Annotated in this window: 51 protein-coding genes (2 of these 51 cut by a window edge); 26 read left to right on the forward strand and 25 right to left on the reverse strand. The window is 35.0% G+C overall.

Features of this window, described 5'->3' with window-relative positions; all coding sequences use genetic code 11:
• From sprA to PL77_RS05545, 7 genes are all read right to left on the reverse strand, one after another.
• Positions 1 to 1,436, reverse strand: the 5' portion of a protein-coding gene (sprA, locus tag PL77_RS05515) for a cell surface protein SprA (RefSeq protein WP_052444198.1). 6,115 nt of this gene lie to the left of the window's left edge; the window shows 1,436 of its 7,551 coding nt (coding positions 1-1,436); it begins with the start codon at positions 1,434 to 1,436; its stop codon lies off the left edge, out of view.
• A gap of 79 nt (positions 1,437 to 1,515) precedes the next feature.
• Positions 1,516 to 2,115 carry a Holliday junction branch migration protein RuvA gene (gene ruvA / locus PL77_RS05520; RefSeq protein ID WP_044202605.1) on the reverse strand — a complete coding sequence of 200 codons (600 nt, stop codon included), beginning with the start codon at positions 2,113 to 2,115 and terminating at the stop codon, positions 1,516 to 1,518.
• 11 nt (positions 2,116 to 2,126) lie between these two features.
• Positions 2,127 to 3,233, reverse strand: a complete 1,107-nt coding sequence (locus PL77_RS05525) for a DUF4837 family protein (protein ID WP_172665804.1) — start codon at positions 3,231 to 3,233, stop codon at positions 2,127 to 2,129.
• A 17-nt stretch (positions 3,234 to 3,250) separates the two neighbouring features.
• Positions 3,251 to 4,219 (reverse strand): YheT family hydrolase, encoded by a 969-nt coding sequence (locus PL77_RS05530; protein ID WP_044202609.1) that lies wholly within the window; start codon positions 4,217 to 4,219, stop codon positions 3,251 to 3,253.
• A 2-nt stretch (positions 4,220 to 4,221) separates the two neighbouring features.
• Positions 4,222 to 4,932, reverse strand: coding sequence for a DUF1573 domain-containing protein (locus PL77_RS05535; protein ID WP_156152253.1), 711 nt, complete (start codon positions 4,930 to 4,932; stop codon positions 4,222 to 4,224).
• Positions 4,933 to 4,936: 4 nt separating this feature from the next.
• The gene (locus PL77_RS05540) at positions 4,937 to 6,313 is read right to left on the reverse strand and encodes an exonuclease domain-containing protein (protein WP_044202612.1); all 1,377 of its coding nucleotides are present in this window, start codon (positions 6,311 to 6,313) and stop codon (positions 4,937 to 4,939) included.
• A gap of 57 nt (positions 6,314 to 6,370) precedes the next feature.
• On the reverse strand, positions 6,371 to 7,363 hold the full coding sequence (locus PL77_RS05545) for an endonuclease/exonuclease/phosphatase family protein (protein ID WP_044202616.1): 993 nt from the start codon (positions 7,361 to 7,363) through the stop codon (positions 6,371 to 6,373).
• A 360-nt stretch (positions 7,364 to 7,723) separates the two neighbouring features.
• On the opposite strand from PL77_RS05545, the gene PL77_RS05550 reads away from it, so the two are divergent.
• The 5 genes from PL77_RS05550 (at position 7,724) to PL77_RS05570 (ending at position 12,055) form a co-directional block, all read left to right on the forward strand.
• On the forward strand, positions 7,724 to 8,218 hold the full coding sequence (locus tag PL77_RS05550) for a low molecular weight protein-tyrosine-phosphatase (RefSeq protein ID WP_044202617.1): 495 nt from the start codon (positions 7,724 to 7,726) through the stop codon (positions 8,216 to 8,218).
• 7 nt (positions 8,219 to 8,225) lie between these two features.
• Complete coding sequence (locus PL77_RS05555) at positions 8,226 to 9,143, forward strand: N-acetylmuramoyl-L-alanine amidase (RefSeq protein ID WP_044202619.1); 918 nt, start codon at positions 8,226 to 8,228, stop codon at positions 9,141 to 9,143.
• Positions 9,144 to 9,667: 524 nt separating this feature from the next.
• Positions 9,668 to 10,633, forward strand: coding sequence for an arginase (gene rocF / locus PL77_RS05560; protein ID WP_044202620.1), 966 nt, complete (start codon positions 9,668 to 9,670; stop codon positions 10,631 to 10,633).
• Positions 10,634 to 10,841: 208 nt separating this feature from the next.
• Positions 10,842 to 11,423 (forward strand): hypothetical protein, encoded by a 582-nt coding sequence (locus PL77_RS05565; RefSeq protein ID WP_044202623.1) that lies wholly within the window; start codon positions 10,842 to 10,844, stop codon positions 11,421 to 11,423.
• Between the two features lie 5 nt (positions 11,424 to 11,428).
• Complete coding sequence (locus tag PL77_RS05570; protein ID WP_044202626.1) at positions 11,429 to 12,055, forward strand: iron-containing redox enzyme family protein; 627 nt, start codon at positions 11,429 to 11,431, stop codon at positions 12,053 to 12,055.
• Positions 12,056 to 12,154: 99 nt separating this feature from the next.
• Here the strand turns inward: PL77_RS05570 and PL77_RS05575 are convergent, their stop codons facing one another.
• The 7 genes from PL77_RS05575 to PL77_RS05605 all read right to left on the reverse strand — a co-directional run bounded on the left by PL77_RS05575 (position 12,155) and on the right by PL77_RS05605 (position 21,112).
• Positions 12,155 to 12,616: a hypothetical protein gene (locus PL77_RS05575; protein WP_156152254.1), complete on the reverse strand. Its 462-nt coding sequence runs from the start codon at positions 12,614 to 12,616 to the stop codon at positions 12,155 to 12,157.
• A gap of 148 nt (positions 12,617 to 12,764) precedes the next feature.
• Positions 12,765 to 13,904, reverse strand: coding sequence for a class I SAM-dependent RNA methyltransferase (locus PL77_RS05580; protein ID WP_253273968.1), 1,140 nt, complete (start codon positions 13,902 to 13,904; stop codon positions 12,765 to 12,767).
• A 159-nt stretch (positions 13,905 to 14,063) separates the two neighbouring features.
• Entirely contained in the window at positions 14,064 to 14,744 is a 681-nt protein-coding gene (cmk, locus tag PL77_RS05585) for a (d)CMP kinase (protein WP_044202630.1), read from the reverse strand.
• 148 nt (positions 14,745 to 14,892) lie between these two features.
• Positions 14,893 to 16,299 (reverse strand): LptF/LptG family permease, encoded by a 1,407-nt coding sequence (locus PL77_RS05590; RefSeq protein ID WP_044202632.1) that lies wholly within the window; start codon positions 16,297 to 16,299, stop codon positions 14,893 to 14,895.
• A gap of 149 nt (positions 16,300 to 16,448) precedes the next feature.
• Positions 16,449 to 17,003: a hypothetical protein gene (locus PL77_RS05595; RefSeq protein WP_044202633.1), complete on the reverse strand. Its 555-nt coding sequence runs from the start codon at positions 17,001 to 17,003 to the stop codon at positions 16,449 to 16,451.
• Between the two features lie 5 nt (positions 17,004 to 17,008).
• Positions 17,009 to 20,368, reverse strand: a complete 3,360-nt coding sequence (locus tag PL77_RS05600; protein ID WP_044202635.1) for an exodeoxyribonuclease V subunit beta — start codon at positions 20,366 to 20,368, stop codon at positions 17,009 to 17,011.
• Positions 20,369 to 20,404: 36 nt separating this feature from the next.
• A complete protein-coding gene (locus PL77_RS05605; protein ID WP_044202637.1) occupies positions 20,405 to 21,112 on the reverse strand; it encodes a LytTR family DNA-binding domain-containing protein in 708 nt (235 codons plus the stop codon).
• A 116-nt stretch (positions 21,113 to 21,228) separates the two neighbouring features.
• Here PL77_RS05605 and PL77_RS05610 point away from each other — a divergent pair, with 116 nt between their 5' ends.
• Positions 21,229 to 22,491: a M48 family metallopeptidase gene (locus PL77_RS05610; RefSeq protein ID WP_044202640.1), complete on the forward strand. Its 1,263-nt coding sequence runs from the start codon at positions 21,229 to 21,231 to the stop codon at positions 22,489 to 22,491.
• A 260-nt stretch (positions 22,492 to 22,751) separates the two neighbouring features.
• Here the strand turns inward: PL77_RS05610 and PL77_RS05615 are convergent, their stop codons facing one another.
• Positions 22,752 to 23,201 carry an Rrf2 family transcriptional regulator gene (locus PL77_RS05615; RefSeq protein WP_044202641.1) on the reverse strand — a complete coding sequence of 150 codons (450 nt, stop codon included), beginning with the start codon at positions 23,199 to 23,201 and terminating at the stop codon, positions 22,752 to 22,754.
• 200 nt (positions 23,202 to 23,401) lie between these two features.
• Here PL77_RS05615 and PL77_RS05620 point away from each other — a divergent pair, with 200 nt between their 5' ends.
• Positions 23,402 to 23,641 (forward strand): hypothetical protein, encoded by a 240-nt coding sequence (locus PL77_RS05620; protein ID WP_044202644.1) that lies wholly within the window; start codon positions 23,402 to 23,404, stop codon positions 23,639 to 23,641.
• A 262-nt stretch (positions 23,642 to 23,903) separates the two neighbouring features.
• Here the strand turns inward: PL77_RS05620 and yjjX are convergent, their stop codons facing one another.
• On the reverse strand, positions 23,904 to 24,449 hold the full coding sequence (gene yjjX, locus PL77_RS05625; protein ID WP_044202645.1) for an inosine/xanthosine triphosphatase: 546 nt from the start codon (positions 24,447 to 24,449) through the stop codon (positions 23,904 to 23,906).
• A 114-nt stretch (positions 24,450 to 24,563) separates the two neighbouring features.
• Between yjjX and recN the strand changes: the two genes are divergently transcribed.
• Positions 24,564 to 26,219 carry a DNA repair protein RecN gene (gene recN, locus PL77_RS05630; protein ID WP_044202647.1) on the forward strand — a complete coding sequence of 552 codons (1,656 nt, stop codon included), beginning with the start codon at positions 24,564 to 24,566 and terminating at the stop codon, positions 26,217 to 26,219.
• Between the two features lie 23 nt (positions 26,220 to 26,242).
• Here recN and PL77_RS05635 read toward each other — a convergent pair whose 3' ends face one another.
• Complete coding sequence (locus PL77_RS05635) at positions 26,243 to 26,581, reverse strand: hypothetical protein (protein ID WP_044202649.1); 339 nt, start codon at positions 26,579 to 26,581, stop codon at positions 26,243 to 26,245.
• A gap of 351 nt (positions 26,582 to 26,932) precedes the next feature.
• On the opposite strand from PL77_RS05635, the gene PL77_RS05640 reads away from it, so the two are divergent.
• The 6 genes from PL77_RS05640 to PL77_RS05665 all read left to right on the forward strand — a co-directional run bounded on the left by PL77_RS05640 (position 26,933) and on the right by PL77_RS05665 (position 32,648).
• Positions 26,933 to 27,868 (forward strand): phosphoribosylaminoimidazolesuccinocarboxamide synthase, encoded by a 936-nt coding sequence (locus PL77_RS05640; RefSeq protein WP_044202650.1) that lies wholly within the window; start codon positions 26,933 to 26,935, stop codon positions 27,866 to 27,868.
• A gap of 67 nt (positions 27,869 to 27,935) precedes the next feature.
• A complete protein-coding gene (locus PL77_RS05645) occupies positions 27,936 to 28,316 on the forward strand; it encodes an STAS domain-containing protein (protein ID WP_044202651.1) in 381 nt (126 codons plus the stop codon).
• Between the two features lie 232 nt (positions 28,317 to 28,548).
• The gene (locus PL77_RS05650) at positions 28,549 to 29,466 is read left to right on the forward strand and encodes a ribonuclease Z (protein WP_044202653.1); all 918 of its coding nucleotides are present in this window, start codon (positions 28,549 to 28,551) and stop codon (positions 29,464 to 29,466) included.
• Positions 29,467 to 29,571: 105 nt separating this feature from the next.
• On the forward strand, positions 29,572 to 30,123 hold the full coding sequence (locus PL77_RS05655; protein ID WP_044202656.1) for a DUF4178 domain-containing protein: 552 nt from the start codon (positions 29,572 to 29,574) through the stop codon (positions 30,121 to 30,123).
• Between the two features lie 83 nt (positions 30,124 to 30,206).
• Positions 30,207 to 30,989 carry a hypothetical protein gene (locus tag PL77_RS05660; RefSeq protein ID WP_044202657.1) on the forward strand — a complete coding sequence of 261 codons (783 nt, stop codon included), beginning with the start codon at positions 30,207 to 30,209 and terminating at the stop codon, positions 30,987 to 30,989.
• Between the two features lie 72 nt (positions 30,990 to 31,061).
• A complete protein-coding gene (locus PL77_RS05665; RefSeq protein WP_044202957.1) occupies positions 31,062 to 32,648 on the forward strand; it encodes a polyamine aminopropyltransferase in 1,587 nt (528 codons plus the stop codon).
• 52 nt (positions 32,649 to 32,700) lie between these two features.
• On the opposite strand, the gene PL77_RS31485 is transcribed toward PL77_RS05665, so the two are convergent.
• Both PL77_RS31485 and moaC read right to left on the reverse strand, forming a co-directional pair.
• Entirely contained in the window at positions 32,701 to 33,807 is a 1,107-nt protein-coding gene (locus PL77_RS31485; RefSeq protein WP_082026411.1) for an NTP transferase domain-containing protein, read from the reverse strand.
• Positions 33,808 to 34,302: a cyclic pyranopterin monophosphate synthase MoaC gene (moaC, locus tag PL77_RS05675; protein ID WP_044202659.1), complete on the reverse strand. Its 495-nt coding sequence runs from the start codon at positions 34,300 to 34,302 to the stop codon at positions 33,808 to 33,810.
• A 55-nt stretch (positions 34,303 to 34,357) separates the two neighbouring features.
• Between moaC and PL77_RS05680 the strand changes: the two genes are divergently transcribed.
• Positions 34,358 to 35,575 carry a molybdopterin molybdotransferase MoeA gene (locus PL77_RS05680; protein WP_063768994.1) on the forward strand — a complete coding sequence of 406 codons (1,218 nt, stop codon included), beginning with the start codon at positions 34,358 to 34,360 and terminating at the stop codon, positions 35,573 to 35,575.
• Positions 35,576 to 35,578: 3 nt separating this feature from the next.
• Entirely contained in the window at positions 35,579 to 35,944 is a 366-nt protein-coding gene (locus tag PL77_RS05685) for a hypothetical protein (protein ID WP_044202661.1), read from the forward strand.
• An 80-nt stretch (positions 35,945 to 36,024) separates the two neighbouring features.
• Here PL77_RS05685 and PL77_RS05690 read toward each other — a convergent pair whose 3' ends face one another.
• The 5 genes from PL77_RS05690 to PL77_RS31710 all read right to left on the reverse strand — a co-directional run bounded on the left by PL77_RS05690 (position 36,025) and on the right by PL77_RS31710 (position 41,580).
• Positions 36,025 to 36,924 (reverse strand): WD40 repeat domain-containing protein, encoded by a 900-nt coding sequence (locus PL77_RS05690; protein ID WP_052444199.1) that lies wholly within the window; start codon positions 36,922 to 36,924, stop codon positions 36,025 to 36,027.
• A gap of 121 nt (positions 36,925 to 37,045) precedes the next feature.
• Positions 37,046 to 38,356, reverse strand: coding sequence for a fasciclin domain-containing protein (locus PL77_RS05695; RefSeq protein ID WP_044202663.1), 1,311 nt, complete (start codon positions 38,354 to 38,356; stop codon positions 37,046 to 37,048).
• 306 nt (positions 38,357 to 38,662) lie between these two features.
• Complete coding sequence (gene nadB / locus PL77_RS05700) at positions 38,663 to 40,240, reverse strand: L-aspartate oxidase (protein WP_044202665.1); 1,578 nt, start codon at positions 40,238 to 40,240, stop codon at positions 38,663 to 38,665.
• An 87-nt stretch (positions 40,241 to 40,327) separates the two neighbouring features.
• On the reverse strand, positions 40,328 to 41,326 hold the full coding sequence (gene nadA / locus PL77_RS05705) for a quinolinate synthase NadA (RefSeq protein WP_082026412.1): 999 nt from the start codon (positions 41,324 to 41,326) through the stop codon (positions 40,328 to 40,330).
• 86 nt (positions 41,327 to 41,412) lie between these two features.
• Positions 41,413 to 41,580: a hypothetical protein gene (locus tag PL77_RS31710; RefSeq protein WP_156152256.1), complete on the reverse strand. Its 168-nt coding sequence runs from the start codon at positions 41,578 to 41,580 to the stop codon at positions 41,413 to 41,415.
• A gap of 455 nt (positions 41,581 to 42,035) precedes the next feature.
• Between PL77_RS31710 and PL77_RS05710 the strand changes: the two genes are divergently transcribed.
• A complete protein-coding gene (locus tag PL77_RS05710) occupies positions 42,036 to 44,558 on the forward strand; it encodes a DNA gyrase/topoisomerase IV subunit A (protein ID WP_371199170.1) in 2,523 nt (840 codons plus the stop codon).
• Between the two features lie 118 nt (positions 44,559 to 44,676).
• Here PL77_RS05710 and rmuC read toward each other — a convergent pair whose 3' ends face one another.
• Positions 44,677 to 46,194, reverse strand: a complete 1,518-nt coding sequence (rmuC, locus tag PL77_RS05715; protein ID WP_082026413.1) for a DNA recombination protein RmuC — start codon at positions 46,192 to 46,194, stop codon at positions 44,677 to 44,679.
• Between the two features lie 264 nt (positions 46,195 to 46,458).
• Here rmuC and PL77_RS05720 point away from each other — a divergent pair, with 264 nt between their 5' ends.
• The 9 genes from PL77_RS05720 to PL77_RS05760 form a co-directional block, all read left to right on the forward strand.
• On the forward strand, positions 46,459 to 47,493 hold the full coding sequence (locus PL77_RS05720; protein WP_044202669.1) for a DUF481 domain-containing protein: 1,035 nt from the start codon (positions 46,459 to 46,461) through the stop codon (positions 47,491 to 47,493).
• A gap of 168 nt (positions 47,494 to 47,661) precedes the next feature.
• Entirely contained in the window at positions 47,662 to 48,504 is an 843-nt protein-coding gene (locus PL77_RS05725; RefSeq protein WP_156152257.1) for a hypothetical protein, read from the forward strand.
• A 154-nt stretch (positions 48,505 to 48,658) separates the two neighbouring features.
• Positions 48,659 to 49,054: an FtsL-like putative cell division protein gene (locus tag PL77_RS05730; RefSeq protein ID WP_052444202.1), complete on the forward strand. Its 396-nt coding sequence runs from the start codon at positions 48,659 to 48,661 to the stop codon at positions 49,052 to 49,054.
• Positions 49,055 to 49,066: 12 nt separating this feature from the next.
• Positions 49,067 to 51,166, forward strand: a complete 2,100-nt coding sequence (locus PL77_RS05735; RefSeq protein ID WP_044202675.1) for a penicillin-binding protein — start codon at positions 49,067 to 49,069, stop codon at positions 51,164 to 51,166.
• A 12-nt stretch (positions 51,167 to 51,178) separates the two neighbouring features.
• On the forward strand, positions 51,179 to 52,642 hold the full coding sequence (locus PL77_RS05740) for a UDP-N-acetylmuramoyl-L-alanyl-D-glutamate--2,6-diaminopimelate ligase (RefSeq protein WP_253273969.1): 1,464 nt from the start codon (positions 51,179 to 51,181) through the stop codon (positions 52,640 to 52,642).
• 24 nt (positions 52,643 to 52,666) lie between these two features.
• The gene (gene mraY / locus PL77_RS05745) at positions 52,667 to 53,881 is read left to right on the forward strand and encodes a phospho-N-acetylmuramoyl-pentapeptide-transferase (protein ID WP_044202678.1); all 1,215 of its coding nucleotides are present in this window, start codon (positions 52,667 to 52,669) and stop codon (positions 53,879 to 53,881) included.
• Between the two features lie 5 nt (positions 53,882 to 53,886).
• On the forward strand, positions 53,887 to 55,188 hold the full coding sequence (gene murD / locus PL77_RS05750; RefSeq protein ID WP_044202682.1) for a UDP-N-acetylmuramoyl-L-alanine--D-glutamate ligase: 1,302 nt from the start codon (positions 53,887 to 53,889) through the stop codon (positions 55,186 to 55,188).
• A gap of 12 nt (positions 55,189 to 55,200) precedes the next feature.
• Positions 55,201 to 56,397 carry an FtsW/RodA/SpoVE family cell cycle protein gene (locus PL77_RS05755; protein WP_044202684.1) on the forward strand — a complete coding sequence of 399 codons (1,197 nt, stop codon included), beginning with the start codon at positions 55,201 to 55,203 and terminating at the stop codon, positions 56,395 to 56,397.
• A 429-nt stretch (positions 56,398 to 56,826) separates the two neighbouring features.
• Positions 56,827 to 57,671 carry the 5' portion of an ATP-binding protein gene (locus tag PL77_RS05760; RefSeq protein WP_172665805.1) on the forward strand. The gene runs 745 nt beyond the window's last position, so only the first 845 of its 1,590 coding nucleotides appear in the window; its start codon is at positions 56,827 to 56,829; its stop codon lies beyond the right edge, outside the window.

A 57,671-nucleotide genomic window follows, 5' to 3' on the forward strand; every position in this document is an offset into this window, starting at 1 on the left:
TATTCAAAAGCGATGGCTAGAACTTCGTCATTTCTCAATGGAGAAGATAAAGAGACATAACCTAATTGTTGATTGTATTGGAATTCAGTGGGAGATAACTCTCTGGCACTACGTAAAATTTCAAATTCGGAACCATTTTCTAATCCTATCCCCTCAAGTTGACCTTTTATTGCATCAGACTGACGGTTAAGGTTTCTTAACTGTTTATATAATAGGTTGGCATTATTATCAGCGGCAGAATTATTATTATTGATATCTACCCAAGCTGGATTGTATGGAACGGCTTCACCCAAATCCATTAAACCAACTAAGTTTCTTTGTGTTTCGGTGTCGTTACTTCTATTCGTAACATAAACCTTCATTCTAGTTACAACTACACCAGAAATAATATTGGGAGTGGCTTTTAAAGACTCTTCATACTTACCTCTGAAGAAATGTCCTATGAAGAAATGTCGGTTATTATCGTAAGTATCGGCTCTAAATTCAAATTCTCTATTCTGACCGCCATTTTTGATCGTAATTGTTTCTTGTGAACCTCTTTGTGAAGAGAAAACACTACTTACGTATAGATTACCAAAACGCAATCTAGAATATACACCAAATAAGTTTTGAGCACCTGAAATCAATGAATTTCGAACATTAAAACTTACGTTACCTACTTGAATATCTTGAATGATATCATAATCATAGGCCGTGTAGCTCATATTATATTGTTGATCAAATTGGAATGTACTTTTGGTATCGAAATTAGCCGATAGCTCTAACTTATCTCCAATCTTACCAACCATACCTAATCCTACTTGTTGATCGAAATTGAAACCTCCATTTCGTTGTTGTGTTACAGGAACTTGTGGATTATCAACTCTTTGGAAAAGAAAGCCAAAATCCAACATAGCATTACCATTCAACTCAAAATCAAGCGTACTACCTCCAAACAAGAAATCGGCAGCTCTGCCCAATTCAATTTCAGGGATCAAACGACCTCCATCCATTCCGGGCAAAACGTCATTACCATCTTGAGCTACAGAAAGGCTATTATAATATTCAGCCATCTGCTTTCTAAAGAGGTAATCTTTATAGGCATCATAATGAATGTAAGAAGGGGTTCTATAGTCTACATCACCATTCAATGTCTCCTTCACATTGTAGGTTTTACCTGCAGAATCAATACTAATACTCGTTTCCGTATTTGGCTTAGTACTAATCAGAGGAGATTTTCGTTCAGGAGAGGCAATAGGATCCCCGAACCTATCTTTTTCATAAGGCTTAGAAGGCACATATTTACTTGTGTCTTGTTCTTGTCTTATCTCCTGAGGTTTCTCTTGCTGAAAAACCTCGTATGCTGTACTATGATATGCTGTTGATGAATACGCATCGTTTAAAAAGAATACATATAACAGTACGTTGACAATAGTTGCAACTGTAAAGCGAAACAAATTGAGGTCAGATTATGTTGATAATTTAATACACGCAAGGTGCTCAAAAAGTAAAAAATTTATCTATAGGCTGAGGAGATTAATTATTTTTCAAAGCTAGTTTTATTAATTTTTCAACTGATAAATCTGAACCATGTTTCTTGATAATCAGTTTGATCGATTTCTGTGCTCCTGCTCTTGTAAAACCTAAGGCTACAAGGGCGTCCATAGCTTCATCCACTTTAGCGTTATCTGGTGCTACGGCAACAGTGGTTTGCGTCAACTCTCCTGAATACTGCAACTTAGATATTTTATCTCTCAACTCGATCACTACTCTTTGTGCAGTTTTGGCTCCAATGCCTTTTACACTTTGAATAGTCTTCGAGTCTTCCTGCATAATCGCAGAACATATTTCAGATGAAGACAGAGAAGATAAAAACGCTAATCCAGTGGAGGGTCCTATACCTGAAACACTTATCAATAATAAAAACAAGCTTCTGTCGTTTTCAGTCGCAAATCCATACAACTGTTGGACATCTTCTTTCACATATAGATAAGTATATAAAGTACATTCTTCTCCTTCATTCAAAAGACTGAATGCATTTAATGGCCAACGAATTTCGTACCCAATTCCTTGTACGTCTAACACAGCGAAAGTGGGAAGTTTTTTCGTTAACTTCCCCCTAATATAGTAATACATCTTTAATTTCTCTAGTCTATTTCCTTGAATGTCTTTAATTGAGCTTCCATTTCTCTTACAAGCTCTCTTTTATCCATTCCTGGTGCAAAAATGAAGCCTTCCACGTAGTATAAATAGGCTCCAGATTTATCTGTAAAAGTATAGCTCACAAAAGGCCCCCCCATTGTGATATTATTCGTTTTCCAAAGCCCTCTTGTCTCAATTGCCAAGCGTCCGTCTACTTTTGTGTTTTGCGACTCTACTGGTACCAATTTCTCCGTCACTACAAAAGAGTTTTGGTTACTTGGGTCACCATACAAATATTGCTTTGCCAACCTATCTCTATCGATAATGATTTGCTCAGGGTCAAATTGCTTTTGATCAGTGTAAGGTACTCTAGAAATGAAAATATTTTTATCAAAGCTTTGCTCTGGATGTCTTAACCATAAAAAGTTATCATCATTTTGAGCGACTTTATAACCATCTAATAATTTCATAGAAACGTTCATGTTCTTTCTTAAAAACTTGTCCGTCACTCTTGAATATGTCTTATTGATGGCTTTTTGAAGATTCTTTGTTTCTAAATCATGGAAAGGTTCTGCAATTGCTCTTTGTTTTTCGGGGTCATTCAAAACCTCTCTTAATGTTGCTTCATCTTTCGCAAATAAAAGTTCAACTGTTTGCCCTTGTGCCCACGCATCGTATTTGATAAAATGAAATTTATCTTTCTCTTTTCTTAATTTCTCGATTACACCTTTCCCAAAAAAAGATCTTAAAACGGCACTTTCTCTCGTATTTTGATCAAATGTTGTTACGATCAATACATTTCTAGCTTGCTTAAGAATACTTGTAAACCCTGAAGGAATTACTTGTGTTACTGTAAATTGAGGTTCTGGCTGAGGCAATACTCCTCTTGATTTTCCTAACACTAGTTTGTATAAATCAGCACCTACTCCGTCTTGAGGTTTCCATTGTACAGAATCCATCACCAATACCATTTCACCAGGTTTCCCCTTGGCCATTGGTAAATAAGATTTTTCTAAATCAGATTTAGCACCTTCTTTAGAAAGACATGAAAACATGAAAAACGATAGGTTGAATAAAACTAGGAATCGAAGTATTGTTTTTGACTTGATCATACTCATTTCTTTTAATTCTAAAATGCTGAACAATTGTTTAGGAATTCTAAGCTTCTCTGCTCAGAATAAGTGTAGTATTCTTTATCTCTGCAAAAGCCAACATGCCCCCCTTTTTTTGGAGCCTCCAAATATAAGTATTTACTCTCTTTTGCAAGATCAAATGGGTAACTTTCTTTGGTCAGAAAAGGGTCATTTAATGCATTTAAAAGAAGAACAGGCTTTTGGATATTATTTATTTTTCTTTGCGGACTAGCTTGATAATAGAAGTCGTCTGCTGATTTGAATCCGTGCAATGGTGCGGTATAATAACGATCAAAATCCCTTAATGATTTGATCTTCCCGTCTTGAATTAAGTGGTCGTCAATCCCATCCATTACTTTTGTTTTGGCCATAACTTTGGCACTCAACTTCTTATTAAATTTTTGATTATAAAAACGTTTCGACCTTTTCTCTAATTCATCACTGCACGTCTTTAAATCAATAGGAGTTGAAACTGCTACTGCACCAATTACATTATCAAGTTTCAAAGACGGTGTACCTAAAGTATTTAAAGAAATGGCACCTCCCATACTAAAACCTACGAAAGCGATTTCTTTATAATTGTACTTTTCTATTCTTGATAAAACTACTTCTACATCTTTGATATCTCCATGATGATAGAATCTTGGCAATCTATTGATTTCTCCACTGCATGATCTACAATTCCATCCTAAAACATCCCATTGATTTTCTGAAAATAGTTTTGCAATCCCTTTGCAATAATGTCTATCAACACCACCTTCCAGGCCATGTAAAACAATCACCAAACGTTGATTACCATTTCTCAACCAATCAAAATCAAAGAAGTCACCATCTTCCAATTCAATTCGTTCTCGATCATAAGAAACACCTTCTATTTTTCTTTGAATAGAGGGAAGAATGGTCTGTAGATGTCCATTAAATTGCCAGAATGGCAGTTTGTACTTTTGAGGTTTAACAATTGGCATTTTTAATTTACAATAGTCTGTAAACGGATCAGGATATTTTTCTCATCCGTCATAAGTTTGAAATAGTCTCGAAAAACTCCACTTTCAGTTAACTTTATCTGAAGAGGAATCATCAAAATTTCTCCTTGTTGTACCATTCGGGGGTACTGCATTGTCTCTGCTTTTCCTTTTGTGTCAAATTGATGAAGTACTAAAGGTTTCTGCCCAAGGTTGGTCACATACAACGGATAGTTGATAACATCTCCTTTTTTCCCTTCCACTCTTAAAGCATATTTTGAAAGTAACGGGATCGCACTTTTTGCGGATTTCCAAGGAATATGATACTCATTATTAGTAGCGATTATTGGATTAGAATTCGCTACTGTCCCCTGTAATGAAATAGTATATTGACCAATTTTACCGTTTGTCAATAATACAATGCTTCGATAAAAAGGTGTTTCTCCCTCTGTAGGTTTAAAATCAACACTAATTGTTGCTGAATCTCCAGGGGCTATCATCTGTTTTGAAAAAGAAGCCTCAGAACAACCACAATCCGTATCTATTTTCAACAATTCAACGCTTTGCTTTCCAATATTTTTAAAAGGGATAATAATATGGTAAGTGACTTCATGACTTACAACTCCGAGATCGATATTTTGATTACTAAACATCAGTACACCTTTATTGGCAACAGCATTAAAATGAAGTGCAATGAACGTGCATATTGTCAGCAATAGTTTAATAAAAGACCTTTCTTTCAATACCTTTTTTCTTTCGAAGAATTCCACGGATTATTTTATTTACATCAGCGTTGTCATCATAAGGAGTAATGACCTTTTCGAGTTCTTTTGGAGAGTAGTTTTCGTTCATTTTGATGTAACCGAAACCTCTGTAAATCCCTTTTGCGATTTGTACAACGGCTCTTTCATCTTCTTCTCTTCCTTTGTCAATTAAGAACATATTAGGAACTCCGTAGCTAAATCTCATTGAAGCTTGTAATGCTCTTTTATTGTAATCTTCGGGATTTTCTTCACCTATACAAGCACCATTACAATTTTTCAGATGATACCTAAAACAAGCTTTATCACTATGGTCAATACCTGACAGTTTCTGACAAAGATTATTCTTATCCACCATCCTATCTAAAATCTTTTCCGCTTCTTTTCTTGAAAAAGTTGTAGTGACAGGATGATCACCTTCAGACAATGGAGCAATGCTGAAATTAACATATCCATTATCATCATAAGACTGATAAATACCAAAGAAGGTCTTCGCACGTCGTTGTGCTCTGTTAAACCTTGGAAGGTGTTTCTTAATTTCGTCAGATTCCAATAACAATGCAATTAATTCACTGCCCGTGAGCGTAGTTTTCACATCTCTTACCATTTCAGCCATTCTTATGGCCCTTGGAGTGCTCTTATTTGAAAGATGCTGGAGGATTCTTTTTCGTATATTTTTACTTTTGCCGATGTAGATTAATTCTTCTTCAGCATTGTAGAGATAATACACTCCTGTTTCGTCAGGTAGATTATCTATTTTATCTTTTGAAAGCTGGTAATGTTTCTTTGAAGAATAAACATCATAATCGGTCATTTCTTCAATTACTTCACCTGCTTTTGGCTGCTTTAATAATAATTGGAATAATTTAGCTGTAGCTTCTGTATCACCAATTGCTCTATGCCTTGAGTTATGAGGAATACCAATTTCATCACATAGTTTTCCTAAACTATAAGACTTTTTCCCTGGTAATAATACCCTTGATAATTCAACGGTACACACTGAATTCCTTCTATACTTATAGCCTAATGACTTGAACTCATCTTTCACAAAATTGTAATCAAAGTCCGCATTATGAGCTACAAACAAGCAATCTTTCGTTATTTCAACGACCTTTTTGGCGATTTCAAAAAACTTTGGTGCATTCTTCACCATTCCATTTTTTATCCCTGTCAAATTTTGGATAAAAGGTGGAATATTCATTTCAGGGTTCACAAACGACTCAAAGCGATCTATCTCAACACCATCCTCTAAAACAATGATGGCTATCTCAATAATTCTTCCTCCTTGGGCTACCGACCCTCCTGTTGTCTCAAGATCAATTACAGCATATTTCATAAGCTGACAAAGCTAATAAAAAAAGCACTCTTTTTCAGAATGCTTTTTGTGAAATCTTTATTTTTTTAGTTTCAGCTTTGTAAAGACTGGGAAGTGATCCGAAACTTGACCAAATTCTGAAAGTACTTTCCAATCTATCAGCTCAAAATGTTTTTTAGAAAAGAAGACAAAATCCAGTTGTTCAATGGCTGTATCTGTAGGATAAGTGAGTGTTCCTTCTTTTAATAAATCTTCTTTAGAGCACATTGCTCCAATTCTTTCATCATTATAAAACTCTAAAACTCCTCTTTCCTTATACGTTGGATCACTGTTAAAGTCTCCTACCATAATTACTGGCATTTTTTCTTCTACTCTCAAAAACCAATCTTTAAGAAAACTGATATGCAACTCTCTTGTAGGCACATCAAAAGCTTCTGTATGCACATTGAAAACCATCACATCCTGTCCTCCAATATTCACCAATATTCTTTCAGCAAGGCGGTCCAGATACATTGAAGAATAATAATAAGGATGACTTCTTACTCTCGACAATTCTACTCTTTCATGCTCCTTAATTTTATAATCAGACAAAATAGCCTGACCACTCAACATTTTACCAAAATGAACAGAAGGTGGAAAATAAGGAAATGGTACATAAGTCTTATCCCAATTAATCGTCATTCCACCATTTTGGTACCCTAATTCCTTTCCTATCACCTCAAACTGATTTACATAATAAGATCTTTTCCCTCCATAATCTATTTCTTGCAATGCTAGTATACTTGGTCTGTAGACCTTTAAATCTTTCAGAATTTTATCCATATTCCCTTGATAAAATTCCTCTGTCGGCCTTACAGATGTATTGTTTGTCATTCCTGACAAGTAGCCAATATTGTAAGAGATAATACTGATAGTGGAATCATCCTCAACAGTTTTAGAGTTTTCAAATTGAACCACCTTTGCATAATCGGATTTCTCAAGGTTTGGAGATTTAGCCCAAAAGAAGAAAACTACTGATGCAACTATTAGAAATAAGAAGAAATAGAGCACTTTTAGTAAAATTTGTTTCATTGTTGTATTGTAAATAATGCACTTGTGAAAATAACCTTAGAATAGAATTACTTCCAATAAATGCTTAAAAAATGTATTACCTACTAAAGTCAGATAAATTTTGATGCCAATTTTAGTGGTACTTTTACTTAAATTACAATCAAAATTCACCTGTATTACATTTTTGTATAAATAATCTTTACTTTTTTGACTAGAATTTCAAATATTTGTAATTATTAAGAGATGTGTGTTCTATCCTAAACTTAATACTTACATTTCTCAATTTTATTTCAATAAATTTTATAATCAAATCTAACTGAAATAAATTTTAATTAGTTTTACATACCGTTTATTATAAATACTTTTTTAAACATTTTTTGAATGACGTCTACTGTTAAAGTAATTTTTGTTTGTCTTGGTAATATTTGTCGTTCTCCTTTGGCTGACGGTTTAATGCACCATAAAATAGCAGAGAGAAAATTAGACAGCTTTTTTGAAATTGATTCAGCAGGTACATATGCTGGTCATGCGGGAGAAAGAGCGGATTCTCGTATGCGATCAACAGCTCAGAAACATGGTGTAGAATTAGCCTCTATTGCTCGACAATTTTTAGCAGAAGATTTAGATCACTTTGACTACGTTATTGTAATGGATGACAGTAATTATACAAACGTTACTCGACTAGCAACTGATGATGTGCAATTATCCAAAGTTTCAAAACTAAGGTCTTTCGACAATCAAACTTCGAATAAAGATGTGGATGACCCCTATTATGGAGGTATTTCAGGATTTGAAAATTGCTATCAAGTAGTATCAGAAAGTGTCGACAATTTCATAGATCATCTGATTCAAACCCACAACATTCCAACTCCTTAACAAGATAATGGGAACACTCAAAAAAATATATACAACCGTCTTTATCACCTTACTCTTTTTCACTGTATTTGGATCATCTACGAAGGTAGTTGGCCAAAGTAAAAAAACTTATGTGGTGGTAATTGACCCCGGACACGGCGGCAAAGACCCCGGAAAACCAAGAGGTTCTAGTGCTTATATGCATGAGAAAGAGCTCAACCTTAGAATCGCCAAAAAGGTAGGTTTATTGATGAGACAATATATGCCTAACATTCAGGTGTATTATACTCGTACAAGTGATAAATACATCAGCTTAGAAGACAGAGTTGATTTTGCAGAAGTGGCACAAGCGGATTACTTTTTGAGTATCCATAGCAATTCAAATCCAAACAAATGGATTGTAGGTGCTAAAGCTCATGTTGACACGGATCAAGATCAGGTGAGTGTTGCACTTGCTAAAGTTTTATTGAATAGTATCGAAAAGAAAACTTTAATTCAGTCTAGAGGACTGATGAACAAACAAGATAGAGGTTACAATTTGTATGTTTTAAAAAATACAAGTATGCCTTCTGTATTGATTGAATGTGGTTTCCTATCGAATCCTTATGAAAGAAGGTACATCAACTCTGAAAAAGGGCAAAAGGAAATTGCTAATGCGATTTTCCAAGGATTCCAAAGCTTCCACCAACAATCTGATGTTCCTCAAGGCGATAATTACAGCATTCAAATTTTAGCCACTAACAAAAAAGTATCAAACACTAATCCTCATTTCCAGAAGCTACTGAATCAAGGACATTTGATTAAGGAACATGAGATTATTAGAAATAATAAAAAGATCTATAAATATACGGTAGGAAACGTACCAACTACGGAAACCGCTCAATCTTTAAAACTAAGAATCAGAAGCTTAGGCTTCAGTGATGCTTTTGTAGTGAAAATGCCGTAGTAATCAAAATATTACAAAAAATAAAAAACTCATTATACTGAAAGGTCCTTCTCTTTTGTATAATGAGTTTTTTATTTTTGTAATCCACTCGATAAAACCGCTTGTTTTATGAAACTTCTTAAGAATCATTTTTAATGAAATTGAAAGTTTTTTTTGCAGATAAAAAATATTAAACATATAATTGCGTAGAATTAAACTTAAAAAGTTATTGCCAAAATGTATTTAACACAACAAACATATACCCTATATGTAATGGAGGATCTTTCCTTTGATCCATCCCAGTTGTTGGCATTTTCATAATTCTATACCCCCGCACTACCCTGATTCAACGGTAGTGATCTTCTTTTAAAATTTCTTACACCAATTTGATTGCGGTTTAATTTCCGAGGGAAATGTTGTGACTGTATACCAATAGTTTTCTATTCGTAGCACTTACCACATACTATCTCCTATACAGGATTATTGACCATAAATGGTGACATATATATAACACACACATACCACATATTTTACATTAACATTTTATGGAAACTATTAAGTTACTAACAGTTCGTTCGGAAATTGCTGCAGGAACAAGAGGTGCAGGAATGGGAATTGATGCATTGATTGTTGCTAGTTTAGATCAAAAATCAACATTCTTTAAGGAACATAAGGTACAGAATATTGATGACGTCAATAATATCTTGTTTAACAACAACAACTACCCTGATGCAAAACACATCGATGGTGTATATACAATGTTGAACAGAGTGAGTAACAACACTTATGACACATTGAAAGCGGGTGAAACTCCAGTTGTTTTAGCAGGAGATCACTCTACGGCTGCAGGAACGATTTCTGGCATCAAAAAAGCATTTCCTCACCAGAAATTGGGCGTCATTTGGATTGATGCTCACGCAGACTTCCACTCTCCTTACACTACTCCGTCTGGAAATATGCACGGCATGCCATTAGCAATGGTTTCAGGTATTGACAATAAAGAAAATGCAGTCAATAACCCCTCTGAGGAAACTGTAGCGTATTGGGAAGACATTAAAAAAGTTGGAACCACTTCTGCAAAAATTGATCCTTCAGATGTAGTTTTTATTGGTGTAAGAGATACTGAAGGACCTGAGAATGAAATCATGAAAAAGCATGACATCCGCAATATCACTGTAGATGAAGTAAGGGCAATGGGTACACAAGCAGCTGCTGAACATGCCCTTGAAAAACTAAGTGGTTGCGATATGATTTACATTTCATTTGATGTAGATAGCATGGATCCTTCGATCAGCCGTGGTACAGGAACTCCTGTTGAACATGGACTAACTGTTGAAGAAGCAAAGGACTTAAATACTATTCTTGTAAGCAACGAAAAAGTGGTTTGTTGGGAAATGGTAGAAGTAAACCCAACACTTGACCGTGACAACGTTATGGCAAACAATGCATTCAAGATTCTTAATGAAACTGTTGAAGCGATTAAAAAGAAATCGTTATTAATGGTCAGTTAAGGAAGTAGAAAACAAGAAGATGGGCATTCATCATTTAAAGATGGATGCCTTTTTTATTTTGAAAATTTGGTATGCTATTCTCTATTAATGGCAACAATAACCCTAAAGGCTATAACACTCAACACTTACCTTTAATTAAGTAATACCAATTATTTTGGCGCAATTTTTAAAAACTATACTATAACATCCAACTACTTAAAGCTCAAGAATGACTCAAAATGTATCTATTGATATTTTAAACAAAAATCAATTAAGCGATCTCTATGATTTTGTTTATAAACAATATGTAGAATCTGGTTTAGCAAACAAAAACAGTAAGAAAAAAATACAAAGTGCTATTCGAATTGACCAACTAGATAACACATGCATATTTGTCGCAAAGCATAATGAAAAAATAGTGGGTACTGTTTCCGTCACTTACGATCAAAGTAATACTAATTCTCAGTTACCTAATGAACCGTTATTTCCAGATGAGTTCTCAAAAATTCACAAAACTAGCTCACCTGTTTGTAACGGATGGCGCGTAGCTATTGATAGAAACTTTTCTAGTGGGTTTATACTTTATAAGAGCTTGATCCTAAAAGTTGTTCAACACGCTTTAAATAGAGGGCATAAAAATACATATATCGTCACCACCTCACCTCAATCTAGAGTTTATAGAAAGATGTTCGACGTGAATATAATTTCAAATAAGATGGTATCAGGCGTAGATTTTTATGGTAATGATACTCCATTAAGTTTGATGGAAATAGACCTAAAAAAAATGGAAGAATATTTAACCAAAAAGTAATTCTAATGAAAAATATTGAAAAAGTTATTGAACTAAAATGTAAAGAAGCTACAACTCTTCTAAATCAACTACCATGGTCTGACAAGAAATATTATGGTAATGTAATGGCTCAAATTTACTACTATGTACAATATTCCACTCGCCTATTGGCCTATGCCGGGGTAAAAACACCTTTTGAACAAAATGACTTTTTTGACAGATTAACTGATCATATAGGCGAAGAAAGTCATCATGAGATGTTAGCTTTGAATGATTTGAAAAACCTAGGTTTCAACTTAAGTGATTTTCCTGAGTTAAATGAAACTAAAGAAATTTATGAATCCCCTTATGCAAAGGTGTTTTTAAAAGGAAGTTACACCATCATGGGGTGGGTACTAGGCTTAGAATTCCTTGCAGTAACAACAGGCAAGGTATTGTATAATATGCTTAAAGAGACCTATAATGAAAATCAATTATCGTTCTTGAAGGTCCATGTTTTAGAAGATGAGCATCATACAAAAGATGCTTTAAAAATTCTAGATGTATTTACTGAAGAAGAAATCAATGAAATTGCTCAAATCGTTGACCAATCTATTGATGCGTATCTAAATATGATTAAAAGCTGCGTAAAACAAGAAGAGTTAGTCGATTAATGAAAGAGTGGCAAATTCGTCAATAACCTATAAAAAACTCCCTTCTGCTCAGTAATATTACTAACAGAAGGGAGTTATTATTTTTGAGGTTAGTATTTCTTAATCCTCAATACAAATGTCGATCTCATTATCCAAACCGTTCCATGTCTGAAGTTCGGACATTTCTATTTCTAAAGTTTCCTGTACATCCTGTTCAGTTTTACCAATGATTGTATAGCAGTTAGGATTGGAAATAATAGAAGCTCCATAACCTTTTACATGTTCGTAAAATAAAATATAACTACTATCCGTTTCTTCATATCTACCAGTAGTATTCAATGTGATATAATCAACCGAATTGAATGCAGGATCAAGACCTGTACCTCCAAATGTTTCCATATGAATCATGAAAGATCCATCTGAGTAAAAAAACATTTCTCCATATTCCTCAATACCCTCTGTATTGATATAATTAGAATACTTTTTATTTACTGAGGGGTCTACATCTTTATCACAAGACATAAATCCTATGAGAAATGTACAAATGATTAGAGTAAGAAAGTTAAGTTTGCTTCTTTTCATTATTAAATATTTAATTAAACAATAGATTGGCTTATGACTAAGACAATTACAATTCAAGAGTCGACAAAAAAATAGTATATTTTTTCAACAAAAAAACCTATCCATAACAATTCATGAATAGGTTTTATCTATTTTGAAAAGGAGTGCATTATGCTTTTGCTCCTTTGTACATTTCATATTTGGCTAATCGACATTCAATAGAACCATTATACAATTGGATTTTCTTGCTTGGTCTTAAACCTACATATTTTAAGGCTTTCATATTACCACTAAAAATCCAAGCATCGTAACCACTGAAGTCTTGCTTCAACTTGTCACCCATTTTTTTGTAAAGCTCTTCAATATCTTTACCGATACGCTCACCGTAAGGAGGGTTACAAACTATAATTCCATTTTCACCGATAGGTTTACGGTCAAAGAAACTATTTTTAGAAATTCGAAGATCTTCGTCTAAACCAGAACGTTCAGCATTGGCATATGAAATATCAATGGCGGCTCTATCAATATCAGAACCTACAATAGGTACTTCAATTTCTTTTCTATTTCTTTTGGCCTCTCTGAAGATTTGGTTGAATAATCTTCGATCATAATCCTTCCAATTCATGAAGGCAAACTTTCTCTTCAAACCTGGAGGGGTGTTGCTGGCAATCATAGCTGCCTCTACCAACAAAGTACCAGAACCACACATTGGGTCCAAGAATGGTCTCTCACCTTTCCAACCTGTCAGCATGATCAACCCTGCCGCTAATACCTCATTCAATGGTGCTTGACGTTGCTCAGATCGATAACCTCTGCGGTGTAATGACTCTCCAGAACTATCTAAAGATAAAATACATTCTCTTTGAGAAACATGGATATGCACCAACACATCAGGAGATTGCACATTGACATTTGGTCTTCTTCTAAATACTTCAGAGAAATGATCGGCAATGGCATCTTTTACTTTTAAAGCTACATACTTAGAGTGTGTAAAAGTATCTGACCAAACTGTGCTGTCAATCGCAAAAGTACCATCAACATCTATGTATTTTGCCCAATTGACCTTTTTTGTTTTCTCATAAAGATCCTCTTCATTCCTTGCTCTAAAGTTTTTGATAGGAAGTAAGATTTTCAAAGCGGTTCTTACATGTAAATTAGCCTTGTAAAGGATCTCTTTATCTCCCTCAAAAGTCACTGCTCTATTTACCGCTTTTACGTTTCTCGCTCCAATTGCAAGAAGTTCTTCTTTTAATAATTCTTCCAAGCCAAAAAAGGTCTTGGCTGTCATCTTGAAATCTTGATCTGCCAATGTGGTATCTTTTATTATTTTTTTGCAAATGTACATAGAAAATTATGGAATCATTCAACTCACATACATTCATTGACAATGGAAGATGATTTTTGATACACAAAAAAGGTCAACTCTAATCGTATTAAAGTTGACCTCTTCTCTATAATTTATATAAAACTAAGCGTTGATTTTCTTCGTTGCCAGTTTTAAAATACTTTCTACTTGTTGCTCAATGGTCAATGCAGATGTATCTACTACAATAGCGTCATCCGCTTTTTTCAGAGGGCTTTCCTTTCTTGTTGAATCCAAATTATCTCTATTTCGGATATCTGCTTCTACGTCTTCAAGGTTAGTTGCCACACCTTTGGCTTCCATTTCCTTTAATCGGCGCTTTGCTCTTACTGTCACATCAGCGGTCATGAATACTTTCAATTCAGCCTCAGGGAAAACAACGGTACCAATATCTCTTCCATCCATTACAATACCTTTCTCTTCTCCCATTTTTTGCTGCTCTGCTACATTAAATACACGTACAGCTTTAATGCTTGCCACATCACTCACCCTACTTGTAATGTCCATATTACGGATAAATGGCTCAACATTGACACCATTTACATGGATTTCTCCAATTCCTCTTTCAGGGTTAAGTACAAACTTCAACGAAATTGCCTCTAAAGCCTTGTCCACTTCTGTTGGATCAGAAAAGTCAACCTCATTTGAAAGAAAATGATACGTTACGGCTCTGTACATAGCCCCTGTATCAATAAATATATAATCTAAAGCTTTTGCAACTGCTTTAGCGGTAGTACTTTTTCCACAACCTGCATGCCCATCCAAGGCGATTATGATTTTCTTCATTTCTTAAGATCTTCATTCTTTGCTACCTTACTGAGGTAGTCTACAATAATCGCTTTACACTATAAAACGTAAAGCATACGAATATAAAAAGAAAACCCTATGTATTCTAAAAACACATAGGGTTTTTGGTATTTTAAACTGACGAATACTACTTCTTTTTGAAAAGACTTTTCAGTAGTACACCATAGTAATCTGTATCAAATAATTTAGCATCGTTCTTCGCTTGGAAAGTAAAGAACATACCCATCACAAATAAGAAGATATTGGACAACCAAGCACCTAATACTGGATCAATCACAAGCTCTTTTGCCATTTTCTCACCAGTAATTGTAATGATATAATACACTACAAAGAAGAATACAGAAACAAGAACTGGTACACCTAAACCACCTTTCTTGATAATTGCCCCTAATGGTGCACCGATAAGGAACATCATTAAAATAGCAATTGCTGTAGATATTTTCTTCTGTACATCTAAAGTATAACGTACTTCTTCTCTCATCTGATTCTTATTTCTAGAAGCATTTGATTTTAATACGTTATAGAAACTTGAAGCACTATTATAAGCTGAAGAATAAATTCTCAATTGATTCTCTGTTTTTTCAGGATCAAACTTCTTCGTTGTTACTTTCTCAGTATCATGCTCTTTTTTATTTGAAGTATAGCGGTAGTAGAATTGAGTATTGCCATTTTTCACTAGCATATTACTATAGTTCGCCATTGCTAAATTCAATGAATCTTGCTCTTCCAATAATTGAGTACGATTTTTCATTAAATTATGCCCCATGAAAAGATCTTCTTTTGTTTCATTCATAGCATATGATGCCATGCTGAAATAAAATATTGAAGAATCAAATTCAGAGTGAACATATTGAACATCAGACTTACTCTTTTTATCTTCTACCTCACTGTAAGCATTACCTTCAAATAAAGTAAGCATCATAAAAGTATCATCATTGATCAATTGCATTTTACCATGGTTGGCCAAGATTACTTCTTTGTTACCTCTGTGCCCCTCATGCTTGTAGATGATCACATCATGAATTCCTTCACCGTCTTCGTCTTTTTTAGCCACTTTGATACTATAACCATCTAATCCATCATAGAAAGCTCCTTCTTTCAAATTGATTGTTGGTTTAGTTTGTTTGATATCATAAAGTAAACTATACGCTTTCAAGTTGGCATGTGGTACTACTGTATCGTTATAGACCAATTGAACTAAAACTACAACTACTGTAAATAGAAAAACTGGACGTAAAATTCTTAATAGAGAAATACCTGCACCTTTGATGGCTGTTAATTCAGAATGTTGACCTAAACTACCATAAGTCATCAGTGTAGCAAGTAATACAGCTAATGGAAGGGATACTGGTACTAAAGCTAGTGCAAACCAGAAAAACAATTCCAAATAAACATCATAACCCAAGTCTTTTCCTAAGAAATAGACAAACTTGGAAATCATGTATTGAGACCAAAAAATAAATAGTACAATTGACGATGTTAACGCAAATGGACCTATGTATGCTTTTAATAATAGCTTATCTAGCTTCTTCATACTTTATAGTGTGATTTTACTATACCCACAAATAATTTTCCATGAGTAACGCAAATCTAAAAAACTGCTTTTTATTTTAAATACACTTTTTGGATGTAAAGCAAGTTTTTTAAAACTTTAACAACCTTTTAGAATTAATTTATGGGAGTTTAATCCATATATTCTTCTACTGCAGATTCTATAGCAGACATTTTACTCGGAGAATATTTTCCATATGTAATATGTAATATTTTTCCTTCAGGAGATAAAATGTAAAAATAGGGATCTTCTTTATCTCCTAATTTCAATTTCTTTTTATGTTGTTTTACCTCTCCCATCACAATCGCAATATTGGGTTGTAATTTCTTATCAATTTTCTTCTTCATTGAACCCTTGATCGACTTTTCTGCAGTTTTAGCAATACCTCTCGCCAACGCCACAAAATACATATTTACATCATAAGAAGTTGAACCAAAAAGATCTGATTTTGGTGGGTTGATAAATACATCGTAGATCGGTTGCATCCAAGTTTCTAAGTTGGCTTGCGATTTCTTTGAATAAGATACCCCTATTAATGTCACCTTTCCTTTGCCGGCCGAAGGTAATGTAATCGTCTTATCTGTCAACGTTTCAGCTTGCATTGTTGGAAATTGCTGACCTTTTTGAGCAAAAGTTGAAAGGGCAAACAATAAGAATACACCAGTTAGTGTCAGTACTTTTTTCATTGTTATTAAAGAGTTACGTTTTTGATATATAAGTTTTCTGTATATACTAATTTAAGTGTGATGGACGTATATCCCATCTTCTGTAATTCCGTACCATATCTTTGAATTTGTCGTTCGTGATCCTTTTCATAAGAACCCGTTTTATAATCCAGAATAACAGCTTCTTGCCCTCTTATCAACAAACGGTCTGGACGGTCTACCGTCACTTGTTGCATTTCAAAGCGGGAAGGGGTTACTATTTCTGATTCATTTAAAACTTCATAACCCGATTTTTCATCAAAATAGGTTTCTAATTCTGGATGATGCACCACGTCAAATAATTTTTGGATATAGTCTCCTTTTTCGGTGGATGAGATAAAACCGTTTACCTCCAAATTTCGGACCGCATCATGCACATCGTCCTTATATTTTATCTTTTCAAAAGCCTTATGAACTAATATACCACTTTCTTGCGCCTCAAGAATGTCTAAGAAAGATACCTCTTGTTCACCTTGTTCGTAAGTACCGCTTTTTAGTTTTAATTGATCGGTATTATCGGTATGAATAATATCATTGATCTGCTTATCAATTTCTTCTTCCTCCACTCCTTTTCCTTCAGTGATACCTTCATAGAATTGAAATTCATTGAACAAGACATCATCAATTTCATCAGTTGGAAGTTCTGTCGGGTTGTTCTTTTTGATATAATTTAAAATAGGAACAGAAACGGTGTCTTTGGTTTCATATTTCTCTCCTTTCTTATTGACTTTTGCTTCTTCTGTACAAATGATATGCAAGTACTTTTCTGCTCTGGTCGTTGCTACATAGAGCATATTAATCGCATCAATGTACGTATCATTACACTCTTCATGATATTCTTCCTCAAAAGGGGTTCCCTCCAATTTAGAATTAACACTGAGCTGAACTGCATTGAGCTCCGGAATAATATCGTTATTTTCCCAATCAAACCATTTACTTTCTCCTTTCTTCGGAATCGTCGACCAATCTGCGAAAGGTAAAATCACCACTGGAAATTCCAGACCTTTTGATTTATGAATGGATAAAATTCTAACAGCATTGGTGTTTTCTGGTGTAGAAATCGAAAGCATAGATTTTTTCATTTCCCATTTCTGCAAAAACTCCTGAGCACTGTTGCCATTCTTTTCGGAATGCTCCAAAATAAAATCCAGGAACTTCACCTGATAGGATTGCTCTGTTACTCTTTGATTCAATTGGAATGTTCTGATCAATAACTCTATTAAATCATAAAGCGATTTTCGACGTAAATTTGAAATCGAGAGATGCACTCCAAATTCACTTTCAAGGAACAACTCAAACTGTTTATGGCTTTCACACTGCTCAACTTTGTCTCCTAACCGGATATATTCATCTCCTTTTACCGTTTGAGGTTCTGCATTGACGGTCTTCCATCTTTCATTTTTGATATCTTGAAAATGCCCCATTAAAAAGCGAGCAATATTCATAAACAGAATTTTATCTGCTCGTGTCACCAAAAGGCGGATCATTTGCACCAAAAACTGAACGCTTGGAGCACTATTCACCAATAAGGATTCACTTGAAATCACCTCCAAACCTTCTTTTACCAATTTTTCAGCGATCTGAGAGCCGTCTTTATTAAATCGCACTAAAATGGCAATGTCTTTCAATTGAAATTTATTCTCAGACACCAACGTCGTGATGGTATTGACAATTTTCTCCAAGTTAGGCTCTAATACGGTATCCTTCGCACCTACTTTTTGGCAAACAGAGACCCTTACCTGACCTCCTTTATTTTTATTGCTTTTCTGGTAAACATCTTGATAAAACTTTGACAATAATTCATTCTTGTAAGCTTCATCGATATGCTTGTACAAAGAGTTATTGAAGTCGATCACATTCTCGTAACTTCTCCAATTGGTATCTAAGTTCTGAGGATCAGCACTTGCAGAAAGCGTATATTCTTCCTCTTCCAAAGCGGTTCCTTTAGCTGTAGGCAGTGATGGTAATGCCACCAACATTTCCGGCTTTCCACCCCTCCATCTATAAATAGACTGTTTCGCATCTCCTACTACTAAACATTCTCCTTGATACATCGACAACGCATGAGCTACCAATGGAATCAAGTTATGCCACTGCGTCTTGGAGGTATCTTGAAATTCATCAATCAAAATATGTCTGTATCTCTCACCCAAACGCTCATATAAATAAGGTACCGGCGAGCTTTCTACAATCTTATTGATATTCTCTCCAATCTCAGAAATGTGGACCACACCTTGCTCTTCTTTCAGCGCTCCCATTTCCTCTTTAAGCACTTCGGCTGTAATGATCAAATAGATTTTATCATACACATTTTTGATCAACGTTGCCTTTTGTACTAACGCCAACAGGTCTTGTATTCTATTTTGATAAATAGGCAAAGCAAGATCAAACTGAGCAGGACTTTTCTTGTAATTGGCCTTCGTTGTCAATACACTTCCATCTGTTCCGTCAAAAACTTTCTGAGCAGTGGTATTGGGCGTCACATCATTATCGCCAATTTTGCCTTCAAACTTCCCTGCGTAACTCGCCACAAACCTAGCTAGACTTTCCAAAGGTACTCCCACGGCAGACATCTCTTCTTTGAAGTCTTCTAGTTTTATATCTTTTTCCTGCTGAAGATCTTCATAAATTACCTTTCGAAGTTTCTTGGCCAACTGAGTATAATCCTCAATACTCATTTTATTGTTGGTAGTCGGGTTGACCCCTAGTTTCTCAATAATCTTCCGTTGGTCCTCATCAAACAATACTCTACCAAACTGTTTGATTTGAGGCAAAATATTCCAACTTGTCCCCTCTTCCGCTTTCTTGATCGAAAATACTTCTAAAGCTTCCGTCAGTTTCTCATGTTCTTGCTGACCTAGTTTATCCATCAAAATATAAGTGGCATCTTCGATCAATTCATCACCATTCAAAACCAGTTCATAATTGAATGGGAAATTAAGATCTCTCTTAAAGGCTTGAGCAATTTTCTGACTAAACGCATCAATTGTACTTACCGAAAAGTTAGAATAACCATGAAGAATCCTTTGATGAACAATCTTCGAACGGCTATAGATCCTATTCAGCACTATGTTTTCGTCCATTCCTTTATAATCTTTCACAATGGCATCCAACATCCCTTCCGTACTTGGGTCGGGCTTTTGAGAAAACGTTTTTAATTGCTCTAGAATCCTATCCTTCATCTCTGAAGTGGCCAAGTTGGTAAAAGTCACGGCCAAAACATGCTGATAGTAATTGGGATTGAACTCTTCATCAAAAAGTTGAATCTGAAGAACAATTTTGATATATTCTTTTGCCAGCGTAAAAGTTTTTCCAGCTCCCGCTGAAGATCTATATATTTTGAACATTAATTCTAGATTTTGAAAGTTATTAGAAGGCTTAGTTTACCAGTTGAGTTTTTCTTTAACAGTATCTCTATACGTTTTTCCAATTGGAATTTCCTCTTTATCAATCCAAAGTGCATGTCGCTCAAAAGCGGTCACATGATTTAGGTTGACAATGTACGAGCGATGCACTCTCATAAAATTATATTGTGCTAACTCTTTTTCAAGTTTAGTAAGTGAATGAAGAGAAATAATTCGCTGTTGGTTTTCTATAAAATAAGAGACATATTCCTTTAAACCTTCAATATATAATATGCTCGAAGGCTCTACTTTATATATTTTCTGATCCCCTTTTATATAAAGTACCTCTTCCGCTTCTTTTTTATCTGAAGGTGTATTTTTAGCCTCCACTTTTTCAATGGCCTTATTGACTGCCTTTACAAAACGATCAAACCCAAACGGCTTAAGCAAATAATCCACTGCATCTAATTCATAAGAAGTGACAGCATATTCGGCATAAGCGGTTGTGAAGATCACGGCAGGTTGTTGAGCAATCGTTTTTAAAAAATCGACACCGTTTAATTCAGGCATTTGTATATCAAGAAAAAGGATATCTACATTGCCTTCTCTTAAATAATTCATGGCTTCCAAAGGGGATTTACAACTGCCTACGACTTCTAAATGGGGGATTTTTTCAATATAGGCTGATAATAAGGTTCTTGCGAGTTGTTCATCGTCTACAATTAAACAATTATATCTCCTTTGCATTTTTCGTCAATTAATTTAATACTCCTAGTTGCGTTACAAGTTCTATATTTTCGTTGCAAATACTACTATCCTTTCCCATGAATTATTAGATTTGTAAGAATTTTTTTAACACAATCATGAACGGAGAAACAATTTTATATATAATCGTAGGTATTCTAACGGCTGAATTTATTCTCGAAAGAGTTTTAAGTTCTTTGAATATAAAAGCCATGAGTGCCACGTTGCCAGCCAAACTTTCTGGTTTATATGACAGTGATGAGTATAAGAAATCGCAGGACTATCAAGTTGAAAAAGATAAACTTGGTTTTTACAGCAGTACAGCCAGTTATTTATTGACCGTAATTCTGCTTGTTGGAGGTGGATATGCGTGGATTGACAAGTTTACAAGAGATACTTTTGATTCTAATGTAACGCAGGTATTAGCCTTTTTTGCTATCATTTCATTGATTTCAGACCTTATTGGAATTCCTTTTGAATTGCACAATACTTTTAAGATTGAAGAAAAGTATGGTTTTAATAAAATGACACCCAAAACGTATATTCTTGACAAAGTAAAAGGGTATGCATTAGGTGGTCTGATCGGTGGTTTATTATTATGGGGCTTTGTTGCTTTCTATTCTAATTTCCCTGATACGTATTGGATCATTGCTTGGGTAGTATTTATGTTGTTTGCTTTAGGTGCAACAATGTTCTATGCCAACTTGATCTTACCAATGTTCAATAAAATTACTCCTTTGGAAGATGGAGAATTAAGAACAGCCATTGAAAAATATGCTGAAGGCGTTGACTTCCCATTAGGTAGAATAATGGTAATGGACGGTTCTAAAAGATCGACAAAAGCGAATGCATTTTTTAGCGGTTTAGGAGGAAATAAAAACATTGTATTATACGATACATTAATTGAAAAATTATCAACTGCCGAGATCGTAGCTGTTTTGGCACACGAGGTAGGTCATTATAAGAGAAAACATACGTTACAGATGTTCTTAATTTCAGCTGTAAACATGTTTATTACATTATTCATTTTGAGCTTATTTATCAACTCAAGTGAATTAGCGGAAGCAATGGGAGCAAGTAAAATGCAAGCCATTTTCAATACGAAACGTCAAATCTTATCACCATTGAACTTAGTTGCATTCTCAATGCTTTACAGTCCAATCTCAATGATTACTGGTTTAGTCGTGAATGCATTCTCAAGAAAGAATGAGTTTGAAGCCGATGCTTATGCAAAAGACACTTCATCAAGCGAAGCTTTAATTGATGCCTTAAAGAAATTATCAGTGGATTCATTGAGTAACTTAACTCCTGATCCTAATTATGTGAAGATGCATTATTCTCACCCTCCATTATTACAGAGAATGGAAGCAATGGAAGAATAATCCCATCGTTTTTACCAATAAAAAAGCTACTCTATCAAATGATGGAGTAGCTTTTTTTGTACATGAAAAAGCCACTAACTTTCATTAATGGCTTCTGGTAAGTAGTAAGTCAAAAATAGATTATAATTAATTCTTATTTATTTTTTGTGAGTACAACGCTAAAAAACGTATGAATAGTGGTTCTATTTAGCGTTTTTTGAAGGAAGTAATCGCAAAACAATAAATAGAATTAGAATTAAATAATTTTGTCTTGGTACTTATTATTCATCAATCAAATCTGATTTTGGAGCTTCAACCCCCTCTGGTATCAGATCTATCAATGATTTCTGTTTCAAAATATCTAATTGAGCATCTCTCACGTCGCACATTACTTTTTTCAAGGTACAACTCACTTCGTCATCGCAATCGTCGCAAGGTTCGTAGTAATTTAAGCTTACACAAGGCAAAGGTGCAATAGGTCCTTCGATCATTCGGTGAATATCACAAAGTGTCACTTCGTTTGGATCTTTGATCAAATAATATCCTCCACCTTTTCCTTTTTTACTACTCAGAACTCTCCCCTTTCTTAACTCCAACAATATACTTTCTAAGAATTTTTGAGAGATATGTTCTGTCTCAGCAATTTCGCTGATCAAAACAGGCCCCTCACCATATTTTGAAGCCAAAAAGCGTAACGCTTTGAGTGCATATTTTGTCTTTTTGGATAACATACTAATCCTATAGTTTATACCGGTTATATATAGTTTATTGCAATTTACATAAGTTCTTGTACTTATCTATTTAAGTTAACAGATAAATACAAGATTTTAAGTATGGTGTGCAATATTTCTTTTATTTATGTTGAATTGAATCAGAAAAAATAGCTATCATTGAAGATAATTAGGTCACATTTTTTAACAGCTCATTTTTTATGGATCAAGTTCAAGAATTTTTCGCTGTATTATCAGAAGAACAAAAATATACACTACTAATTGTAGTTATCGCTATTGCTTTAATTGTATGGCGAATTGCTAAAACAGCTATCAAATTAATTGCCATAGCTGCAATTTGTATCATTGGCTACTTAGCCTACAATCAATTTGAGCCATCTGGATTAGAGAAAGCAGGCAAAAAAGCAAAGTTTAAAATTGAAAATGCGGTAAAAAATTAATTCCGTATTTAATCTAAAATGAATTACACATTATTAATATAATATTATTAATCACGTAAATAATACAATTAATATTTGTTTTTTAATGGATCTATTTGTTAATTGGACAATATTTTGATGGGTTAAATAGCCTATCACTCTCTTTAACAATTGAAAAAGGGTTAATAACATGTCCTCTATGTTATTAACCCTTTCGCTTTATAGTACATTTTTAATGTCAGTACTTTAGTAAGCTGTTCACTAAAATTGACTATTTTATGACTTAGTCGACCAAATATAGTTTCGGGTTGACCAAAGGAATCATCGCCAACACCATTGCTTGTACGTAATATTCCGTTCTTCCTAAAGCTCCAAAAGTAAGAGATCCTACTGCTCCTCCTTTTTGTTTAGAACCTACCTCATTAAATACCTGATCATTGGCGTGGCCTAACTCCACTCCTTCTTCTACTAACTTCTGTACTTTAGGCGGGAGATAAAACATACCTGTCTGTCCTTTCCCCATATTCCCCTCCTTATCCAACACACACATCCATGCAAAAGCGATCATCTTACCGTCTTCATCTTTATCGATACCACCTTCCATGCCTACCCAATAATCCGCATTTGGTTCCGTTTTTTTAGCATTATTAGCTCGATTCAAAGCCCCTTCCCATGTCTCTTGACTTGTCATCGGCTGATCAGATACACCTGAAGGCACATCACAACCTATGACATCAAATTGAACATTTGGTAAAATTTTCTGCATTCCTGACAACGCAGCATTAATTTTTACAGGATTTTTAGAAGCTACTATTATTTTTTTATTCATTTTTTAAACATTTCTTGTAAATTTGGCAAAGTAATTTAGATATACTTATCATTTTTGTTTACTATTGCATTACAAACGTAGTAAAGGTATAGATGACCATCAAATAACAATGTCATGTTAAAGAATCTACTGATTAAAAATTACGCCTTAATTGAACATACAGAAATAACTCCTGACAAAGGTCTGAATATTATCACCGGTGAAACTGGTGCGGGTAAATCAATCATGCTTGGAGCACTTGGATTGTTAAAGGGAGGAAGAGCCGATACAAAATCATTATTTGATCAAACTACTAAATGTGTTATTGAAGGTACTTTCGATGTTTCTTCTTACAAACTACATGATGTATTTGAAGATCTTGAATTAGATTACGAAGAGGTTTCTTTATTAAGACGAGAGATTACCCCAAGTGGGAAATCAAGAGCTTTTATCAACGACACTCCTGTACGTTTAGAAGTAATGCGTAAGATCAGTGAACGATTGATGGACATCCACTCTCAACATGACACATTACAGTTAGGGTCTAATATCTATCAACTTAACTTGGTAGATTCCTACGGTAAATTAGACGGAAAAGTCGAACATGTATTTGTGGCTTACAAAGAGTTTCGAAAAACTGCACTTGCTTACCAACATTTATTAGAAGAATATCAACAAGTAAAAGAAGAGTTCGAATTTAATCAATTCCAATTGAATGAATTGGACGAAGCAAACCTAGATGATATTGATCAAGAAGAACTCGAAAAAGAACTAGAGCGTTTAGAGAATGCTGAGAATATAAAAATTGCCTTAAACACAGTGTTAGAGTCATTAAGTAGATCTGATTTTTCTGCTGACGCAAGTATTTATACTTCCATTACAGAAATGTCTAATCTGTCTTCTTTCTCTGATAAACTATCTAACTTAAGAGATCGTTTAGACAGTTGTCATATCGAACTTAGAGATATTATCAGTGAGATTGAAGGAGAAGAAACAGATTTACTTTTCGATCAAGAGCGCATTTTCCAGATCAAAGAGATTTTAGATCAAGTATATGGTTTGCAACAGAAACATAGGGTCAATGATCTAAAAGAATTGATTGAAAAACGAGAGGACATCCGTATTAAAGTAGATAAAGTTGAAAGCTTTGATGAAGCACTTCTTGAAGCTGAAACGGAAAAGAAAGTGGCTTATGAAACTTTAATGGAAATTTCTGAGACACTTTCTGAAGCTCGTAAAAAAGTGATTGTACCACTTACTGAAGAACTCAATAGTGCATTGAATGATCTTGGAATGCCTAATGGTCGAATTCTTATTGATCAAAAAACAACTGAAGTTTCTGCCTCAGGTATAGATGAAGTTGAAATCTTATTTACAGCCAACAAAGGAAGAACTCCACTTCCATTGAGAGATGCTGCTTCCGGTGGTGAATTTTCTCGATTAATGCTTGCTATTAAATACATATTAGCCAGCAAAACATCATTACCTACTATTTTCTTTGACGAAATTGATACGGGTATCTCAGGAGAGATTGCGATCAAAGTGGGTAAAATAATGGAAGAAATGAGCGACAATCATCAAGTATTTACGATCAGTCACTTACCGCAAATTGCAGCATTAGGACAACAACATTATTATGTTTACAAAGATCACTCTGGTGAATCCACTGTCAGTAAGATCAGGACACTTACAGAAAAGGAAAGAGTCTTGGAAATAGCACAAATGATTGGTGGCTCACAACCTTCAGAAGGAGCAATGATAAGCGCAAGAGATTTAATCTACTCTAGATAAAAAATTAAAGAAAGTTCTAGAAATTAGATGCAGCCTACAAATTCTGTTTCGCCACTTCTAGGACTTTCTACTTTAAAGCTCAGCATTCTATTCAACAAGTCTACTTTGCCTTCCAAACTTTCTTCTTGATCATTACAGCAAACTTCAAACATATCTGAATCAACCTCTTTCATAGCTAAAGGCATCGTTTCTCCACTTTCGCAACCATCCATAATAATTTCTAAGCGAAGGTTGTTGCTATTGTCTACTGTTATTGATGTTTGTGCATCGATTTCGTATTTAAAATCGTCCACAACTTTGAATAGCTTACCTGAATATAATCCAGCTAATTTATCAAGGATATTTTCGTTTAAGTCTAACATGAGAATATTTATAATAATAGTACTACAGGTACAGAAAGCTGAAGATCAGTAGCGGAACCTGTGATGTGAGTTTGTATTTTGTTTGGTATAGTGAAGTTCAAGTACTTCCTATTCCCAAATTACGAACATATTTATATGAATTTCAAGGATAAGCACTATTAATTCTATAAATTGTCACAATCCTCAAATATTATATTTTGTAATTCCACTGATTTTCACAATAGTTTTACGACAAAACGAAAATCTTGTGAAAAAATGATGAAAAGAAAATTGCAATAAAACATTTATACTATGTATGTTTGCAGCAAATTTATACATTATACAAATATTAAGTACATCATTTAAAGAGTTATGAACGCAATTAAAAGCACCAATTTTTCTTTCGAAAATGCCACAGGTGTTTACCACGGCAAAGTCAGAGATGTGTATTTCTTTGAAAATAAGATTGCTATCGTTGCCACCGACCGAATTTCAGCATTTGATGTTGTACTTGATCGAGCGATTCCTTACAAAGGACAAGTTTTAAATCAAATCGCGGAAAAGTTTCTGAAATTAACTTCAGACGTTGTTCCAAACTGGCTAGAATCAGCACCAAGCCCTAATGTTCACATCGGTAAAAAGTGTGACGCTTTTGAGGTAGAGATGGTTATTAGAGGCTATTTAGCAGGTCACGCATGGAGAGAGTATAAAGCAGGAAAAAGAATGCTTTGTGGCGTAGCTCTTCCTGAAGGGTTAAAGGAGAACGATAAACTCCCTACTCCTATTATCACACCTTCTACTAAAGCCAAAGAAGGGCATGATGAGGACATCTCTCGTGAAGAAATCTTAGCACAAGGAATTGTTTCAGAAGAAGATTACACAAGGTTAGAAGAATATACTTATGCTTTATTCCAAAAAGGAACTGAGTTTGCCGACGAACAAGGCCTAATTTTGGTAGATACAAAGTATGAGTTTGGAAAATATGACGGTGAGATTTACTTGATTGACGAAGTACATACTCCAGATTCATCAAGGTATTTTTACAAAGAAGGTTATGCTGATCGTCAAGAAGCAAACGAACCTCAAAAACAATTATCGAAGGAATTCGTGAGACAGTGGTTGATCGAAAATAATTTCCAAGGAAAAGATGGACAAGTTCAACCAAATATGAGTGACGAGTTTGTAAATTCTGTTTCTGATAGATATATTGAATTGTACGAAAAAATCACAGGAGAAAAGTTTGAAAAAACTTCCTATGAGAATCGTGATGAAGAAATTTTTAATTCAATAAGCACACAATTAGGATAATTTTACGATCTCTAAATAAATGTGTGTATATTGCTTTTTATTAAAATAGATATTATATAAAGAAATTATGAGATTTTCTGTAAATAAGAGCGAGAAATATACGGTATTAATCCCTGAAGAAGAAAAATTAGATTCTCTAAAAGCACCTCAATTAAAAGCGGAAATTGTTACAATGTTCCAATCGGGTACTGAGAACCTTATCATTGATTTATCAAGCGTAAAATATGTTGATTCATCAGGATTAAGCTCTATTTTAGTGGCTAACCGTCTTGCAGGTGAAGTAAACGGTAGACTAGTTCTTGCAGGCTTGAACGAGCACGTAATGAAATTAATCAAGATTTCTAAGTTAGAGACAGTATTAAACCTTTTACCAACAGTACAAGAGGCTATTGATTCTGTATTTTTACATGAAATCGAAAAAGATATTGAAGGCGAAGAAGAAAATTAAGCCTTATTATTAAATAGTATTATTTTTATAAAGCTCGAATTGCAATTTTTGCAATTCGAGCTTTTTAAGCAGTTAAAGAAACAGTATTGAAAATCTTTTAGAGTTATCAAAGAGTTGAAGCTATGATTACAACAATAAAATTCCAATTCTCAGTGGACTACAGAAAAAGGTTTGAACGATTACAATACAATTGTTTAACAGCTTAATAATTTATTACTAACAAACTTATCCCTTGTCGTTCGAAATCACAATTTTAGGGTCTAGTGCTGCTGTACCTGTGAAAGGCAGGCACATGACATCTCAACATGTACGTATAGGTAACCATCAGTTTTTGATTGATTGTGGAGAAGCTACACAACATCAATTAATTGATATGGGTATTAGCTTACATAAAATTGAGCATATTTTTATCAGTCACCTTCATGGTGATCACTTCTTTGGTTTACCAGGGTTACTTTCTACGATGAATATCCAACGTAGAACAGCTCCTTTGTATATCCATGGACCAAGAGGTTTAGACGAGGTTTTATTGGCTAGTTTTAAGCATTCAAATACCGAGCTTAATTACAAAATTTGTCTATATGACAACCCTACTATGTTTTCAGATGTGATTTTTGAGAACGATCATATTACTGTTGAAACCATCCCGTTAATCCACCGAGTACCATGTACAGGTTTTTTATTTAGGGAAAAAAAGAAACAGTATAGAATTATTCCAGAAAAATTACCATCAGGTCTTCCTTTTGATGCCTTTAGAGCATTGAAACGTGGAGAAAACATAGAGTTTCAAGGCGAAACGATCCAATATCAAGATGTGACTCTCCCTCCTCGTCAATCAAGATCGTATGCATTTTGTTCTGATACTAAGTTTAGTCGCAGTGTTATCTCAAAAGTATATGGTGTAGATCTCTTGTATCATGAATCTACTTTCATGCACAGACATTTAGAAAGAGCTAACACTACATTTCATACAACGGCTTTACAGGCTGGTCAAATTGCTAGAGAAGCAAAAGTGGGAAAGTTATTAATCGGACACTTTTCAGCCCGATATGGCGACCTCAAAGTACTTCTTGATGAGTCTAGAACTGAATTTGATAATACAGAATTAGCTAAAGAAGGTAAAAAATTCACAATTATCGAAACAGACTAATCCACTCTTTCATATCTCTCTTTTTAATGAAATTTATATTTCAAACTCACTCTATTCATTGAGTTTTATATTATATTTGATAGTGTCAAATAAAATATAAAAGATATGCCATTCGGATTTTTCAAAAAGAAAAAGAAAGAGGAGTCACATTACGACCCTACCAATATTGGAATTACTGATTTACGTAAAGGATATGTACTCGATTTTGATCTTCAAACTTGGGAAGTTACTGAAGAGTTTGAGTATGACTGGGGAGACAATGATTTCTCTTATGAATTCAAACTTGAAAGTGCCACTGATAGCGTATTCTTAAGTATCGGTGAAGATGATTTTATCACAGGTACTGTTTCCAAGAAAATCATGTGGGGTAAACTTCCTGAAGAAGTTGAAGATGGAATTCTACAAAAAGGTAAACCACCTAAGCAAATCACCTTTGAAGGCATTACGTACTACAGAGATTCAAAGAGTGTAGGCTATTGGAGAAATACTCAAACAACGAGTGGTGATGACAGTTTGGAATATATGTGTTGGGAATATTATGACGACACAGAGAAAAATATAATCACATTAGAGCGTTTTGGAGATGAAGAATTTGAAGCGTCAAAGGGCATAGTTTATTCGCCTGATGCATTTACCAATATCCTACCGACTAGTTAAGCTCAAGTAATATCTTTTTAAGCACAGATTACGTTACATTATTTATATACATTTACAATCATAACGTGCAAACATCTAAAAACATGAGAAGAATATTCGTATTTCTATCTTTTCTTTTTTTGATTTCTTGTTCTTCTCAAGAAACCTTCAGAAAAACACCTGTTGATCAATTCATCGTTGACATGAGTGATGTAAAAAACTTCACTATCTTACTTCACGACATGGATGCAGAAGAACATATGTTTACTGCTAATGAATATCGTCATCAATATCAAATCATTACTATGGGAGCAGATAGTGTCCCTCAGACTAAAACTACTGAGTGGTACCCTGTTTCTGAAGCATTTTTCAATTTACATTCAGGAGACATCGGAATGGAAATCGCTTCGAAAATCGATGGTAAAGTTTCAAAGCAAGTTTCACCTCCTGGCTACTCTGGTTATGTGGGTAATTCTCAATATGGTCAATGGAAAACGAACCCAAGTACAGGCACAAGCTTTTGGGAGTTTTACGGAAGGTACGCCATGTTAAGAAGCATTTTTGGAATGGGTTACTATGGTCCAATTTACAGATCTAGTTACTACGATTACAGAAGACATTACAGCTCAGGAAGAAACTACTACGGAGGAAGTTCAGGTTCACCAAGATACGGTACTTACTCCTCTGGTGTATCTAAATCTAATCCTAGTTTTGCTAGAAGAATGAGTACAAGTAGTAGCTTTAAAAGTACTGTCAACAATAGTGTAAGCCGTTCCCCTGCCCGTTCTGCAGCAGGTTCTAGATCTTCGGGTTACAAAAGTACATCTTCTAGATACGGCAGCGGTGCTTCATCAAGATCAAGATCTTCTTCTTCAGGAGGAAAATAAAAAATATTAAATTACTATTTTTCAATGCCCTCAGTATTTCATACTACTGAGGGTTTTTGTTTCAAACAAACAATGAAAACTTCATTTTTATCTAAATCAAACACTTTAAAATTAGCTTTATTTGCTACAGGTTTATCAGGAATTGTAGCAGAGTATGTCTTATCTACGCTAGCCACTTACTTTTTAGGGAACTCTGTTTTACAATGGACATTAACCCTATCCTTCATGCTTTTCGCAATGGGATTAGGAAGTAGATACAGTAAATATTTAGACAAGAATTTGATTGAAAAATTCATTTTAGTTGAATTTATTCTTTCCTTTTTAGTTTCCTTTAGTTCCATCATAGCTTACGGCATTTCGGCCTACGTGAGTTTTAATCAAGAACTCTATGTTTTTCCTTTACCCATTGATGGTGTTTTAATTTACTTCACCAGTATTTGTATTGGCTTTTTAATTGGTTTAGAGATTCCATTGGCAACACGCCTTAATGATTCTTTTGAAACTCTGAAAGTTAATATTTCTTCAGTAATGGAAAAAGACTATTTCGGTAGTTTATTTGGAGGGTTATTCTTTGCTTTTGTAGGGCTTCCCTTCTTAGGATTAACGTATACTCCTTTTGTCCTTGGCTTTGTGAACCTTAGTGTAGCCATATTATTATTATGGAGATTAGATGATATTATAGCACCGAATTGGGTCAAAAAATTAAAGATTGGCAGCATTTCATTATTCATTGTTATAGGCATAGGAATGTTCAGTGCTAAAGAAGTTATTAATTTTGGAGAACAGCATTTATATAAAGACAAGGTTGTATTTCAAGAACAAACTTCTTATCAACGTTTAGTCGTTACCAAGTGGAAAAATGACTATTGGTTATATATCAACGGACATTTACAGTTAAGTACTTTTGACGAATGGCTTTATCATGAACCTATGGCTATTCCAGCCTTATCTTTGAATGGGCGTCCACAAAAAGTATTAATCCTTGGTGGTGGAGATGGATGTTTAGCTAGAGAAGCACTCAAGTATCCTTCTATAGAAAAAATCACATTAGTGGATCTTGACCCAGGAATGACAAGGTTAGGTCAGGAACACCCTATTTTTGTTGAACTCAACAAAAATGCACTTAACAACTCAAAAGTAGAGGTCATCAATGGTGACGCTTTTACTTATCTAGAGAAAACAGAAGAGTTTTTTGATGTAATATTAATGGATTTTCCAGATCCTAAATCTATTGAATTAGGCAGACTGCAATCCATGGAAACATTTAGAATGTGTTGGCATCATTTAAGACCTAATGGCGTAATTGTAACACAAGCAGGAAGTCCGTATTATGCTACAAAAGCTTTTTATTGTATAGAAAAAACAATGCAAGAAGCTGGCTTCAACACTATTCCTATGAGAAATCAAGTATTAACACTCGGTGAATGGGGATGGGTAATGGGCACAAAAACATTAAGTCCTACTGAAATGAAACAAAAAATAAGAGGTCTTGACATTGAAGAAATTCCAACACGTTGGTTAAATAACGAATCACTCAATAGTATAACTTCTTTTGGAAAAGGACTTGTTGAATTTGACAGTAGTCAGGTTGAAGTCAATACGGTTCACAATCCGGTTCTTCCTACGTATTATGGGAAAGGAAATTGGGATTTATTCTAATCATAAAACAACCCCATTCACTATCAAAAAAAGGTGAATGGGGTTATTTTTTTTATAAAAGACCTTTCAATCGTTGATACTCTTCCGGTGTATTTGCATTGGTCATCTCCTCTTCATAAGTGGGAATGACTAATTCAATATCATTATTCATTAACGTTTTTAATGGAGAGGAATATCCCCAACTCAAAAACTCTAATAATTTACCGTAGGCTTTCGGTTCCCAAATACAAATTAATGGTTCTGGAAACTTCATGGTGGGACTCTTAAAAGTAGTCGCCAACTTCTGAGAGTTCCTCGATTGTACTAATTGATTGATCGAATTGACACTCAATAATGGTAAATCACATGCAACCACCAACCAAGCCGAATTAGGATCACTTTGGAGTGCAGATAAGATTCCGCCTAAAGGTCCTAACCCTAAAAACTTATCCTCCAACTGTTCAACCTCAGCATATTTGTCTTTTTTATCAGCAACAGACACAAAAACCTCTTCACAATATTGAGATAGTAGATCATAAGAATACTTCCACTGAGGTAGACCATGGTAATCTAACATGGCTTTATCTTCACCCATCCTAGTACTTTTACCACCCACCAATACCAAACCTTTTAATTGAGGCTTAACTTCAATATGTGATAAAATAAATGAAGTAATACCTTCCAAATCTGATGCTAAAAAAGTAGGTAAATCAGCCAACTCAGGTTTAACAGTTAATAGCTCATTGGGAATAGTTTGGTTACTTTCTTTAAATACAACGCCAATCGGATCTTTTATGTCTTCAACTTGTTCGATTAAAGAACTTCGATTATCAATAAACAGTAATTGCTGCTGACCTTTAAAATAGTTTCCATTGACGAATGTAATTGCACAATCTCTGAAGTAGGTTCTCAATTCAAATGCAGGAGTTGATACAGAAACATCAAACCTTTTGAACCCTGTATGATCATTATTATCAAAGATTTCTCCACTAATAAAAGGTACTTGCCCTTTGACTACCTTTTGATCTAAGAGTCCTACTTTTAGTGAAGGTAACTCTCTGAAAATATGCACGACAAACTCACGAATAGCATTGCTATCTACTCCCATTATGGCAATCTCATTGACACCATAATTCCCTATTTCTCTCTGTGATATTTTGGCTTTTTTCTGACGTTTCATCTATCTATTAAAATCCGATTTACCGCCTGTTTTGTGCATTAACTTTGTTTCTTTGATAACAATATCATGCGAAAGTGCCTTACACATATCATAAATCGTTAAAGCTGCAACGCTTGCACCTGTTAAGGCTTCCATTTCCACCCCAGTTTTTGAAGTAACAGACGCTGTACTTTTAATAGTAATTTCTGTTTCGGAAGACCAATCAATTTCTATGTTACACTTATCCAAAGGGAGTGGATGACAAAGAGGAATTAAATCCGATGTCTTTTTGGTTCCCATGATACCTGCAATCATCGCTGTTTGAAAAATCGACCCTTTCTTTGTCGAATTATCTTGACCTTGAATCTGAAGTGCCACTTCTTTTGGAAAGCTTATAACAGTTTGAGCAATCGCTATTCTTTTCGTTACACTTTTACCTCCCACATCTACCATAGAAGGGTTTCCTTCCTCATCAAGATGGGTCAAGGTATTGTTTTTTTCTTCTTCTTTTTTCATTCTTAAGCTTTCTATAAGTAATTTCGAAGTCCAATTTCTAAAGAAACAAACTACTATGCAAAATCAATTGATAGAACCATTAGAAGTTGACCAAATAATTAGTCAGGTCGCTTTAAAAACAGAGGTAATAACGGTTTCACTTTCAGAAGCAATAGGTAAAGTATTGGCAGAAGCTATTCATGCAGATCGTGATTTCCCTCCATTTAACCGAGTGGCTATGGATGGAATAGCCATTAATTATAATGCAATTGAAAAAGGAAAGCATCAGTTTAAAATTGAAGGTGTTCAGGCTGCAGGAAGTCCACAAATGACACTTCAGGACACTGAAAATTGCTTGGAAGTGATGACAGGTGCCATGTTACCTGAAAATGCAGATGTAGTAATCCCTTATGAGTGGACACAAAAAGAAGGCGACGCAATGATCGTTGAAGACTTCAACAATATTCAGTCTTTTGGCAACATCCATAAACAAGGAAATGACCAAAAAGAAGGTGATCTACTACTTGAAAGTGGTACTCCTATTACATCAGCTGAAATTGGATTATTAGCTACGGTTGGTAAATATGAAGTAAAGGTATACGCAAAACCAAAAGTGGCCATTATCGCCACTGGTGATGAATTAGTAAATATTGAAGACACTCCTGCTCCTCATCAGATCAGAATGTCAAATTGCTTTACGATTCAAAGCCGATTACAAGAAGAAGGATTAGATTCTAAAATCTTTCATCTTAAAGATGATTATGAGCGTTTAAAACAAGCGATACAGTCACTTTTTGAAGAATATGATATTTTTGTATTCAGTGGTGGCGTTTCAAAAGGAAAGTTTGATTATCTTCCAAAAGTATTTGAGGAATTGGGTGTTTCCAAGAAGTTTCACGGTGTTAAACAAAGACCAGGAAAACCTTTTTGGTTTGGGGTAACAGCTAAAAACCAACCTATTTTTGCATTACCGGGCAATCCTGTCTCAACTTATTTATGTACAAATAGGTATTTGATGCCTTGGTTATACAAACAAGAATGTATTAGTGCGCCTCTAGTGCAACAATACGCTACATTGGCGGATGAGTTTACTTTTAAGAAGCCACTTTCCTTCTTCTTACAAGTTAAAGCCCATTATGATGAAGACGGCAAACTTTGGGCACAACCTATTAAAGGTGGAGGATCAGGCGATATGACGAGCCTATTACAAGCCAATGCTTTCCTTGAATTACCAGGAGAAAAAAGTGATTTCTCTAAAGATGAAAAATTACCAATTTGGTTCTATAAAAAATAGATTATGAAATTAAGATTATTAGACAACAGCATCCGATTAAGATTGAATAAAGTCGATCTTGATACTCTTTATAATGAAGGTGAAGTTTGGACTGTTTCACAATTAGGAAAAACCTCTTTTGCTTATGGCGTCAAATCTGTAGAGCAAGGAGAGATGAGTGTTGACATGGAAAATAACCGCTTACAGTTCCACCTTAATGTTGAGCAAATCAACGAGTGGCATTCTACAAGTAAAGTAGGTTATTCTTCTGTTCAGAATAACGAAGATGGTTCTTCATTGAAATTATTGATTGAAAAAGACTTCAAGTGTCTGACTGATCGTGATGAAGACGAAAGCAACAACTTTGAAAATCCGAACAGTACTTGCTAGGCTCATCTTGTTTATTATAAATGAATAATCCACTCTTTACATTATGATAAAGAGTGGATTATTTTTTAATGAGGTCCTTTTTATTCTACATTCCACTTCTCAAGCCTTCTATTGCTTGATGCAATAAACTGTTTTCCATCAGGTAAAACAGCTATCACTTCATGACTTCCAAAATGTGTATAAGATTGTATTTTTTTCCCAGATTCAATATCCCATAAATCTAAATAACCCGTACTACTTGCAATAAAACGCTCACCATCGGGCAATAATGATATTGCTTTATGACTTCCTCTTTCCGTATATGAAAGTAACTTTTGTCCCGTTTCAACATCCCACAAATCCAAGTAACCGGTACTTCCGGCAATAAAACGTTCACCATCAGGCAAAACTACAATAGCTTCATGATTGCCAGACTTTGTATAGGTCTTCAACTTCTCGCCTGTCTCTACGTCCCATAAATCCAGATAACCTGTACTGCCTGCTACAAAACGTTTACCATCAGGTAAAACGGCTATTGCTTTGTGACTTCCCGATTTTGTATAGGTCAACAACTTTTCTCCCGTTTCAATATCCCATAAATCTAAATAGCCAGTACTACCGGCAATAAAACGTTTACCATCAGGTAAAATAGCAATTGCTTCATGACTACCGGATTTTGTGTAAGTCATCAACTTCTCTCCCGTCTCAATATCCCATAAATCTAAATAGCCAGTACTACCAGCAATGAAACGTTTACCATCTGGAAGAACGGCTATCGCTTTATGACTACCCCAATTCGTAAACGTTTTTACTTTTTCACCCGTCTCTACATTCCAAAGATCCAAAAAACCAGTACTACCAGCTATAAAGTGTTTACCATCAGGTAAAATGGCTATTGCCTCATGATCTCCAGTTTTGGTATAAGTGAAAATAGCGTCCGAGCCACGATCAAAGGCACATAATAGATAAACAAAAGAGAGTAAGACTAGTTTCTTGTACATTGTATAGCATTTAGAATTGAATGAATATTTTCAATATACACTTTTTCATAAAAAAATGAACCACATCAGAATTGATGTGGTCCATAAAAAATAACTAATACTCTATTCAATTTAAATTTACCTAATCTGTAATTACTTCATTAATAATGTGAATGATACCGTTTGAAGCTCCAACATTAGGTTGTGCGACTGTAGCACCTCCAATAGTGATTACGCCATCTACAACGCTTACCGTCAACATTGCACCACCAAGTGTTTCTACCATATCACCATCATTTAAGTCTGTTGATAATACCTTATTTGGCACCACATGATTTGCTAGAATAGCTGCCAATTGTTCTTTTGTCAATGAAATGTCACCTAATTTTGCGAAAGCAGCATCAGTTGGTGCTAATACCGTATATTCTGCTAACTCACCATCAACAAAATCTACATTAAAGTCAGATAATAACTCAGTAGTAGTTAACGCTCCAATTAATTCAGTAAAATCACCCGCTGTAATTGCCACATCCACGATTGTAGACGGTGTCAATACTTTATCGATTACATGTACAACACCATTGATTGCTTCAATATTAGCAATTTCTACCATTGCATCACCAATTTTCACCATTTCACCATCTAGCATTACTTCAAGACTTGTGTTGATTGATGTTTCAACTTTGCCGTTTTCTAAGGCACTAGAAAGTACTTTTGATGATACTACGTGATGCTGTAGGATTCTTTGTAATTCTTCTTCTGTAAAATCATCAAGATTGATACCTGCTTCTGTAAAAGCAGCATCTGTTGGTGCAAATACTGTAAGAGAATTTGTAGCTGTAGCAAAAGGAGCCACTAGTTTAGCTTTGTCTAATGCCGCCACTAAAGATGTGAAGTTATTGCTGATTGCGACTTGTGCAATAGTCAATGCTTGAGAAGGTACGATTACACTCTCAATACCATGAATTACACCATTATCGGCTTCAATATTTGGTGATCCTACTTTGGCACCACCAACCATTACGTTACCACCTGAAATTTCAACTTCAAGTTTTGTTCCTGCTAATGTTGTTAACATGTCTCCATTATTTAAGTCTGTAGACATTAATTTTCCTTCGACAACGTGATGCTTCAGTAAAATATCAAGTGCTTCTGCTGATAAATCATCGAAAGAAGAAATTCCGTTGTTAGCTGCTAAAAGTTGTGTAAAGGCCGCGTTTGTTGGTGCAAATACTGTGTATTCTTTCGTTGCATCTGCAAATGTACCTACTAAGTTTGCTGAACCTAATGCGGTTACAAGTGTAGAGTAATCACTTGCAGAAGACGCTACATCGGCAATAGTGTTTGTTGGAAGGTTTGTGATTGGCGGAGTGTCATCATCTTCGTTACATGACGTGATTGAAAATAGAATTGAGAGGACGAATAAAAGTTTTGCTAAATCTAAAGTTTTCATCTCATTTAAGATTTTATGGTTGAAAATTCAGACTTATAAATTTTGTGTAACTATTTTTTGTTTAAACAAATTCAAAAATTATTAAACAAAATAACCTCAAACGTGAATCCAACACCCTCAATTTCGGGGTTTTTGATATCAAAATAAGGGTAAATAAGACATTTACTCCCTTGAAAAAAATTTCAAAAAATAGAACAACACGAAATGTTAAAACAAAGTTTAGTTAAACAAAGTTCCTTGATTTGTTAATTTTTTAGCTTAAAAACAAAAAATCCACTCAACATAATTGCGAGTGGATTTTTCATTTTATTCATAATCTATAGAATAATGAAGACCAATATTCTCATGCCTTCCTTTTGCTCCTGTTATAATGAGGTAAGTAATGGTAATCATATTCCTCAACTCACATAAAGGTTGAGAAATGACTGTCTTTTTATAAAGTGCTTCAGTCTCCTCATAAATAAGTCCAGTTCTTGTAAATGCCCTTTTGAGACGTTCGTCAGATCTAACAATTCCAACATAATTGGACATTACTCTTTGTAAATCACTTCTGGATTGAGAAATCAAAACCATTTCCTCTGGTACTGTAGTACCATCTTTGTTCCATTCGGGGATACCTTTTTTCCAATCTGTCTTATCGATCAGCTGAATTGCAGTTTCAAAAGCTTCATGGGCATAAACAGCTGCTTCCAATAAAGAATTTGAAGCTAGACGATTTGCACCATGTAAACCTGTACAAGTACATTCGCCACAAGCTAATAAGTTATTGATGCTTGTTTCTGCTTTAGTATTGACTACAATTCCACCACATAAATAATGTGATGCGGGTGCAACAGGGATAAAATCTTTTGTGATATCAATCCCCATATCCAAGCAAGTCTTATAAATAGAAGGAAAATGCCCTTTGAGTTCTTCTTCATCAATTAAGGTAGCGTCCAACCACACATGATCTTTCCCTTCCTTCTTCATTTCCGAGTCAATCGCTCTTGCCACCACATCCCTTGGGGCTAGAGAACCACGCTCATCATATTTTTTGACAAAGTCTTTCCCTTTACTATTTCTGAGTATTGCACCTGCTCCCCTCATTGCTTCCGTAATTAAGAAAGCATTTCCTTCATGGCCTCTTTGATACAAAGCTGTAGGATGGAATTGTACAAACTCCATATGATTTACTTCCCCTTTTGCTCTGTAGGTCATTGCAATACCATCACCTGTCGCAACACTTGGATTGGTCGTTGTATTATATACTTGTCCAATACCACCGGTCGCTAAAAGAGTTACTTTAGAAAGAATTGTTTCAACTTCACCAGATGTTTTATTGAGAGCATAAATCCCATAGCATTGTGTATCCTTTCTATACCTTGTTACATCTTCACCGAGATGATGTTGAGTAATCAGGTCCACTGCATAATATTCCTGCAAAATCTCTACATTATCGTAGCTCTTAATTGCGTTCAACAATGCTCTTTGAATCTCTTGCCCTGTTACATCTTTGAAATGTAGAATACGGTGATCTGAATGACCTCCTTCTTTGGCTAGATTGTATTCACCATCTTCAGACTTATCAAATTGAGTCCCCCAATTAATAAGTTCTCTGATTCTGTCAGGACCATTTTCAACGACCAACTTCACTACCTCTTCATTATTGATATGTGAACCGGCTACTAATGTATCTTTGATGTGTTTCTCGTAAGAATCGTCTGCATCAATTACAGCAGCGATTCCTCCTTGTGCATATCTGGTATTACTTTCAAAAGGATCATCTTTTGTGATCAAGCAAATCTTTGGGTGATGATTTTTACTTTGAAAGTGTTCGCACAGTTTCAAAGCGTAGCTGAGACCTGCAATACCAGAACCCACGATTAGAAAATCAACTTTCTTCATGGACTGTATTAAAAAAATTAAAGCTGTTTATTAAAGTAGAAGTAAAAATATACTTCACTACTTATAACAAACAGCTTTAATCAAGGTTTATGATAACTCAAACATTCTCTCGATTGAGCCTATTGCTTTAAGTCGGATGTCTTCTGGAACATCAACTTCTGGATATTCATATTGTAAACAATTGTATACTTTTTCTAAAGTATTCATTTTCATGAAATGGCACTCAGAACAAGCACAAGTATTATCTTCTTTTGAAGGGGCTGGAATTAAGTTTTTATGAGGAACAGCTTCTCTCATTTTATGTAAAATTCCTGCTTCAGTAGCTACAATATAAGCATCTGCTTCATCATTTTGCACATACTTCAACAACGCAGCTGTTGAACCAACGAAGGAAGCTACTTTTAATAAAGGCATTTCTGATTCTGGGTGAGCAATGATTTTTGCATGAGGATATTCCTTATGTAAATCAAGTATTTTCTCTAATGCAAATGCCTCGTGTACCACACATGCTCCGTCCCATAATAACATATCACGACCAGTTTCTTTCATGATATATTTACCAAGGTTACGGTCTGGTGCGAAGATAATTTTTTCGTCTTCTGGAAGACTATTGATGATTTTTAGTGCATTTGTAGAAGTAACTGTAATGTCAGTGTAAGCTTTTACTTCTGCTGAGGAGTTGATATAAGTAACAACGGTATGATCAGGGTGTTTCTTTACAAAATCACCAAATTCTTCTGCTGGTGCAGCTTCCGCTAATGAACAACCTGCTTTAAAGTCAGGTAAAATCACCTTCTTATTTGGATTGATGATTTTTGCTGTTTCAGCCATAAAGTGCACGCCTGCAAATAAAATAATATCAGCGTCTGTATCCGCTGCTTTTTGTGCTAGTGCTAAACTGTCCCCAACAAAATCTGCCAAATCTTGAATCTCAGCATCTTGATAATAATGTGCCAAAAAAACAGCGTTTTTTTCTTCTTTCAAACGTGTAATTTCAGCCTTAAGATCGGTGGGGTTATTGTCCATCACATCGATAAAACCCAACTGATCTGCTCTATCTTTAAGCTCTTGTGTAAGCATTTTCATTAAATCTACGGTATTTTTAACGGCGTAAAGTTAATGAAACTTTGGGAATAGAGAGATTTTAATTGTGTAAAAATTAAACTAAGGAACTAAATTTTTGGACATTTCTTACAATGCTTCCCTTTTCGTTTATATTTCTTACAGCAGTTCTTTTTCTTACAAGTAACCTCTGAACTCAATTCGTCTCCTTCTACTGAAAGCATATCAAGTAACTGCTTACTTGTTGTAGATAAAAAAATAGGATCTTGTTGAATCATAGTTTAATTTATTTAGATTAATTCTACTTAACAGCTGCAATATAAATGATTAATTAGATTAAATCTAAATTAAAAAGGATTTTTTTGTGAATACTTATAACCTTTTAAAGGGGAAGTAGAAAGTTTTAGCATAGGTACAACACTTTAAAAAGGGGAATTGATCAAAGAAAAAACACATCCCGCTTTAAAATGTATCATTAATAAACAAAATATTCTACTATATTGAACAATGGTGCTTATTTTATAATTAATGTTATTTTTTTACGCATCAAGAAAATATAGTCGTCATTTTCACACCTTTCGATAAAATTCATTTGTATGATTCTGACATTTCTATATTTTTGTGACATTCGCAATTTTTTTGACGGCAATTTACTTTAAGAAGGAACGTGGAAAACGAGCAATCAACAAATAGTTCAGATAATAATGGCAATAAAGTAGTTCACATTGATGGTATGTACCAAAACTGGTTCTTGGATTATGCATCTTATGTAATCCTAGAGAGAGCGGTACCTAGTATTTATGATGGGCTAAAACCTGTACAGAGAAGAATTCTTCATGCTATGAAAGAATTGGACGATGGCAGGTTCAATAAGGTGGCAAATATCATTGGTTCTACCATGCAGTATCACCCTCACGGTGATGCTTCTATTGGTGATGCCATTGTACACTTGGGACAAAAAGAACTCCTTATCGAAACACAAGGTAACTGGGGTGACATCAGAACAGGTGACAGTGCAGCGGCACCAAGATATATTGAAGCAAGGCTTTCTAAATTTGCTTTAGAGGTAGTTTTCAATCCCAAAACAACGGATTGGCAACTTTCTTATGATGGTAGAAAGAAAGAACCAATTAACCTTCCTGTTAAATTCCCATTATTACTGGCTCAAGGTGTTGAAGGTATTGCGGTGGGTTTGGCAACGAAGATTATGCCTCACAACGTCAAGGAACTGATTAAAGGTTCTATTGACATCCTGAAAGGTAAGAAAGTCAACCTTGTTCCTGATTTCCCTACGGGTGGTTTGGCAGATTGTTCCAACTATAATAATGGTCTGAAAGGTGGTAAAGTTCGTTTGAGAGCAAGAATTGAGTCACCGGATAGTAAGACGTTATTGATCAAAGAGATTCCGTTTACTTGTACGACTTCAAGTTTGATTGATTCCATCATTAAAGCCAATGATCAAGGAAAAATCAAAATCAAGAAAGTAATCGACAACACTGCTCAGGAAGTGGAAATCGAGGTACAATTGGCAAATGGCCAGTCTCCAGACGTAACAATTGCCGCACTTTATGCCTTTACAGATTGTGAAGTTTCTATTTCTCCCAACTCATGTGTGATTGTGGATGAGACTCCTGTATTTATGGGAGTGGAAGAAATTCTTAAAAACGATACGGATCATACTGTAAACCTTCTTGAAGCAGAGCTAAAGATCAAGAAAGGGGAATTACAGGAGAAAATTCTATTCAGTTCATTAGAGAAAATCTTTATTGAAAATAGAATCTACAGAGATATTGAAGAGTGTGAAACTTGGGAAGCGGTTTTAGAAACAATTGATACAGGTTTGAACCCTTACAAACCAAGCTTCTATAGAGAAATCACTCAAGATGATATTATTCGTTTGACTGAAATCAAAATTAAGAGAATCTCTAAGTTTGATACGTTCAAGGCGGATGAGCTATTAAAAAACTTATTAGATGAATTAAAAGAAGTAGAATACAACCTTGAGCATATCATTGAGTTTGCTATTTCATACTTCACTAATCTTCTTAAAAAATACGGAAAGGATCATGAGCGTTGTACTGAATTGACAACTTTTGATACGATCCAAGCTTCTAAAGTAGCGGCCAACAATGCCAAACTTTATGTCAATAAGAAAGAAGGATTTATCGGTTACAACCTCAAACGTCAAGATGGTGTAGAGGAAGTGATGGACTGTTCTGATATTGATAATATTATTGTATTTAGAAATACGGGTGAATATGTGATCACAAAAATCGGAGAGAAGAAATTTGTGGGTAAAAACATTATTCATGCGGAAGTCTATGTAAAAGGTGACGAAAGAAAGGTATATAATGCCATCTACCTTGATGGTGCGACAGGCATTACAAGAGTAAAACGTTTCCAAGTACCGAGTTTTACAAGAGACAAAGAATACAATGTTACAAAGGGTACACCTAAGTCGAAAGTGACTTACTTTACCTCCAACCCTAACGGTGAGGCAGAAATTGTAGGCGTTTCATTATCACCTAACTGTTCTGCAAAAGTAAAATCGTTTGAATATGATTTTGCTGATTTGGAGATTAAAGGCAGAAGCTCTCAAGGTAATATCTTAACGAAATATCCTGTAAGAAGAGTCACATTGAAACGTGAAGGTGTATCTACTCTTCCTGCCATTGACCTTTGGTACGATGATGCTGTTGGCGTATTAAATAAAGACGAAAACGGTAAGTACTTAGGTAAATTCAAAGATGAAGATCGTATCATTGTTTTCTATGAAGACGGTGAGTACGAGTTAACCAACTTTGAAGTGACGAATCGTTATGAGGCCAAGAAGGTAGTATTGATTGAGAAATTCCTTCCATACAAAGCCATTTCTGCTGTTCATTATGATACTAATAATAGACAATATTATATCAAGCGTTTCCATATCGAAACGTCTACCATGAACAAACGCTTTAAGTTTATCAACGAAGCCAATGCTTCAAGATTACTTCTAGTCACTACTCAACTTTCTCCTGATGTAGAATTGAAATACACTAACGGTAGAAAACGAGAGAAAACAAAAGTGAACTTGAAAGAGTTTGTAGAAGTGAAAGGCTGGAAAGCACTAGGTAATAAACTCCCTTACGATAAAGTAACAGATGCCAAATTACTTTCTGCGGATGACCCGGTTGATACTTCGGATCAAAACAGTAAGCCTTCTGAAAAGAAAGATGACAACAACGATGAAGGAAGAGATTCTTTGAAGTTGTTCTAAAAATAAAAAACGACTGAACAGATAATTGTTCAGTCGTTTTTGTTTCAAGAATATCCAATATCGTAATGAATTGAAAATACACCCATGATTGAAAATTAAATTAGAAAAGGAAGAATAATTACTCACTCAACCCTTCCGGCAAACTCTTCTTAGGATTTAAATTCCCTTTTTTCTTCATATCATTCACTAAAGAAATAAAGTTTCCTTTCCCTTCTGAAAGTTGCCCAACAGCTTTATCTACATCCCCTTTTGTGGCATTAATTTTCTTTTGAAGATCCAACATCGTTTCTACAAAACCTCTTGCTTTATCATAAATTCTAGTCGCATGTTTGATGATATCTTCAATATTTTTTTGTTGATGCTCATTTCTCCAAAGTTCTTCTATCACTTTAAGCGTCGCCATTAAAGTGGTTGGACCAACGATCACTACTTTTTTATGATAAGCATAATCCCAAAGTGCGTCATCTTCTTGTAATGCCACCAAAAACGCAGGTTCGATTGGGATAAACATCATGACATAATCCAATGTTTGAATTCCCTCTAATTGTTGGTAATTACGCTTTGCCAGCTCATCAATATGGCTTTTCAGAGCACGTATATGTAATTGTATTTCGTGCTGTTGCTCTATCTTATCTTCAGCGTTTATAAAACGTTCGTAAGCATTTAAAGATACCTTTGAATCGACTATAATTTGCTTTCCTTCAGGGTAATTGATGATAACATCAGGCTTCTGTAAATCTCCCTCTTCTGTTCTGTAAGTTGGCTGAACGAGGTACTCATGCCCTTCTCTTAGTCCTGATTTTCTTAATACAGAGTCCAAGATCATTTCCCCCCAATCCCCTTGTGTTTTGGTATCTCCTTTTAAGGCTTTCGTTAAGTTTTGAGCATCCTGGGAAATTTGATTATTCAATTCTCTCAACATCTTCAATTCCGTTCTTAAAGAAGAGCGTTCATTGGATTCTTTACCATAACTGTCCTCAATCTTTTTCCTAAAGTTTTCAATTTGATCCTTAAAAGGGTTCAGTACCAAATCTAGGTTACTTCTATTTTGTTGAGTGAATTTATGGGTGTTTTCTTCAAAAATACGTTGGGCAAGGTTTTCAAATTCCTTCTTGAAATGTTGATTAAGTTGTTGTACTTCGTGATTTTGCTTCCCTAATTTTTCTTCCAAGAAAGTAAGCTTCTCTTGTAATACAGCTACATCATTTTTAAGAGTTGAGTTCTCTTCACTCAAGGTCAAATTTAAATTTTCCAACTCTAATTTCCCTTGTTGAACCACTTCTAGTGTACCTTTATTTTTAGCATCTGTGCTTACAACTAGATCATAACTCGTTCTGAGGTCTTTCAATTGGCCTTGAACTTCCACTAATTTAGTGGACTTCTCTTCCACTCTAACTTTAGAAGTATTAATTTCAACTGAAAGCTGATTATTTTTGGTCTTTAATTGCTCCAATTCGGCCTTCAATTGTTCTTGATTTTGATTGAGCTTTAGACGTTCCTTTACCTCTAATCTAAATCTAGCTTCCTCATTTGCGTATTTTTGACGGTAATAAAAATACACAAAGCAGGCCCCAATCATTAAGCCTAAAAAAAATACAATAATGAGTAATATGATAACGGAAGTCTCTAACTGCATAACCTTTTGAACAATCGTTTTGATAAAGTTTACACGAAGTTAGTAGAAATAGAGTATTACAGAAAACGAATTTAATTTAAGAAAGTAAGAGTTTATAGTGAAGTTACTTATTCTCAACACTTCAAATAGTTTGCAATTCTATTTTATTTCAGAAAAAATGTTTTTAAATTTTAATCAAATAATCAAACATTATTATTAAACAGTTTGATCAACCCATTGACATTAACACTTACAACCCTATAATTTAACTACTCAATACTAAAAATGAGAAAATTCATACTATTATTATTCTGCTTTGTCCCTCTGTTTTCATTTGCACAAATGGACTCATTAGTCATGATCAATGGAGACATTATTGTTGGTGAAATAAAAAGCATGGATAGAGGTGTCATTGAAATTGAAACCGATTATTCAGATTCTAACTTTAAAATAGAATGGGAAGGTATACAAAGCATGGTTTGTAATACAGACTTTATGGTCACCCTTTCGAATGGAAAAAGGGTCAGCGGTAAGATAGTATCGAATGACCCCGAATCTTTCCAGATTGTTTCCGATGAAGAAGGCACTCTTGATGTCGATCCGAATGATATTGTTTATCTAAAGTCAGTAGAAAAAACATTCTTAAGTAAACTTTCGGCCAGTATAGACCTCGGTTATAGTTATGCAAAAGCGAATAACCTCTCACAACTTAACGGTTCTGCTTTTATAGGTTACAATACCAAAAGGTGGGCACTCTCGCTTAGTTTAAATAGCCTACGGTCAACACAAGACAATGTGGACGCTATCGAAAGAAATGACGGTACGCTTACGGGAAATTATTTCCTGCCTTATGGTTTTTATGGAACGGCCGACTTCAGATACCTTACCAATACTGAACAATCCATACAACTACGTACCACTACTTCATTGGGTATTGGTAAATACATTATCCATACCAATGCAGCGTATTGGGGTTTCTCTACCGGAGCATCGTTCTTGAATGAAACATTTAGTCAGACAACAGATGAAAACGGAGATCCCTTCACCAAACCTTCCAACAATAGTGCTGAATGGTACATTGGTACAGAAATCAACTTATTTGACACGGGTGACCTATCCTTTAATACCAACGCCAGAGGTTCAAGAACATTAAGTGGTGGAGATCGTTGGCGTGCTGATGTTGGAGCAAATGTAAAATATGACCTTCCTTATGATTTTTATGTTAAAGCAGGTTACAATATGAACTACGATAGTCAGCCAGCAGAAGCAGGTAAAGAAGTCGATTACCAATATTCTTTTGGTTTTGGGTGGGAATTGTAAGATTTTACAGAAAAGTATCCTTTTTCGTTTTTAAAAAAAGCTTGAGATGTATTATTTTGTGGGACAACTTACAAAAGCAGAATGACTGAAAAGATTTTTTTAAATAAAGTTAGCAAACGAAGGAAAATACTTGTAGGGTTAGTTATTACACTTTTACTACTGAATCTTTTGCAACTGTACTTAAGGTCTGATAATACTTCACATCTTCAAGATCGAGTCCAAAGTAAAAATGTGGAGCTCGTTTTGACCTATACAAAATTGGATTCTATTTCAACAGAGTTGAATAAACAGATTCAAATTCTTGATCTTATGAACGAGGATATTGACTCTCTTACTCGTATAAAAAATTCTCTTGAAATGGAGAAAAAAGAGCTTAGATCCATACAGCTAATCGAAGAGAACCGCTATAACCAAATTAAAAGTAAGGTCAGTGTTTATGAAGGTATTTTGAAAAGAAGGGATTTACAAATTACTTCTCTCAAAGATGTTAATGACTCTTTGACTTCAGAAAATCAATACCTCGTTCAACAAAAAAATACTTTAACAACACAAATTGATTCGTTACAAGAACACCAAGGTGAACTTGAAAAAATCATTGATGATGCAAAAGCATTAAGAGCATACAATATCACAATTTGGGGAGGTAGTAAGAAGCACCGATTAAAAGAAGGTATATCATTTAAGAGAAAAAGCACTTCACAAGTCGCTATCCGTTTTAAACTTTCACCTAATAATTTAATCCAAGAAGAAAATAAAGATATATTCCTCTGCTTAATTGATGAAGAGGGTGCTACTATTTACAACCCCGATAATCAAATCAAGTTCTTTAGATTAAAAGGATCTGATGAAAACCGTTTTTACACTTGTAAAAAAACGCTTTCTTATCAAAATGACTTGCAAAATGTGGAACTGATTTATGAGTCTGAAAACCTACTCAATAGGGGAGATTACAGTGTGAATTTATACTGTGATGGTGAGCTTTTAGGAGAATCTTCTTTCTCTATCCTATAGCCTTTTTAAGGTTGAGAACACATTTCTGGTTTATTTTTAAAACAAAGCCTTTTTTTTGGTACTTTTTCCCTATTTTTCTCACTTAGGTTATAGAAAGCAATAGATTTTTAGCAAATTTGAAACTTTAGATACTACATACATTTTTTATTATTCCATGAGAGCAAATACTTATAAAGAAATTCCTGAAAATAAGCCCCAGCATGCTCCTAAAGTTTCCAATTCAAAATGGGTAAAAAAGCTGTCTAAATTAAAATTTATTTCCAGTACAAATGATGATGAGAATAGCAGATATATTCAGAAAATTCTTTTCGTAACGTTCTTGGGAATTCTTTATATCGCTAATGGATTTCAAGCTGAAAAGTCACATTTAAGAATCAACAAACTGGAGAAGTCTGTTGAAAAACTAAGAGTAGAATACAGTACGCTTAAATATGATTTTATCAATGAAAGTAAGCGTTCCAAAATTGAAGAAAGAGTAGCTCCTTTGGGGTTGGTGCCTATGGAAAAGGCTCCGATTGTAATTTCAGTATCTGATTTAGAAGATCATTAATTTTTTATATAGATGGGAATTAGAAATTCCATATTACTACGTGTAAGGTTTGCATTTTTATTGATTGTGGTCATGGCCGCTGCAATTCTTGTGCGTATTTCAGATTTACAGTTTGTTGAAAAAGACAAATGGGAAAAAGCTGGCAAAGCGAACAGAGTAAAAGTAAGACGAGTGGATGCCACAAGGGGTAATATCCTTGCTGATGATGGTAGCTTAATGGCTACTTCTATTCCTTTCTACAAACTTGCTTTTGACCCTTGTGTCTCCAACGATAGCATTTTCAATAATGGCATTGATTCTTTGAGCTATTTGCTATCAAGGTATTTCAAAGAAAAAAGTGCTGCTGAGTATGATAGCTTATTAAGAAAAGCAAGAAGGAAGAAAAGAAGATACTTGATCCTTAGCCATAAACTGGTGAAGCATCAGGATAAAAAACATATTGATAACTGGCCTATTTTCCGTCAGGGAAGACATACGGGTGGTTTAATTTTCACGAAATACGAAAAACGATTCAGACCTTTTGAAGAGTTAGGCCGAAGAACTATCGGATTTATCAGTAAAGATGAAAAAGCACAATTTACAGGTAGAGGCCTTGAATTTAGTTTCAATAAGGATTTAGCTGGTACTGATGGTGAAGCTTTGTTCCAAAGAGTGTCTGGCAACCAATGGAAACCGCTTGATGATGGTGCACAAGTCAGAGCTGAAAATGGTTTGGATATTCAAACCACCATCAACATGGATATTGAGGAACACGCTCATAAAGTACTTGAAAAGGCATTGATCGATAATGAAGCGAACTTCGGTACGGTATTGTTGATGGAGGTTAAAACGGGAGAAATCAAAGCCATCGTCAACCTTGGTAAAAACTCTAAAGGTGAATACGTAGAAGATTTCAACTATGCTATTCAAGGTGTAATGGAACCCGGTTCTACTTTCAAGAGTGCTTCCATGTTAGCATTACTAGAGGAATTTGATCTTAATTTAGATGATTCTGTCAATACCGGGGATGGTAAATATATGTTCTATGATGAATGTATCATGACCGATGCTCACTATAATGGTTTCGGTATGCTTTCAGTGGAAGAGGTGATTGAAAAGTCATCCAACATTGGTATTTCTAAATTGGTTTTCAAGTATTTCAGAGAAGATCCAGACCGCTTTATGCATTACTTGGACCGCTTTAACTTAACCTCTACCATTGGTTTCCAAATGGAAGGTGAAGGAAAACCAAATATCAACCGTCCTGGCGACCCTAATTGGTCAGGCTGTTCTCTTCCTTGGATTTCGATTGGATACGAAGTAGAAACTTCACCACTTCAAATGCTTACTTTCTATAATGCCATTGCCAATGATGGAAAAATGGTAGCACCAAGAATTGTAAAAAGAGTATTGAGAGGAAATGATGTAGTTGCTGAATATGGTGTTAGAACACTTAATAAAAAAATCAGTTCTGATAGATCTCTAAAAGCAATGCAAGGGATGCTGAAAAAGGTTGTTGAAAGTGGTACAGCAAGAAAAATCAATACAACAGAATTTGAAATTGCTGGTAAAACAGGTACTACTCAAAAAGTAAAACAAGGTGCTTACACCAAAAACTACTTCACTTCATTTGTAGGTTACTTCCCTGCCGATGCTCCAAGATATTCTATGATTGTAGCCATTGATGAACCGAAGGGTGCCAAAAGATATGGTGGTGATGTTTGTGCCCCAGTTTTCTTAGACATTGCTGAAGTGGTTTATGCAAGAACAACAGAAAGAGATATTCATTTTGTAGACAACGAAAACGCAAAGGCTTTTCCATATATAAAAGCAGGAAATTATAACGATTTATTACTACTGTCAGATGCTTTTGATATTCAACAAGTATCAGAAAATACATCGCAGTGGGTAAAAACAAAAGTCCAGGGTGATACTATTGCCTGGGTCAATGCTACGGTCAGGAAAGGAAGAATGCCTGATGTAAGAGGTATGACATTGAGAGATGCCATGTATCTTATAGAAACGGAAGGTGCTACAGTACACTCTTCTGGAAATGGCCGTGTGGTACAGCAGTCCATCACACCGGGCGGAAGAATAAATAGTAGAACGAACGTCTATCTCAAACTACAATAAATCAAACTTAAATTGAAGAGAATTAAAAAAATATCGGAATTACTAAAAGGGATAGAATATGACCTTGTACAAGGCGATTTAAACCAAGAGGTAACAGGTATTGAACTGGATTCAAGAAAATTGCAAGATGGAAATCTTTTCGTAGCCATTAAAGGTAACGTTATGGATGCACATCAATTTATCCCCAAAGCAATTGACCTTGGAGCCAAAACTGTATTAATCGAAGACATTCCGGAGGAATTACATGAAGGAATCAACTATATCAAAGTAAATAGTACTGCGCAGAGTGTAGGCTTATTGGCCTCCAATTACTATGATAACCCATCAGAGAAAATTAAAGTAGTGGCCATTACTGGTACTAATGGCAAGACCACGGTTGTGACTTTGCTTCAAAACTTATTTATGAAGCTAGGCTACAATACGGGGGCTTTGACTACTATTGAAAATAAAATTAATGAGGAAATTATTCCCACAAAGCTGACCACGCCTGATCCCGTCACTTTACAGTACTTACTGCATGAAATGGTAAAGAAAAACTGTTCTTACTGCTTTATGGAGGCAAGTTCACATGCTATTGTGCAGGGCAGATTGAATGGTATAGACCTTACTGGTGCCATTTTCAGTAATATCAGTCATGATCACCTTGACTATCATGGCACTATGAAAGAGTATATCAATGCCAAGAAAAGGCTGTTTGATACACTTCCTAAAAGTGCTTTTGCATTAGTGAATATCGATGACAAAAGAGGTAATGTAATGTTGCAGAACTGCAAAGGAAAACATTACACTTACGCTTTGCACACTATGGCCAATTATAAAGGCAAACTGATTGATAACACATTTGAAGGAATTCAGATGGAAGTTAATGGTCAAGAAGCGTGGTTCCAGTTAATTGGTTCTTTTAATGCTTACAATGTACTTTCGGCATTTGCTACAGCTTCATGTTTGGGTGAAGATGAAATGACAACCTTACAAGCACTGTCTGAGTTACGCCCAGCCAGAGGTCGTTTTGAGCAAATTGTTTCTAAAAATAATATCAGAGGTATCATTGATTACGCTCATACACCCGATGCTTTAGAAAATGTATTGGAAACCATTCGCGATATCAGAGAAGAAGGAGAAAGAATCATTACCGTTGTAGGTTGTGGTGGTGACCGTGATGCGGCAAAGCGTCCTGTTATGGCAAAAACTGCAGCAATGTTAAGCGACCTAGTGTTTCTTACGTCTGATAATCCAAGAACGGAAGATCCTGAAGAAATACTAGAACAGATGGAAGAAGGTATCTCTCCTACTCAAGCCAAAAGAACATCTGTTGTTGTCGATAGAAAAGAAGCTATTGCAAAAGCCGTTGAGATGGCCGAACCAAGAGACATTATTTTGGTGGCTGGAAAAGGGCATGAAACTTATCAGGAAGTCAATGGTGTGAGACATCACTTTGACGACAAAGAGGAATTGTTCCTCGCTTTAAAAAAATAATTAGTGCGGTAAAAAAAATAGAACATGTTATATCACTTATTCGAATTTCTACATGATAAATACGATATGATGGGCGCCGGTCTCTTTAGGTACATTACTTTCAGAGCAATGATAGCGACAATCTTATCGATGGCATATATTGGTATTTTTGGTAAACCGATCATCCAAAAATTACAAAAATTACAGATGGGAGAGATTGTCCGTAATCTTGGATTAGCGGGACAAATGGAAAAGCAAGGAACACCTACAATGGGTGGTATCATTATTATTGGCGCTGTAGTATTCCCTGTTTTATTAGTTGCAGATTTAACCAACGTCTATATTCAGTTGCTTTTAACCACTATTTTATGGACAGGAGCTATTGGCTTTTTAGATGATTATTTAAAAAGAGTAAAGAAAAACAAAGACGGTTTAAGTGGTAAGTTCAAGATTATTGGTCAAGTAGGATTAGGCTTGATTGTCGGCATTACATTAGTGAGTAATTCTGATGTAAAAGTGCGTCAATTCTCTGAAAACCTTGATAAATCTAAACCTATCGTGAAATTACAAGAAGGAGTTGATTACCAAGATGTGCAGTCGCTTGAAACTACAGTTCCTTTCTTAAAACACAATACATTAAATTATTCCCAACTATTACATAGCGAATCCATTTCACACATCGCTTATGTTTTGTTGGTCATTTTTATCATTACAGCCGTTTCAAATGGTGCCAATATCACTGATGGTTTAGATGGTTTAGCGGCAGGAACCTCAGCGATTATTGCTACGGCCCTCGCCATATTTGCCTACCTTTCTGGTAACATTATTTTCTCGAACTACTTGAACATCATGTACATTCCTAACTCTGGTGAAATTTCCATTTTCGCCACTGCATTAGTGGGTGCGTGTGTTGGTTTCTTATGGTACAATACCTTCCCTGCTCAAGTTTTTATGGGTGACACAGGTAGTTTGGCCTTAGGTGGTGTCATTGCCTCTTTAGCGATTGTATTGAGAAAAGAGTTGATGATTCCATTATTATGTGGTGTTTTCTTAATCGAAAACCTGTCTGTAATTATTCAAGTTTTCTATTTCAAATACACCAAAAAGAAATATGGAGAAGGTCGAAGGGTCTTTTTAATGGCACCGTTACACCATCATTATCAAAAGAAAGATATTCCTGAACCGAAAATTGTTACACGTTTCTGGATTATCAGTATCCTTTTTGCAATCACTACAATCCTTACGCTTAAAATCAGATAATTTGTATGGCAACATTATTAGTATTAGGAGCTGGAGAAAGTGGAATTGGAGCCGCTCGATTAGCTAAAGCGAAAGGGTATGAAGTTTTTGTTTCTGACTATGGAATGATTCCTCAGGAACAAAAAGATGTATTGGAAGCAGAACAGATTCCTTTTGAAGAAGGCAGTCATGACGTAGCACCAAAAGACGCTGCTATTGTAGTGAAATCGCCGGGTATTCCTGATACTGTACCGATCATTCAACAGCTGAAACAAAACGGCAGTAAGATTTACTCTGAAATAGAATTTGCTTCTTTGTATACTAATGCAAAAATTATTGCGATTACTGGTACGAATGGTAAAACTACGACTACAAAGTTGATCCATCATTTACTGACTCAATCGGGTATCAACGCTGGATTGGCTGGCAATATTGGTATTAGCTTCGCGAAAGAGGTTTTAGAAAAGGAATACGATTGGTATGTGTTGGAAATTAGTAGTTTCCAATTGGATGATATTGAAACCTTCCATCCCAACATTTCACTGATTTTGAATATCACTCCTGATCATCTGGATCGCTATGAATACAGTATTGAGAAATATGCTGATTCAAAATTCAGAATCATTGAAAACTTAACCGAGGAGGATATTTTCATTTACGGAGAGGATGATAAAGTGACGCGTGAGGCTGTTGCTTCAAAAACAATAGTTCCTCAAGCGGTTCCTTTTACAAATGACTTTTTGAAGGGTGAAACTTTAGCTATTCCTTTTAATGGAAATACTTATACTTTCAAGAATTTACCTTTAAAAGGACCTCACAATGCTTGGAACATGAGTGCTGCCATTTTGAGTGCTCTTTATGCAGGGATTTCAGCTGAAGCAATTCAGAAAGCATTGCCTTCTTTTGTAGGAGAACCTCACCGTTTACAAGAGGTAGCAGTGCTTGACGGCATTACTTATGTCAATGATTCAAAAGCTACTAATGTTGAAGCCGCATTATTTGCTTTACAAAGCTTCAAAAAGCCTATTATTTGGATTGCTGGCGGTACGGATAAAGGGAATGATTACACTCCTTTGATTGATATTGTAAAAGAAAACGTAAAGGCATTAGTTTGTTTGGGTGTAGATAATGAGAAATTGAAAAAGAATTTCTCTGAAATCATTCCAATGGAAGAAACACAAAGCATGAAAGAAGCCATTCAATTGGCCAAAAAACATGCTTCTGATCAAGATATTATACTTCTGTCTCCAGCTTGTGCAAGTTTTGATTTATTCAAAAATTATATGGCGAGAGGAGATGAATTTATTCAGGAAGTAAAAGAATTATAAAGAAATAAGAGGATGGAAAAAATCTTAAAGAAACTTGAAGGAGATAGCGTAATATGGGCGGTGATGATTACATTATCCATGTTCTCAGTACTTGTCGTTTATAGTGCTACGGGATCGCTTGCCTATATGCAGGCCGGAGGCGATAATGAACACTATCTGCTTCGTCATTCCACTTTGGTTTTTATTGGGTTGATAGGTGCATTTATCTGCCATAGAATTGATTATGTGTATTATTCAAGGCTTTCAAGATATGCCCTTTTATTATCTATTCCACTTCTGATTTTCACTTGGTTATTTGGGTCTGAAATCAACAGTGCCTCAAGATGGATCAATATTCCTTTGATCAACTTCACTTTCCAGCCTTCGGATTTAGCACGATTGGCGTTGATTACCAATATGGCGGCCATGCTTTGGAAACGCCAAAGAGATATTGGTGAATTCAATAAGGCCATTGTTCCACTTTTGATATGGACAGGAATTATCTGCGGTTTAATCGGAGTTTCTGATATTTCAACAGCCTCCCTCCTTTTCCTTACTATCATGCTTCAATTGTTTATTGGTAGAGTACCTATAAAATACCTTTTGATGCTGATTGTGATTGGGGCGATGGCAGGCTTATTCGTTTATCAATTTGGTCAAAGAGGCGGCACTGCTGTAAGTCGTTTATCCTCTTTTATGAGTGAAGCGGAACTTCCTTACCAAGCAGAACAATCCTATATTGCTATCTCAACAGGTGGTTTCTGGGGCAAGGGAATTGGTGACAGTACACAAAGAAACTTCTTACCTCACTCTTATTCCGATTTTGTTTTTGCCATCATTGTAGAAGAATATGGCTTGATCGGAGCCTTGGTCATTATTGGTTTGTACCTGACACTACTGTACCGGGGTATAACCATTGTCGCCAATAGCCAGAAAGCGTTTGGTGGACTCTTAGCCGCAGGACTCACCTTTAGTCTTATTCTGCAGGCGTTTGTACATATGGGCGTTGTGGTCGGTTTATTACCTTTAACTGGTTTACCGCTTCCGCTTGTCAGTATGGGTGGTACATCATTGCTTTTTACAGGTATGACTGTTGGAATTATTCTGAGTGTGAGTAAATCAGCTCAGGAAGATTCTGAAGAGGTTCGCTTTAAAAGAGCGGAAAGAGCTAGTGAAAGAAAGGGACAAAAAGGAACAAATAGACCTCGTAATGTAAGAATTAGAAATTAATAAAAAGACTTACATTCCAGTTATAATTCAAAGGAGAATTGGGAAGATCCACAAAATAATGTTGGTGACTTTTCAATTCTCTTTTTCTATTTTGAGGTTTCATTCATTATTTATTCCATTTTCTTACTTCTGTAAGCAAACGGATTGAAGGCATTATTTCTATTTTTAAGAATATAAAAAAAATACTAACCCATAGTACTCAACACACCCAAAGAAGGATAATCAATAAAAATAGGTCAATTCAGAATTGTATGTATTTTTTCAAATAGTGATCATTCACCTTTTCTAAACCTACTACTCTACTTCAAATATTACATTCAAAAAAAGTCTAAGATAAAGCAAAAACAACTTCTTCTTAAATTTTGGTGTTCTATAAGCATCAACAATAAATTCGTTAATGTAATGCCCCAATATTCCCACTTGGATAGTATGATACTTCGGCTTATAGCTGAAGTCAACAATCATTTATTATCCGATCAAAAACCATTAAAAATACTCCAAAAAAGTATAGAAAATTTAACTAAAGCATCCAATTGTAAATATGGATTTATAGGCCTGCTTGACCATCAAGACGGTATAAAGAACTATAAGTATTTGATGGAAAAAAAAGTAAGTTTTGATAGTTTTAATATCTTTAATAAGGCCATATTAGAAAACACATTACCATTTGAAGAAGTATCGAAAGCACATTATTTTTTAAAATATACAGAACACCTAGTACACCCTATTTTACATTACGATGATGATCGAATTATAAGAGGACTTCCTTGGTCATCTTATTTGTTGATCCCCATACACATTGATAAAGAACTTATTGGAGTCATTGGACTTTGCGATAAAAAAGAGAAGTTTGATGACGATTTTGCATTGCATTTACAACCCCTTATTGATACTTACAAATTATTAATCAGACAGATTGACGATTCAACAAATTCACAAAACCTTGACGATACTAGTTTTCAAGAGTCATTTGATTTAATGATTCATTTAGATGGGTTATGGAACATTCAAAGAGGTAATGTAGCATGGGAAGAAAAACTCGGAAGATCTAAAGAGCATATCATGGATTATGTCTTTGGGAATGATTACGAGTTACTTGAAAAGCTAATTTTGAAAGCTAAATCCACCATGACGACTCAGTCTGAGAAAATTAGATTCAAAAGAGATAAACATCGGATATTTACTTTACTGATTAAAGTAATTTATCAGTCCTCTACCAGAAGTTTTAAAATTATAGGAAAAGATATCTCCGACCGTTTTCGACAAGAATCCAT

The organism is Flammeovirga sp. OC4 (assembly GCF_000812565.1).
Classification (GTDB): Bacteria; Bacteroidota; Bacteroidia; order Cytophagales; family Flammeovirgaceae; genus Flammeovirga.

Coding starts and splice junctions, on each gene's coding strand:
- ruvA (WP_044202605.1), bottom strand. CDS start 2,115: ATGTATTACTATATTAGGGGGAAGTTAACGAAAAAACTTCCCACTTTC.
- PL77_RS05525 (WP_172665804.1), bottom strand. CDS start 3,233: ATGATCAAGTCAAAAACAATACTTCGATTCCTAGTTTTATTCAACCTA.
- PL77_RS05530 (WP_044202609.1), bottom strand. CDS start 4,219: ATGCCAATTGTTAAACCTCAAAAGTACAAACTGCCATTCTGGCAATTT.
- PL77_RS05540 (WP_044202612.1), bottom strand. CDS start 6,313: ATGAAATATGCTGTAATTGATCTTGAGACAACAGGAGGGTCGGTAGCC.
- PL77_RS05545 (WP_044202616.1), bottom strand. CDS start 7,363: ATGAAACAAATTTTACTAAAAGTGCTCTATTTCTTCTTATTTCTAATA.
- PL77_RS05550 (WP_044202617.1), top strand. CDS start 7,724: ATGACGTCTACTGTTAAAGTAATTTTTGTTTGTCTTGGTAATATTTGT.
- PL77_RS05555 (WP_044202619.1), top strand. CDS start 8,226: ATGGGAACACTCAAAAAAATATATACAACCGTCTTTATCACCTTACTC.
- rocF (WP_044202620.1), top strand. CDS start 9,668: ATGGAAACTATTAAGTTACTAACAGTTCGTTCGGAAATTGCTGCAGGA.
- PL77_RS05565 (WP_044202623.1), top strand. CDS start 10,842: ATGACTCAAAATGTATCTATTGATATTTTAAACAAAAATCAATTAAGC.
- PL77_RS05570 (WP_044202626.1), top strand. CDS start 11,429: ATGAAAAATATTGAAAAAGTTATTGAACTAAAATGTAAAGAAGCTACA.
- PL77_RS05575 (WP_156152254.1), bottom strand. CDS start 12,616: ATGAAAAGAAGCAAACTTAACTTTCTTACTCTAATCATTTGTACATTT.
- cmk (WP_044202630.1), bottom strand. CDS start 14,744: ATGAAGAAAATCATAATCGCCTTGGATGGGCATGCAGGTTGTGGAAAA.
- PL77_RS05590 (WP_044202632.1), bottom strand. CDS start 16,299: ATGAAGAAGCTAGATAAGCTATTATTAAAAGCATACATAGGTCCATTT.
- PL77_RS05595 (WP_044202633.1), bottom strand. CDS start 17,003: ATGAAAAAAGTACTGACACTAACTGGTGTATTCTTATTGTTTGCCCTT.
- PL77_RS05600 (WP_044202635.1), bottom strand. CDS start 20,368: ATGTTCAAAATATATAGATCTTCAGCGGGAGCTGGAAAAACTTTTACG.
- PL77_RS05605 (WP_044202637.1), bottom strand. CDS start 21,112: ATGCAAAGGAGATATAATTGTTTAATTGTAGACGATGAACAACTCGCA.
- PL77_RS05610 (WP_044202640.1), top strand. CDS start 21,229: ATGAACGGAGAAACAATTTTATATATAATCGTAGGTATTCTAACGGCT.
- PL77_RS05615 (WP_044202641.1), bottom strand. CDS start 23,201: ATGTTATCCAAAAAGACAAAATATGCACTCAAAGCGTTACGCTTTTTG.
- PL77_RS05620 (WP_044202644.1), top strand. CDS start 23,402: ATGGATCAAGTTCAAGAATTTTTCGCTGTATTATCAGAAGAACAAAAA.
- yjjX (WP_044202645.1), bottom strand. CDS start 24,449: ATGAATAAAAAAATAATAGTAGCTTCTAAAAATCCTGTAAAAATTAAT.
- recN (WP_044202647.1), top strand. CDS start 24,564: ATGTTAAAGAATCTACTGATTAAAAATTACGCCTTAATTGAACATACA.
- PL77_RS05635 (WP_044202649.1), bottom strand. CDS start 26,581: ATGTTAGACTTAAACGAAAATATCCTTGATAAATTAGCTGGATTATAT.
- PL77_RS05640 (WP_044202650.1), top strand. CDS start 26,933: ATGAACGCAATTAAAAGCACCAATTTTTCTTTCGAAAATGCCACAGGT.
- PL77_RS05645 (WP_044202651.1), top strand. CDS start 27,936: ATGAGATTTTCTGTAAATAAGAGCGAGAAATATACGGTATTAATCCCT.
- PL77_RS05655 (WP_044202656.1), top strand. CDS start 29,572: ATGCCATTCGGATTTTTCAAAAAGAAAAAGAAAGAGGAGTCACATTAC.
- PL77_RS05660 (WP_044202657.1), top strand. CDS start 30,207: ATGAGAAGAATATTCGTATTTCTATCTTTTCTTTTTTTGATTTCTTGT.
- PL77_RS05665 (WP_044202957.1), top strand. CDS start 31,062: ATGAAAACTTCATTTTTATCTAAATCAAACACTTTAAAATTAGCTTTA.
- PL77_RS31485 (WP_082026411.1), bottom strand. CDS start 33,807: ATGAAACGTCAGAAAAAAGCCAAAATATCACAGAGAGAAATAGGGAAT.
- moaC (WP_044202659.1), bottom strand. CDS start 34,302: ATGAAAAAAGAAGAAGAAAAAAACAATACCTTGACCCATCTTGATGAG.
- PL77_RS05680 (WP_063768994.1), top strand. CDS start 34,358: ATGCAAAATCAATTGATAGAACCATTAGAAGTTGACCAAATAATTAGT.
- PL77_RS05685 (WP_044202661.1), top strand. CDS start 35,579: ATGAAATTAAGATTATTAGACAACAGCATCCGATTAAGATTGAATAAA.
- PL77_RS05690 (WP_052444199.1), bottom strand. CDS start 36,924: ATGTACAAGAAACTAGTCTTACTCTCTTTTGTTTATCTATTATGTGCC.
- PL77_RS05695 (WP_044202663.1), bottom strand. CDS start 38,356: ATGAAAACTTTAGATTTAGCAAAACTTTTATTCGTCCTCTCAATTCTA.
- nadB (WP_044202665.1), bottom strand. CDS start 40,240: ATGAAGAAAGTTGATTTTCTAATCGTGGGTTCTGGTATTGCAGGTCTC.
- nadA (WP_082026412.1), bottom strand. CDS start 41,326: ATGAAAATGCTTACACAAGAGCTTAAAGATAGAGCAGATCAGTTGGGT.
- PL77_RS31710 (WP_156152256.1), bottom strand. CDS start 41,580: ATGATTCAACAAGATCCTATTTTTTTATCTACAACAAGTAAGCAGTTA.
- PL77_RS05710 (WP_371199170.1), top strand. CDS start 42,036: ATGTACCAAAACTGGTTCTTGGATTATGCATCTTATGTAATCCTAGAG.
- rmuC (WP_082026413.1), bottom strand. CDS start 46,194: ATGCAGTTAGAGACTTCCGTTATCATATTACTCATTATTGTATTTTTT.
- PL77_RS05720 (WP_044202669.1), top strand. CDS start 46,459: ATGAGAAAATTCATACTATTATTATTCTGCTTTGTCCCTCTGTTTTCA.
- PL77_RS05730 (WP_052444202.1), top strand. CDS start 48,659: ATGAGAGCAAATACTTATAAAGAAATTCCTGAAAATAAGCCCCAGCAT.
- PL77_RS05735 (WP_044202675.1), top strand. CDS start 49,067: ATGGGAATTAGAAATTCCATATTACTACGTGTAAGGTTTGCATTTTTA.
- mraY (WP_044202678.1), top strand. CDS start 52,667: ATGTTATATCACTTATTCGAATTTCTACATGATAAATACGATATGATG.
- murD (WP_044202682.1), top strand. CDS start 53,887: ATGGCAACATTATTAGTATTAGGAGCTGGAGAAAGTGGAATTGGAGCC.
- PL77_RS05755 (WP_044202684.1), top strand. CDS start 55,201: ATGGAAAAAATCTTAAAGAAACTTGAAGGAGATAGCGTAATATGGGCG.